This window comes from Klebsiella sp. S69, from assembly GCF_016516145.1.
GTDB classification, from domain to species: Bacteria; Pseudomonadota; Gammaproteobacteria; order Enterobacterales; family Enterobacteriaceae; genus Klebsiella; species Klebsiella oxytoca.
In genome coordinates this window covers 1-56734 of sequence record NZ_JACVUU010000013.1, presented here as the reverse complement: position 1 = coordinate 56734, position 56734 = coordinate 1, and the positions used below count along the sequence as shown (strand labels likewise).

General features: G+C 59.1%; 54 protein-coding genes and 1 tRNA gene (1 of these 55 cut by a window edge). 28 read left to right on the top strand and 27 right to left on the bottom strand.

All coding sequences use genetic code 11. The annotated features are described in order from the left end of the window. From sitC to IAE27_RS14100, 8 genes are all read right to left on the bottom strand, one after another. Nucleotides 1-648, bottom strand: partial view of an iron/manganese ABC transporter permease subunit SitC gene (sitC, locus tag IAE27_RS14135; RefSeq protein ID WP_049593564.1) — the 5' portion only. The gene continues 201 nt to the left of window position 1, outside the view; only the first 648 of its 849 coding nucleotides appear in the window; it begins with the start codon at nucleotides 646-648; its stop codon lies beyond the left edge, outside the window. Next, entirely contained in the window at nucleotides 645-1466 is an 822-nt protein-coding gene (locus IAE27_RS14130) for a manganese/iron ABC transporter ATP-binding protein (RefSeq protein ID WP_004104877.1), read from the bottom strand. Before IAE27_RS14130 ends, sitC begins: the two co-directional genes overlap by 4 nt. Continuing rightward, a complete protein-coding gene (locus IAE27_RS14125) occupies nucleotides 1463-2380 on the bottom strand; it encodes a metal ABC transporter substrate-binding protein (RefSeq protein ID WP_154022381.1) in 918 nt (305 codons plus the stop codon). The genes IAE27_RS14130 and IAE27_RS14125 overlap by 4 nt, the downstream gene beginning before the upstream one ends. A 177-nt stretch (nucleotides 2381-2557) precedes the next feature. Further along, nucleotides 2558-3520 (bottom strand): LacI family DNA-binding transcriptional regulator, encoded by a 963-nt coding sequence (locus tag IAE27_RS14120; RefSeq protein WP_047720727.1) that lies wholly within the window; start codon nucleotides 3518-3520, stop codon nucleotides 2558-2560. 56 nt (nucleotides 3521-3576) lie between these two features. Continuing rightward, nucleotides 3577-4491, bottom strand: coding sequence for an ROK family protein (locus tag IAE27_RS14115; protein WP_049591654.1), 915 nt, complete (start codon nucleotides 4489-4491; stop codon nucleotides 3577-3579). A 245-nt stretch (nucleotides 4492-4736) separates the two neighbouring features. Further along, a complete protein-coding gene (locus tag IAE27_RS14110) occupies nucleotides 4737-5051 on the bottom strand; it encodes a PTS lactose/cellobiose transporter subunit IIA (RefSeq protein WP_004104873.1) in 315 nt (104 codons plus the stop codon). Nucleotides 5052-5074: 23 nt separating this feature from the next. Next, nucleotides 5075-6397 (bottom strand): PTS cellobiose transporter subunit IIC, encoded by a 1323-nt coding sequence (locus IAE27_RS14105; protein ID WP_004104872.1) that lies wholly within the window; start codon nucleotides 6395-6397, stop codon nucleotides 5075-5077. A gap of 9 nt (nucleotides 6398-6406) precedes the next feature. Continuing rightward, nucleotides 6407-6721, bottom strand: coding sequence for a PTS sugar transporter subunit IIB (locus IAE27_RS14100; RefSeq protein ID WP_004104871.1), 315 nt, complete (start codon nucleotides 6719-6721; stop codon nucleotides 6407-6409). A gap of 174 nt (nucleotides 6722-6895) precedes the next feature. On the opposite strand from IAE27_RS14100, the gene IAE27_RS14095 reads away from it, so the two are divergent. The 4 genes from IAE27_RS14095 (at nucleotide 6896) to IAE27_RS14080 (ending at nucleotide 13391) form a co-directional block, all read left to right on the top strand. After that, on the top strand, nucleotides 6896-8167 hold the full coding sequence (locus tag IAE27_RS14095; RefSeq protein ID WP_049593563.1) for a PTS sugar transporter subunit IIC: 1272 nt from the start codon (nucleotides 6896-6898) through the stop codon (nucleotides 8165-8167). A gap of 223 nt (nucleotides 8168-8390) precedes the next feature. After that, on the top strand, nucleotides 8391-9728 hold the full coding sequence (locus IAE27_RS14090) for a maltoporin (protein WP_004104869.1): 1338 nt from the start codon (nucleotides 8391-8393) through the stop codon (nucleotides 9726-9728). 15 nt (nucleotides 9729-9743) lie between these two features. Then, nucleotides 9744-11936 (top strand): CBM35 domain-containing protein, encoded by a 2193-nt coding sequence (locus IAE27_RS14085; protein ID WP_185935152.1) that lies wholly within the window; start codon nucleotides 9744-9746, stop codon nucleotides 11934-11936. Between the two features lie 54 nt (nucleotides 11937-11990). Continuing rightward, a complete protein-coding gene (locus IAE27_RS14080; protein ID WP_004104867.1) occupies nucleotides 11991-13391 on the top strand; it encodes a glycoside hydrolase family 1 protein in 1401 nt (466 codons plus the stop codon). Between the two features lie 119 nt (nucleotides 13392-13510). Here IAE27_RS14080 and IAE27_RS14075 read toward each other — a convergent pair whose 3' ends face one another. The 7 genes from IAE27_RS14075 to hypA all read right to left on the bottom strand — a co-directional run bounded on the left by IAE27_RS14075 (nucleotide 13511) and on the right by hypA (nucleotide 20532). After that, nucleotides 13511-14467: an alpha/beta hydrolase gene (locus IAE27_RS14075; RefSeq protein WP_142475320.1), complete on the bottom strand. Its 957-nt coding sequence runs from the start codon at nucleotides 14465-14467 to the stop codon at nucleotides 13511-13513. 117 nt (nucleotides 14468-14584) lie between these two features. Continuing rightward, nucleotides 14585-16657 carry a formate hydrogenlyase transcriptional activator FlhA gene (gene flhA / locus IAE27_RS14070; protein WP_200092564.1) on the bottom strand — a complete coding sequence of 691 codons (2073 nt, stop codon included), beginning with the start codon at nucleotides 16655-16657 and terminating at the stop codon, nucleotides 14585-14587. Between the two features lie 258 nt (nucleotides 16658-16915). Then, entirely contained in the window at nucleotides 16916-17926 is a 1011-nt protein-coding gene (hypE, locus tag IAE27_RS14065) for a hydrogenase expression/formation protein HypE (RefSeq protein ID WP_016809470.1), read from the bottom strand. Then, entirely contained in the window at nucleotides 17923-19044 is a 1122-nt protein-coding gene (hypD, locus tag IAE27_RS14060; protein WP_004114762.1) for a hydrogenase formation protein HypD, read from the bottom strand. The genes hypE and hypD overlap by 4 nt, the downstream gene beginning before the upstream one ends. Then, entirely contained in the window at nucleotides 19045-19317 is a 273-nt protein-coding gene (locus IAE27_RS14055; RefSeq protein ID WP_004104861.1) for a HypC/HybG/HupF family hydrogenase formation chaperone, read from the bottom strand. Further along, nucleotides 19308-20180: a hydrogenase nickel incorporation protein HypB gene (hypB, locus tag IAE27_RS14050; RefSeq protein ID WP_004104860.1), complete on the bottom strand. Its 873-nt coding sequence runs from the start codon at nucleotides 20178-20180 to the stop codon at nucleotides 19308-19310. Before hypB ends, IAE27_RS14055 begins: the two co-directional genes overlap by 10 nt. Before the next feature lie 7 nt (nucleotides 20181-20187). Then, nucleotides 20188-20532, bottom strand: a complete 345-nt coding sequence (hypA, locus tag IAE27_RS14045; protein ID WP_070555541.1) for a hydrogenase maturation nickel metallochaperone HypA — start codon at nucleotides 20530-20532, stop codon at nucleotides 20188-20190. 208 nt (nucleotides 20533-20740) lie between these two features. Here hypA and hycA point away from each other — a divergent pair, with 208 nt between their 5' ends. From hycA to hycI, 9 genes are all read left to right on the top strand, one after another. Further along, on the top strand, nucleotides 20741-21190 hold the full coding sequence (gene hycA, locus IAE27_RS14040) for a formate hydrogenlyase regulator HycA (protein ID WP_004104858.1): 450 nt from the start codon (nucleotides 20741-20743) through the stop codon (nucleotides 21188-21190). A gap of 82 nt (nucleotides 21191-21272) precedes the next feature. Continuing rightward, on the top strand, nucleotides 21273-21881 hold the full coding sequence (locus IAE27_RS14035; RefSeq protein WP_023321498.1) for a 4Fe-4S dicluster domain-containing protein: 609 nt from the start codon (nucleotides 21273-21275) through the stop codon (nucleotides 21879-21881). Beyond that, complete coding sequence (hycC, locus tag IAE27_RS14030; protein WP_154022387.1) at nucleotides 21878-23704, top strand: formate hydrogenlyase subunit 3; 1827 nt, start codon at nucleotides 21878-21880, stop codon at nucleotides 23702-23704. The genes IAE27_RS14035 and hycC overlap by 4 nt, the downstream gene beginning before the upstream one ends. Before the next feature lie 2 nt (nucleotides 23705-23706). Further along, nucleotides 23707-24630 carry a respiratory chain complex I subunit 1 family protein gene (locus IAE27_RS14025; protein ID WP_154022388.1) on the top strand — a complete coding sequence of 308 codons (924 nt, stop codon included), beginning with the start codon at nucleotides 23707-23709 and terminating at the stop codon, nucleotides 24628-24630. Between the two features lie 17 nt (nucleotides 24631-24647). Continuing rightward, nucleotides 24648-26357, top strand: coding sequence for a formate hydrogenlyase subunit HycE (hycE, locus tag IAE27_RS14020; RefSeq protein WP_014839316.1), 1710 nt, complete (start codon nucleotides 24648-24650; stop codon nucleotides 26355-26357). A 9-nt stretch (nucleotides 26358-26366) separates the two neighbouring features. Further along, nucleotides 26367-26909, top strand: coding sequence for a formate hydrogenlyase complex iron-sulfur subunit (locus IAE27_RS14015; RefSeq protein ID WP_004104848.1), 543 nt, complete (start codon nucleotides 26367-26369; stop codon nucleotides 26907-26909). Then, on the top strand, nucleotides 26909-27676 hold the full coding sequence (locus IAE27_RS14010; RefSeq protein ID WP_004104846.1) for an NADH-quinone oxidoreductase subunit B family protein: 768 nt from the start codon (nucleotides 26909-26911) through the stop codon (nucleotides 27674-27676). The genes IAE27_RS14015 and IAE27_RS14010 overlap by 1 nt, the downstream gene beginning before the upstream one ends. Further along, nucleotides 27673-28083, top strand: coding sequence for a formate hydrogenlyase maturation HycH family protein (locus tag IAE27_RS14005; protein ID WP_004104844.1), 411 nt, complete (start codon nucleotides 27673-27675; stop codon nucleotides 28081-28083). Before IAE27_RS14010 ends, IAE27_RS14005 begins: the two co-directional genes overlap by 4 nt. Beyond that, complete coding sequence (gene hycI / locus IAE27_RS14000) at nucleotides 28076-28561, top strand: hydrogenase maturation peptidase HycI (protein ID WP_004114743.1); 486 nt, start codon at nucleotides 28076-28078, stop codon at nucleotides 28559-28561. Before IAE27_RS14005 ends, hycI begins: the two co-directional genes overlap by 8 nt. A gap of 260 nt (nucleotides 28562-28821) precedes the next feature. On the opposite strand, the gene IAE27_RS13995 is transcribed toward hycI, so the two are convergent. Beyond that, nucleotides 28822-30246, bottom strand: coding sequence for a 6-phospho-beta-glucosidase (locus IAE27_RS13995; protein ID WP_115239284.1), 1425 nt, complete (start codon nucleotides 30244-30246; stop codon nucleotides 28822-28824). Between the two features lie 26 nt (nucleotides 30247-30272). Next, nucleotides 30273-31715, bottom strand: coding sequence for a PTS cellobiose/arbutin/salicin transporter subunit IIBC (gene ascF / locus IAE27_RS13990; RefSeq protein WP_004104835.1), 1443 nt, complete (start codon nucleotides 31713-31715; stop codon nucleotides 30273-30275). A 256-nt stretch (nucleotides 31716-31971) separates the two neighbouring features. Here ascF and IAE27_RS13985 point away from each other — a divergent pair, with 256 nt between their 5' ends. From IAE27_RS13985 to IAE27_RS13970, 4 genes are all read left to right on the top strand, one after another. Next, a complete protein-coding gene (locus IAE27_RS13985; protein ID WP_004114738.1) occupies nucleotides 31972-32985 on the top strand; it encodes a LacI family DNA-binding transcriptional regulator in 1014 nt (337 codons plus the stop codon). Nucleotides 32986-33119: 134 nt separating this feature from the next. Further along, complete coding sequence (hydN, locus tag IAE27_RS13980; protein WP_004104833.1) at nucleotides 33120-33647, top strand: electron transport protein HydN; 528 nt, start codon at nucleotides 33120-33122, stop codon at nucleotides 33645-33647. 12 nt (nucleotides 33648-33659) lie between these two features. Then, complete coding sequence (gene hypF, locus IAE27_RS13975; RefSeq protein ID WP_200092561.1) at nucleotides 33660-35879, top strand: carbamoyltransferase HypF; 2220 nt, start codon at nucleotides 33660-33662, stop codon at nucleotides 35877-35879. Nucleotides 35880-35890: 11 nt separating this feature from the next. Further along, nucleotides 35891-36904, top strand: coding sequence for a HoxN/HupN/NixA family nickel/cobalt transporter (locus tag IAE27_RS13970; RefSeq protein WP_004104831.1), 1014 nt, complete (start codon nucleotides 35891-35893; stop codon nucleotides 36902-36904). 230 nt (nucleotides 36905-37134) lie between these two features. Here IAE27_RS13970 and norW read toward each other — a convergent pair whose 3' ends face one another. Together norW and norV are read right to left on the bottom strand one after the other, a co-directional pair. Next, complete coding sequence (norW, locus tag IAE27_RS13965) at nucleotides 37135-38268, bottom strand: NADH:flavorubredoxin reductase NorW (RefSeq protein ID WP_154022389.1); 1134 nt, start codon at nucleotides 38266-38268, stop codon at nucleotides 37135-37137. After that, nucleotides 38265-39710 (bottom strand): anaerobic nitric oxide reductase flavorubredoxin, encoded by a 1446-nt coding sequence (norV, locus tag IAE27_RS13960; protein WP_004114730.1) that lies wholly within the window; start codon nucleotides 39708-39710, stop codon nucleotides 38265-38267. The genes norW and norV overlap by 4 nt, the downstream gene beginning before the upstream one ends. Nucleotides 39711-39897: 187 nt before the next feature. On the opposite strand from norV, the gene norR reads away from it, so the two are divergent. Continuing rightward, nucleotides 39898-41442 carry a nitric oxide reductase transcriptional regulator NorR gene (gene norR / locus IAE27_RS13955; protein ID WP_032728979.1) on the top strand — a complete coding sequence of 515 codons (1545 nt, stop codon included), beginning with the start codon at nucleotides 39898-39900 and terminating at the stop codon, nucleotides 41440-41442. Here the strand turns inward: norR and gutQ are convergent. The 7 genes from gutQ to srlA form a co-directional block, all read right to left on the bottom strand. After that, nucleotides 41405-42370 (bottom strand): arabinose-5-phosphate isomerase GutQ, encoded by a 966-nt coding sequence (gene gutQ / locus IAE27_RS13950; protein WP_004104827.1) that lies wholly within the window; start codon nucleotides 42368-42370, stop codon nucleotides 41405-41407. The genes norR and gutQ overlap by 38 nt on opposite strands. Continuing rightward, nucleotides 42363-43136, bottom strand: coding sequence for a glucitol operon DNA-binding transcriptional repressor SrlR (srlR, locus tag IAE27_RS13945; RefSeq protein ID WP_004104826.1), 774 nt, complete (start codon nucleotides 43134-43136; stop codon nucleotides 42363-42365). Before srlR ends, gutQ begins: the two co-directional genes overlap by 8 nt. A gap of 68 nt (nucleotides 43137-43204) precedes the next feature. Then, entirely contained in the window at nucleotides 43205-43564 is a 360-nt protein-coding gene (gene gutM, locus IAE27_RS13940) for a transcriptional regulator GutM (protein ID WP_108704637.1), read from the bottom strand. Nucleotides 43565-43698: 134 nt separating this feature from the next. Then, the gene (gene srlD, locus IAE27_RS13935) at nucleotides 43699-44478 is read right to left on the bottom strand and encodes a sorbitol-6-phosphate dehydrogenase (RefSeq protein ID WP_004104822.1); all 780 of its coding nucleotides are present in this window, start codon (nucleotides 44476-44478) and stop codon (nucleotides 43699-43701) included. A 17-nt stretch (nucleotides 44479-44495) separates the two neighbouring features. Further along, nucleotides 44496-44858 carry a PTS glucitol/sorbitol transporter subunit IIA gene (srlB, locus tag IAE27_RS13930; protein ID WP_154022390.1) on the bottom strand — a complete coding sequence of 121 codons (363 nt, stop codon included), beginning with the start codon at nucleotides 44856-44858 and terminating at the stop codon, nucleotides 44496-44498. Between the two features lie 13 nt (nucleotides 44859-44871). Next, a complete protein-coding gene (locus IAE27_RS13925; protein WP_004104819.1) occupies nucleotides 44872-45849 on the bottom strand; it encodes a PTS glucitol/sorbitol transporter subunit IIB in 978 nt (325 codons plus the stop codon). Next, a complete protein-coding gene (gene srlA, locus IAE27_RS13920) occupies nucleotides 45846-46409 on the bottom strand; it encodes a PTS glucitol/sorbitol transporter subunit IIC (protein WP_004104818.1) in 564 nt (187 codons plus the stop codon). Before srlA ends, IAE27_RS13925 begins: the two co-directional genes overlap by 4 nt. Nucleotides 46410-46671: 262 nt before the next feature. On the opposite strand from srlA, the gene mltB reads away from it, so the two are divergent. The 4 genes from mltB (at nucleotide 46672) to IAE27_RS13900 (ending at nucleotide 50409) form a co-directional block, all read left to right on the top strand. Beyond that, the gene (gene mltB, locus IAE27_RS13915; RefSeq protein ID WP_004104816.1) at nucleotides 46672-47748 is read left to right on the top strand and encodes a lytic murein transglycosylase B; all 1077 of its coding nucleotides are present in this window, start codon (nucleotides 46672-46674) and stop codon (nucleotides 47746-47748) included. Nucleotides 47749-47951: 203 nt separating this feature from the next. Beyond that, a complete protein-coding gene (locus IAE27_RS13910) occupies nucleotides 47952-48662 on the top strand; it encodes a metal ABC transporter ATP-binding protein (RefSeq protein WP_163466548.1) in 711 nt (236 codons plus the stop codon). Continuing rightward, nucleotides 48659-49522, top strand: coding sequence for a metal ABC transporter permease (locus IAE27_RS13905; RefSeq protein WP_200092558.1), 864 nt, complete (start codon nucleotides 48659-48661; stop codon nucleotides 49520-49522). The genes IAE27_RS13910 and IAE27_RS13905 overlap by 4 nt, the downstream gene beginning before the upstream one ends. Nucleotides 49523-49527: 5 nt before the next feature. Continuing rightward, a complete protein-coding gene (locus IAE27_RS13900) occupies nucleotides 49528-50409 on the top strand; it encodes a metal ABC transporter substrate-binding protein (protein WP_004114723.1) in 882 nt (293 codons plus the stop codon). A gap of 28 nt (nucleotides 50410-50437) precedes the next feature. Here the strand turns inward: IAE27_RS13900 and IAE27_RS13895 are convergent, their stop codons facing one another. After that, nucleotides 50438-50671 (bottom strand): hypothetical protein, encoded by a 234-nt coding sequence (locus IAE27_RS13895; protein WP_004114722.1) that lies wholly within the window; start codon nucleotides 50669-50671, stop codon nucleotides 50438-50440. Between the two features lie 203 nt (nucleotides 50672-50874). Between IAE27_RS13895 and pncC the strand changes: the two genes are divergently transcribed. The 6 genes from pncC to IAE27_RS13865 all read left to right on the top strand — a co-directional run bounded on the left by pncC (nucleotide 50875) and on the right by IAE27_RS13865 (nucleotide 56680). Next, a complete protein-coding gene (gene pncC, locus IAE27_RS13890; RefSeq protein ID WP_016809455.1) occupies nucleotides 50875-51372 on the top strand; it encodes a nicotinamide-nucleotide amidase in 498 nt (165 codons plus the stop codon). A gap of 80 nt (nucleotides 51373-51452) precedes the next feature. Next, nucleotides 51453-52511, top strand: coding sequence for a recombinase RecA (recA, locus tag IAE27_RS13885; RefSeq protein WP_004104808.1), 1059 nt, complete (start codon nucleotides 51453-51455; stop codon nucleotides 52509-52511). A 70-nt stretch (nucleotides 52512-52581) separates the two neighbouring features. Beyond that, complete coding sequence (gene recX, locus IAE27_RS13880; RefSeq protein ID WP_032728975.1) at nucleotides 52582-53082, top strand: recombination regulator RecX; 501 nt, start codon at nucleotides 52582-52584, stop codon at nucleotides 53080-53082. 130 nt (nucleotides 53083-53212) lie between these two features. Further along, nucleotides 53213-55840 carry an alanine--tRNA ligase gene (gene alaS / locus IAE27_RS13875; protein ID WP_023321491.1) on the top strand — a complete coding sequence of 876 codons (2628 nt, stop codon included), beginning with the start codon at nucleotides 53213-53215 and terminating at the stop codon, nucleotides 55838-55840. A gap of 238 nt (nucleotides 55841-56078) precedes the next feature. Further along, on the top strand, nucleotides 56079-56264 hold the full coding sequence (gene csrA / locus IAE27_RS13870; protein WP_000906486.1) for a carbon storage regulator CsrA: 186 nt from the start codon (nucleotides 56079-56081) through the stop codon (nucleotides 56262-56264). Between the two features lie 323 nt (nucleotides 56265-56587). After that, nucleotides 56588-56680 (top strand) — tRNA-Ser (locus tag IAE27_RS13865). The last annotated feature ends 54 nt before the right edge of the window (nucleotides 56681-56734 follow it).

Below are 56734 nucleotides of genomic sequence, written 5' to 3'. Positions count from 1 at the left end.
GCGATCGGTCAACAGCCAGGCGGTGGCACCGGGCGTCACTACCAGACAAATCACCAGGAACGCGCCGACGGTTTGCAGCGCCGCCACGGTACAGGCCGCCAGCAGGGTAAAGAACAGCAGCTTTAACCCGCTGGTGTTGAGGCCAATCGAACGAGCGTGGCTTTCATCGAAAAAGGTCACCATCAGGTCTTTCCACTTCAGCAGCAGAATCGCCATCGAAATAAAGCCAATCGCCGCCAGCTGAATAATATCCTCCGGGGCAATTGCCAGAATATTGCCGAGAATAATGGTCTGGATATTCACCGAGGTCGGATTCAGCGACACCATAAACAGGCCAATACCGAAAAAAGAGGAGAAGATCAGGCCGATAATCGCGTCTTCCTTCAGCTTCGAGCGCTGGTTAAGAAACAGCATGCTGCCCGCGGCCAGCCCGCCGGAAAGAAACGCCCCCAGCGCAAAGGGCAGACCGAGCATATAAGCGCCCGCCACGCCGGGGACAATGGAGTGGGAGAGGGCGTCGCCAATCAGCGACCAGCCTTTGAGCATCAAGTAGCAAGAGAGAAATGCGCACACCCCGCCTACCAGGGCCGAAACCCACATCGCATTCAGCATATAGTGATAACTAAACGGCTCCAGCAGCCAGCTCATCTTTCGCCCCCCGCCGCCCGGCGGCTGATAAATGGCCGCTCATCGTCGGTAATAATCCGCTCTTCCGCGCCGCTCAGCACCACGTGGCGCAGCACGCCGCTAAACGCCAGCTCGAGGTTTTCAGCGGTAAAGGTGCTTTCCGTCGGGCCGCTGGCCAGCACGGTACCTTTGACCATCACCGTGTAGTCGCAGAATTCGCTTACCGAACCGAGGTTGTGAGTGGAAACCAGCATGGTGCAGCCTTCGTCGCGCAGTTCCCGCAGCAGCTCGATGATGCGCGCTTCGGTCTGCACGTCGACGCCGGTAAAGGGTTCATCCAGCAGGATGACTTTTCCCTGCTGAGCGATAGCGCGGGCCAGAAAGACGCGTTTTTTCTGGCCGCCGGAGAGTTCGCCGATCTGGCGATGGCGGTACTCGCTCATGCCGACCCGCGCCAGGGCGGCGTCGACAATCTCATGGTCACGCGGTTTGGCCCGCCGCAGCCAGCCCATATGGCCGTAGCGCCCCATCATTACCACATCCTCCACCAGTACCGGGAAGGACCAGTCCACCTCTTCCGCCTGCGGAACGTAGGCGACGAGATTCTGCCGCAGAGCGCGATTAACCGGCTGACCGAGAATCGCAATATCGCCCTTTCCGACGCGCACAAAGCCCATCAGCGCTTTAAACAGCGTCGATTTTCCCGAGCCGTTCACGCCGACCAGCGCGGCGATAGAGCTGCGCGGGACGCAGAACGAGGCATCGCGCAGCGCGGTGTGGCCGTTGCGGTAGGTGACGCTGACGTTGTTGACCGCGAGGCCCGGCTGCTCATGGCTCATGCCTGTTTCCTTAGTCCGTCGTTGATGCCCTGGACGATGGTTTGGGTCGTAACGCGCAGCAGGTCGAGGTAGGTCGGCACCGGGCCATCGGCGGTACTCAGGGAGTCGACGTACAGGACGCCGCCATAGTGGGCGTCGGCTTCCCGGGCCACCTGACGCGCCGGTTTATCGGAAATGGTGCTTTCGCTAAAAATGGTCGGGATGCGCTCTTTCTTCATGGTGTCGATGGTTTTGCGCACCTGCTGCGGGGTACCCTGCTGGTCGGCGTTGATCGGCCACAGATAGCGCTCCTGCAGGCCGTTATCGCGGGCCAGGTAAGAAAACGCGCCCTCGCTGGTCACCAGCCAGCGCTTATCCTGCGGCAGCTTCGCCAGTTCCGCCTTCAGCGGCGTCATGGTCTGACGGATCTTCTCTTTGTAGGCTTCGGCGTTGTGGCGATAGGCGTTGGCGTTTGCAGGATCGTATTTCACCAGCGCGTCGCGAATATTATCGACATAGATCAGCGCGTTGTCCGCCGACATCCACGCGTGCGGGTTGGGTTTGCCGTTATACGGCCCTTCGCTGATGCCCATCGGCTGAATGCCGTTACTGACCACCACTTCCGGTACGCCGTTTAAGTGCTGATAAAAGCGCGCAAACCACAGTTCAAGATTCAGGCCGTTGGCGAGGATGAGCTGCGCGCCCTGCGCGCGTTTGATATCCCCGGGCGTCGGCTGATATTCGTGGATTTCAGCCCCCGGTTTAGTAATGGAGCTGACGTCGGCGGCGTCGCCCGCGACGTTTTGCGCCATGTCGGCGATCACCGTGAAGGTGGTAATCACTTTAAATTTCTCTTTGGCCTGGACGGGGGCGACGGCCAGCAGCGCCAGAGTCGCGGCAAACATCAGATGCTTCAAAGGTGGCAGGTGCAGCATAAGGTCCCTCACAACGTTGCGGTTAATTAATCAGCATTTATAGCCATTGCTATGTTATATAGCATAAGCTATTTATAAATGAAAATAATTCTTATTTAGATATGAGGCGAATGATTAGCGTGGAAACCAGCGGTGCGTGCGGAAAAGGCCCGGCCAAAGGGAGGTCGGGCGCTAAAATCAGGAGAGATCGGCCACCGACTGGCGGGGGATCAGGCGGCCCGCCAGCGTGCGCCCTTCGGGAGAGAAGGTGGGGCGCTCGTCAATCAGGTTGCGGATACGCTGCAGGCAGTTCTCCATCAGCTGCTCCAGCGGCCAGGAGATACAGGTCAGCGGCGGATTCAGCAGCGAGGCGAGGGGAGAATCCTCCAGGCTCAGCAGCGAAACCTCCTGCGGTACGGCGATGTTGAATTCGCGCAGCAGGCGCATCGCTTCGGCGGCGTAGCGGTCGCGTTTCACGATAATCACCGAGTATTTGCTGAAGCTGTTGATTAGCGTCAGCAGCGCCTGTTCAACGTTGTCGTTGGCCGCCAGCATCAGCTGCCGGTTAAAAGGGATGGAGTAGTTTTGCAGGACGTTGCGATAGCCTTCGAGCATCTGGCGGCTGGCGTCATCGCTGTCGCTATCAATAAGCAGAGCGATATTGCGATGGCCTTTGCCGATCACGTAGCGGCAGGCGCTTTCGGTAGCAAAAGCGTAGTCATAGCCCTGATTATTGACCCCGGCAATGCTGAAACGGTCAAAAGAGATCACGTTGCGCGGCGCATCCGCCGGGACGGCGCCGAGTACCACTACCGCCACGCACTGACGCTGTAGATCATCGACGACCGCCGCCTGTTCCGCCGCATCCGTGACGTACTGAACAATCAGGTTCTTATTCAGCCCCTTCAGCGCTAATGAAAGCATCGGCAGCAGGCGCGCGCCGCTGCTTTCATCGTTTGCCGGGATCACCAGCCCCACGTGATTGGATGTTTGACTGGCGAGGTTTTGCGCGGCAAAGCTCGGGCGGTAGTTAAGTTCTTCTACCGCGCGCAGCACCGCTTCCCGGCTCTCTTCGCGCACGCCCCGGGTGCCGGTCAGCACGCGGGATACCGTCGCTCGGGAGACATTCGCTAATCTTGAAACATCATCAATGGTTGGCATGGCTTTTTCTGTGTGAATATTTTCGCCTAGCTTAGCATACCTGCTGAAAAAAGTGTCTACCGGCGGGGGCCTTCAGCAGCGGCCAGAACCGGCAGCCAGGCCGCGCCGCGCACGCCGCTGGCGTCGCCGAAGCGCGCCTTTTTGATCTGCGTTCGGCAGCTGTCGGAAAAGAGATACGGGACGATGGCCGACGGCAGCTGCTCGTAGATTTGCCCGACGTTGGAGAGCCCGCCGCCCAACACAATCACCTGCGGATCGAGGATATTGATTACCGAGGCCAGGCTGCGGGCGAAAGCGTCAATAAAATGCCACCAGTGGGCCAGCGCCTGCGGTTCGCCGTTTTGCGCGGCGGCGATAATCGCTTCCGCAGGCGCCTGTTCGCCGTAGCGGCGGGCAAAGCCGGTACCGGAGATAAAGCTTTCGATGCAGTTCTCTTTGCCACAGTAGCAGGGCTGCGCCGGACCGTCGCGCTCGGGGCAATAGCCCGGCAGAGGATTGTGTCCCCATTCGCCAACGATGGCGTTAGGCCCGCTGAGTAGCCGTTGGTTCACCGCGATGCCGCCGCCGCAGCCGGTACCGATAATAACGCCGAATACGGTCGTTGCCCCCGCGCCCGCGCCGTCCACCGCTTCAGAGAGGGTGAAGCAGTCGGCATCGTTCGCCATCCATACCTGTTGACCAAGTTCCCGCATCAGGTCATGACGCAGGTCGTGGCCGTTGAGCACCAGACAGTTACAGTTTTTAATCAGGCCGCTTTGCGGGTCGATAGCCCCCGGCAGGCCGATGCCGATAGTAAACGGCCGTTCGCTCCAGTCGCCGATGGTCGCAATCAGCCCGAGCAGCTGCTGCATAAACGCCTGATAGCTCTCTTTATGCGTCGGACGGCGCTGGCGATAGACGCATTCGCCCGCCGCGTTGAGCAGGACGGCTTCCATTTTGGTGCCGCCAATGTCTAAACCCAGATGTAGCATAGTTATCCTTAATCGTGGTCGACGGTTTCCCGGGCCGCGACGTTATCCGCGATGCCAGCCGGTTTTCTCCGGGAGGGCGCTACGCGTGCAGTCCGGGTAACCCGGCTAAGCGCAGCGCGAGCCGGGAAGTCAGCCAGGTGACATGAGCATTTACCGTTTTCCCGGGTTGCGGCGTCAACGCCTTACCCGGGCTACGTCATCCGCGATGCAGGCCGGTTTTCTTCTCTCCCCTGGAGAGGGGAGCCCTACGCGTGCAGCGGCCGCGAGCGGTAAATGGCGATCAGTTCGCCGATCAGCTCTTTCGCCAGAATCGAGGTCATCAGATGATCCTGAGCGTGAACCATCACCAGGGTCATTTTGGTTTTACCCTCGCCTTCGTCGGCTTCAATCAGCTGGGTCTGTACCCGATGCGCTTCGCGGGCAAAATGCGCCGCTTCTTTCATTTTTTCATCGGCGGCGGCGAAGTCTCCCGCTTTAGCGCAGCTCAGCGCTTCGTAGCACAGGCTGCGCGACTGCCCGGCGTTGATGATAATACCCATCACCTGTTCTTCTAATTCCATGACAAACCTCTGAATAGTATTAATTATGCGGACTGCGGCGCGCCTTCAGCCTGGGCGGCGGCGTTAGCGTGCTCCTGCTCCAGCAGCTGTTTTTCGTAGGCTTTGAGGAACGGCAGATACATCACCATCGCCGTCGCCATACAAATCAGGCACATGATCACCGGGCTAAAGCTCCAGTTTGCCGCCCAGGAGGCGCCGATAGGGGCCGGCGTCGTCCACGGCGTCATCGACACCACGCGGCTGACCAGGTCCAGCTTCAGCGCAAAGTAGGCCAGGGTCGCGTTGACCATCGGCACCAGCACGAATGGCAGGAAGAACAGCGGGTTCATGATGATCGGCGCGCCGAACAGAATCGGTTCGTTGATGTTAAATACGCCCGGCACCACGCCCATCCGGCCAATCGTCCGCAGATGCACGGCCTTGCTGCGCAGCAGCATCAGCGCCAGCGGCAGGGTGGAGCCGACGCCGCCGATCAGCAGATAGTGATCCCAGAAGCCCTGGACATAGATATGTGGAATCGCGGTGCCTGCGGCCATCGCCGCCTGGTTGATCGACAGATTCGCCATCCAGAACGGATTCATAATCCCGGTGACGATCAGCGCCCCGTGAATGCCGGCAAACCACAGCACCTGGCACACCAGTACCGACAGCAGGATCGCCGGTAGGGTATCGGAAGCCGCCACCAGCGGTTTCACCAGCGACATGATCGCTTCCGGGATGATCATGCCCAGCTGCGCTTCGATAAACAGGTTCAGCGGATGCAGCGTCAGCACGATCGCCAGCACCGGGATCAGGATCTCGAACGAGCGCGCCACGCCCGCCGGAACTTCAGGCGGTAGACGGATCGTAATGTTGTGGCGTTTGAGAAAGGCGTACAGCTCGGTAGAGTAAATCGCCACCAGAATTGCGGTAAAGATCCCCTGGCCGGAGAAGTAGGCGGTAGAGATCTGGCCATCTTTCAGCGGCGCGGCCACCAGCAGAAACGACATCAGCGACAGCATCCCGGCGGTCAGCGAGTCCAGGTTATGGTGCTTCGCCAGGCTGGCGGCGATCCCGACGGCGATAAACAGCGTCATCACCCCCATGCTGAAGTTAAACGGCAGCATCAGCGCATCGCGATGATCGAGCGAAAATTGCAGCCAGGCGCGGGCAAAGCCCCACGTCGTATCCGGGGAGAACGGCGGGAAGATAAACACCAGCAAAAACGAGCCAACGATCATAAAGGGCAGGGCGGTAATGAAACCGTCGCGGATGGAGGTGACGTATTTTTGCTGGCCGATCGCCCCCGCCATAGGCGTGATCTTCTGTTCAATCACGGCGATCAGCTTCGCGTACAGAGAGCTCATGATCTTTCCTTAGTTTTTGTTATCGATAAGGGAAAGCGCGAAATCCAGCACGGCGCCGCCTTTCTGCATGCCGTAATCCATCATGTTGATGGGTTCCACGCGGATCCCGTATTTATCAGCCTGTTTTTGCAGATCTTTCTGCATGTATTTCACCTGCGGCCCCAGCAGGACCACCTGGTAATGGCCGACCTGTTGATCGAACTCCGCGACGCCAAAGGCGTTGATCTCTACGGGCAACCCGCGCTGCTCGGCCTCGGCGATCATTTTTTTCACCAGCAGGCTGGTGGACATGCCCGCGGAACAGCACAACATTATCTTTTTCATATATCGCTCCTGATGAGTGGGATGCGCCGACTATAGTCACAACGGATATAAAACGGAAAGCGCTTTCCGTTTGTGGATTTATTTATTGTGACCACGATCACCTATGACGGGCTTTTACTTTACACAGGAGTGCGCGATCATCCAGGCGACTACTCTCTTCTGAAAGGCAGGATTATGAACATTCAGTTAATGAATGTTGCCGTCGATATCATCGAGCAGCGGCTGGCGCCGCTGGCCAACGTTCTGACGCGCAATAACCACATTACGGCGATGCGCGACAGCTTTGCGCTGGCGATGCCGTTTGTGATCGTCGGAAGTTTGCTGGTGCCGATTTTGTTTCCGCCCGTTTCCATCAACGGCGCATCGGCCTTTGGCCAGTTCTATTTCCAGCTGCGGCCTATTCTGCTGCCGACTTTTGAACTGACTATCGGGCTGGTGGCGCTGATTGTGGCCTTCGGCGCCAGCGCCAGTCTTGCCAAGCAGTACCGGCTACCGGAGCGGCTCTGCGGGCTGACCGGCTGCCTGGCGTTTTTGCTGTTTATCGGCTTTCGCGACAACGGCGCGACCAATATTTTTCTTGGCGGAATGGGGATTTTTACCGCGCTGATATCGAGTACTTACGCCATTGAAATTGTACGCTTTTTCTATAAGAAAGGCTGGTGCATCCGCCTGCCGGAAGAGGTACCGGTGATGACCCGTAACGGCTTTCAGCTACTGATTCCGCTGCTGGTGGTGATGCTCTCTATTAGCGTCATTAACGCGCTGCTGTTGCAAAGCACCGGGCGCATTTTACCGGAGCTGATTAGCGAAGCGGTGCGGCCGCTGGTGGTGGCCTCCGATACCCTAACCGCGGTTTTAATATCGTTATTTATCTGCAACCTGCTTTGGTTTGTCGGTATTCACGGCGCGCTAATTATCACCGGGATTATGAACCCGTTCTGGATGACCTATCTGTTTGAAAACCAACAGGCGCTGGCCGCCGGTTCCGCCACGTTACCGCATATTTACCTGCAGGGATTCTGGGATTTCTACCTGCTAATCGGCGGTATCGGCTCGACGCTGCCGCTGGTTTTTATGGCGATGCGCAGCCGTTCCCGGCAGTTGAAAAGCGTCGGGAAAATTGGCCTGCTTCCCTCGCTGTTTAACATTAATGAGCCGATATTGTTCGGCTTTCCGATTATCATGAACCCGGTTTTTCTGCTGCCGTTTATTTTTGTGCCGCTGATAAATGCCTGTATCGCCTGGTATTTAACCCATTTGGGGATTCTCGACCGGGCGGTGGCGATGCTGCCGTGGTCGATGCCGGCGCCGCTCGGCGCGGCGTGGTCAGCCAACGGTAGCTGGAAAAACTTATGCATGTGCCTGTTCGCTATTTTTAACGCCTGGATGCTCTATCGCCCGTTCTTTAAGGTCTACGAACGCCAGCTTGCCGACGCTGAACGCTAAGCTTTTCGCCTGTCTGCCCCAGCCCGCCCTGCGCGGGCTTTTTTATTTCTGCCAGAATATGTGAACTCCATCACGAATATTTGCCCGCTATCGTTAAATTTGTGAACTCATCCGGCAATTGCGGAAAGCGCTTTCCGTTTGTGGATGTACATTTCCTTTTTTCATCCGTAAATTTCCTCCCGTTCTCAGGCAGTGTTAATAAAAAAATAACCAAGGATAAAAAATGATCAGGCTAAATCATTCAATACCTCTGTCTTTACTTGCCCTTGCGGTGATGAGCGACTGCGCCAGCGCCGATCCGAAGTACGATTTTATGCTGCATGGCTATATCCGTTCAGGGATCCTTGCCAACGCCGACGGCAATCGCGCTGACTCCGTTGGCCTGATGCCGGACGGCAAGTGGCGTCTGGGCAACGAAGAAGATACCAAGATCGAACTGATCCCAACGGTGACGTTAACCTCGGACAGCGGCGTGGTGGCAAAAGTCCAGGCCAACATCACCCATCAGTCAAAATGTACCTCTGACTGGAACTGTCAGGACGACGACGGGCATGATGTGCAGTTCCGCGAAGGTTTTGCCGAACTGTCCAACCTCGACTTTGCCCCGGAGATGACCTTCTGGGCCGGTAAGCGCTACAGCAGCTCCAACACCTCCAGCCATCAGTTTGACTGGGAGTACATTCAGTACAACGGCACCGGCGGCGGCTTCGACAATATGGATCTTGGCTTCGCGCGCTTCGATGCCGGGGTTTACGCCTTCTCGCCGACGGACGAAACCAAAGCCTACCCGGTCGACAAAGGCGATCAGGGCTATCCGGATGACTACTCGCTCAACCTGTGGCTGAAAAAGATCGGCGGCACCGGCTTCGATCTTGAGCTGATTGGCCACCACATGAACCGCAACGAGAAGCACCCGACCTCGGCGGAAAAAGGCTACGGCGTGACCGGCGTTTACAACTTTGACGGCTTCTACGGCCTGACCGGCGGCTACTCTCGCGTGGTCTTCCAGTACGGACGCGGCCTGGCGGCGGGAGACTCGCTGGGTAAAAACGGCTGGGGCTGGGCAAACCTCGACGATACCCAATCATGGCGCGTGGTGCTGGATAACATGGCCTCGCTCGGCGACTGGGAAATCTCCACGTTTGCCTACTATCAGAAAGACAAAAACTACCGCTGGTGGACGGAAGACGCCGAAGGCTGGGGGCGCACCAGCTGGGTGGCGGGGATCCGCCCGTACCAGCAGATCACCAAAAACTTCGCCATGCAGTACGAGCTGGGCTACGAATATCTCGACGATAAAAACTACAAAGGCGTGGACGGCAAGGGCAAAGGCGGCCTGACTAAAGTGACCATCGCGCCGACCCTGACCTTTGATTCCGGCTTCTGGACGCGCCCGCAGCTGCGCTTCTTCGTGACTTACGCGAAGTGGGATAAGGGGGTGTCCGACGCGCTGGACGGCAACTATGACTGGAGCACCAATACCCTTTCCGCCGGTAGCTACTCGCGCAGCGGCGATACCGACACGCTGAACTTCGGCGTGCAGGCCGAAGTCTGGTTCTAAGGAGAGATAACGATGATTAAACCGGTGAAAAAACTGATGCTCGTCGCGCTGCTTTCGGCGCTGGGAAGCGCAGGCGCGATGGCCGCAGAACAGTCGCACTTTGAACACTTTATTACCCGCGACGGCGCAACGTTAAAAGATGGCGACAAGGTGTTCCGCTTTGCGGGCATTCATGCGCCGGAGCTGCATCGTATTGAAGACGACGCGCGCGGCACCTGTAAAGCCGACTCGCGCGGCTGGGGGCAATACTTCCGCTGGCCGACGGCGGAGGAACAGGAAAACTGGATTAAAGCGCTGGTGCAAACCGGCGCCAGGGCGCAGCGGGTATACGTGCTCTCGGTGCAGCAGACGTTTGACGAGGCCTGCGGTCGCGAAACCCATATTCTGGCCCCGGAAACCGCCGACGGCATGCCGCGCCTGAACGAAAAGGCGATGCGGGTGTACGACAACATGATCGCCGAGGCGGACAAACAGGGGCTGCGACTGATTCTACCGTTTATCGATCACTGGTGGTGGTGGGGCGGTCGCGAGCAGCTGGCGGCGTTCTACCACGAAAAGCCGGAGGATTTTTACCGTACCGATAGTAAAACCTTCAAGGCCTATCTGGACGTGATTCGTCAGGTTATCACCCGTACCAACAGCGTAACCGGGCGCCCTTACTATGACGAAAAAGCGATTATGGCCTGGGAGACCGGCAACGAGCTGGAGGATACCAATGCGGCGTTCCTTCAGCAGACCGCCGCATGGATCAAAAAGTGGGCGCCGCATCAGCTGGTGGTGGATGGCACCTATAAGAAAATTAATTCGTTTGCGCTTAACGATCCCCATGTCGATATCGTCAGCAACCACTACTACACCAATGCCGATAACAACCATCCCGATCAGGTGAAAAAAGACCTGACGGCGGCCGCGGGTAAGAAAGTCTACATGGTGGGCGAATTTGGCCTGCTGGATGCGCAGCAGCTTAACGCCATTATGCAGTCGATCGTCCATAGCGAAGTCAATGGCGCGCAGGCGGCGGGCGGTTTAATCTGGGGCTTCCGCGGTCATCGTCACGATGGCGGTTTCTACTGGCATAAAGAGTCCACCGGCCACTACAGCTACCATTTGCCGGGCTTCCCGGTCGACGGTAAAGCCAATCAGGAGATGGAGGTGGTCGATCTGGTGCGGACCGCCGCGGCGCAGATGAACGGGCAGGAGAAAGCGCCGCCGCTGCCGAAGCCGGATGCGCCGAAGTTGCGGGCGACGGATTCACCGTTTGCGATTAACTGGCTGGGGGCGGCGGTAGGGCGCGCTTATGATGTCGAGCGCGCCGATTCGGCATCCGGACCGTGGAAGATCGTGGGGCGCGATATTTCGGACGGCGTAAACGAGTGGAACCCGCAGACAATGGATCTGTTCCGCGATGACTATCGCAGTCTGCAACTGGGGAATACGTACTATTACCGCGTCATTGCTAAAAACGAGAGCGGCAGTTCATCGCCTTCGAACGTGATTAGCGTGAAGCACACCCAGGCGAATCAGGCGCCGGAAGTCACGCTGGTGGAAACGCTCACCACCAGCCAGGACCAGGGCGTGCAGCTCAGCGCGAGCTGGCGCGATGACGGGCTGCCGGATGGCAACGTTAAGGTGAGCTGGAGCAACGGCGGCAACGCGCAGGCCCATATCTGCGCGACGGATAAAGCCGAAACCCGCGCCTGGTTTAGCGCCCCCGGTGAATACGCGCTGACCTTTAGCGCCGATGATGGTCTGCTCAAAAGCAGTAAAACCGTAAAGGTCACGGTGACAGAAGCCGTCGGGAAAGCGCCCGCTGATTACTGCCGTTTTAGCGCCGGGGTTGTGAACGTGACCGATGGCAAGATCGAGGCGGCGAAAAGCGAGAAAGACGCGCTGACGATTGACGAAGACGGCTTCCTCGGGCCGTTCGCCAACGACGGCGATAAGGTGAGCTGGCAGGTTGCCGCGCCGTGGGCCGGCAAGTATCAGCTGCAGGTGACGTTCAGCGGCAAATGGGGCGGCAAGAAAAACTCGTTTATCGTCAACGGCGGCGCGCCAATCGCGGTTGAATTCCCGCAAACCGATGAACAGGGCCAGCAGCTGCGGGTGCCGGTGGAGCTGAAGGCCGGCGATAACCGCATCGACTTCGGTAAATTCGCCGGCGACTGGGGCTACATGTTTATCAAATCGATTGAAGTGGTTGCAGAGTAGTGCTTATTGGCTGCGCCCGTTGGGCGCGGCCTTTTTTAACTTACAGGAGGCGTTATGACCCGGTATCAGTTTCCGGAAGGTTTTTTTTGGGGCGCGGCGGCATCCGGTCCGCAAACGGAAGGGATAAGCAACAAGCCGCATCGTTCTATTTGGGATAGCTGGTTTGCCGAACAGCCGGAACGTTTTTATCAGCAGATTGGGCCGCAAACGGTTTGCGACACTTACCATCAGTATCCCCAGGACGTGGCGTTGATGAAGCGGACCGGGTTCAACTCTTTTCGCACCTCGATTCAGTGGTCGCGTCTGATTGACGACTTCGAAACCGGCGCGCCCAATGCGGACGCGGTGCGTTTTTATCATGCCTACCTGGATGAGATGATTGAAAACGGCATCGAGCCGATGATCAACCTCTATCACTTTGACATGCCGGAAGCGCTGCAAAAGCAGTACGGCGGCTTTGAGTCGGCGCACGTGACCGATCTTTTCGCGCGTTTTGCCCGTACCGCTTTTGAGCTGTTTGGGCACAAAGTGAAATACTGGATCACCTTCAACGAGCCGATTGTGCCGGTTGAGGGCGGCTATCTGTATGACTTCCACTATCCCTGCAAGAAAGACGGCAGTCTGGCGGCGCAGGTGGCGTTTAACATTATGCTGGCCCACGCCAAAGCGGTGCGCGAGTTTCGCGCGCTGGCGCTGGAAAGCGAGATTGGCGTGGTGCTGAATCTGACGCCGTCCTATACCCGCAACGACAGCGCGGAAGACCAAAAAGCGGCGTGGTATGCGGATCTGTTCTTCAACCGCAGCTTCCTCGACCCGCTGGTGAAACATCAGTTCCCGAAAGCGCTGTGCGAAATTCTGGCCGCGCACGACTGTTTGCCGGAGGTGACAAAAGCCGACGTTGAGCTGATTACCGGATCGCGCGTCGATTTTCTCGGCGTTAACTATTACGTTCCGCGGCGGGTGAAAGCGCGCGAAAGCGACTATACGCTGGACTATTTCACCCCGGAGTTCTATTTCGAAAACTATGTGAATCCGCAAGGGCGCTTTAATCCTTATCGCGATAATAATGAGATTCTGCCGCAGGCGATTTATGACATTGCCGCCAACATTCGCGATAACTACGGCAATATAAAGTGGTTCCTCGCAGAAATTGGTATCGCGATGGATATTGAGTCGGAAGGCGAGCCGGGCGAGGACGGGGTGATTGACGATTCGTTCCGCATCGGCCTGATGGAAGAGCATCTGGTGCAGCTGCATCGCGCCATTGCCGACGGCGCGAACTGCTTTGGCGTGCATCAGTGGACCTTTATCGATAACTGGTCGTGGATTAACTCGTTCAAGCGCCGCTACGGCTTCTGGCGGCTCGACCTGCAAACCGGCGAGCGGCTGATAAAGCGCAACGCGCTGTGGTTTGCCGAACTGGCGACCAGCAACGGCTTCAGTTCTGATAAATAGCCCGGCAAAATCCCCCCGGAGGCGGCGCTTGACGCGCCTGTCCGGGCTACCAAACCGCACGAACTTGTAGCCCGGACAGATGCGCAGCATCGCCTCCACGAAGTCATCCCCACCGGGGATTATTGGCGCGATTTGTTCATTTCCGCCAGCGAAGCTATCCAGTTCATCGCCAGCTGCGGCCATTCGGCGGCGGGCAGGCCCCGGGTCCCGCGAATACCAAATCCGTGTTTCCCCTCGGCGAACAGATGCAGCTCGGTCGGCACCTGCTGCGCGCGCAGGGCGTTAAACATCACCAGCGCGTTATCCACCGGCACGGAAGGATCGTCTACCGCGTGGAAAATAAAGGTTGGCGGCGTCTGCGGCGTGACGTTCTGCTCCGGTGAATAACGATGCTGCCGCTCCGCCGTCGGCGTTTCGCCAATCAATGCCTTGCGCGATCCGGGATGGGCAATCGCCGGATCCATCGAAATCACCGGATAGCCGAGCACCGCGAAGTCCGGCCGCGCGCTCTGCCGATCAACCGCGTCCACGGCGGCGTAAGCCGGTTCGCTATACCGGGTCTCCAGGCTGGCCGCCACGTGCCCCCCGGCGGAAAAGCCCATAATGCCGATTTTATGCGGGTCGATATGCCACTCGGCGGCCCGCGCCCGCAGGGTACGCAGCGCGCGCTGCGCATCGGCCAACGGCGCCTCGCTGCCTTCTGCGTGACCGTCCGCCGGCATCCGGTAGGTCATGACAAACAGGGTATAGCCACGGGCGTTAAATACCGGGGCGAGATCGCTGCCCTCTTTATCCAATACCACTCGCTGGTAAGAGCCGCCCGGCGTCACCAGCAGCGCAATACCGTTGGGCTTCTCCGGTGCGTAAACGGTAATTGTCGGAGCACGAATCCCGGTGACCGCGCGATCGGGCAGCGAGGGATCTTTGCTGCGCTCTACCAGCGATTCGCTCGCCGGACTGTTTTTCGCGCCGGGGGCTTCACCGCCGGGCCAGACAGAAAAGATGGGGAGAGAGGAAAATGCCGCCGGAGAAGCCAAAAGCAAAGCGATGGCGGCGGCCAGAGGTAAACGCGTCATAAGCATCTCCATTAAGGAAAAAGCTTATTTATCATTCATCAGGAACGGGTAAAGCGAGTTGTCTCACAGAACGCTGTTTCATTAAAAATAAAATGAAACGGCGTTTTAAGGTTATGCCTACTGCAGCTGGTCTTTATTAATACCCAACCGTTTCATGCGCGAAAGCAGTGTCGTGCGCTTTAATCCCAGACGCTGGGCCGCGCCCTTCGGCCCGGCGACCACCCCGTTACTCTCTTTCAGCACCCGGACAATGAGCTGGTATTCGTCTTCGCCCTCTTCGGGCAGCACTTCTGCCGGCAGCGGCTCAGTCTCGAGGCTCATTTCCGGCAGTGAAAGCTGCAGCACGCTGCCGCGGGTCAGCAGCACCGCGCGTTCAATGACGTTCTCCAGTTCGCGCACGTTACCCGGCCACTCCATGCGGCTAAGCAGGCGCAGCGTCTCCGCCGGAATGCTGTCGATATTGCGTCCGAGACGGCGGGCGATTTTAAAGGTGAAGGCCTTCACCAGCAGAGGAATATCCTCCGGCCGTTCGCGCAGGGGCGGCAGATGGATCGGGAAGACGTTCAGCCGGTAGTAGAGATCGCTGCGAAACTCGCGATCGGCGACCATCTGTTTAAGATCGCGGTTGGTGGCGGCGATCAGGCGCACGTCGGTGTGAATCAGCTTATTGCTGCCGAGACGCTCGAACTCCTGCTCCTGCAACACGCGCAGCAGTTTCGGCTGTAGTTCAATCGGCATATCGCCCACTTCATCGAGAAACAGCGAGCTTTTGTCCGCCAGTTCGAAACGGCCGATACGCTGGGCGCTGGCGCCGGTGAAAGCGCCGCGCTCGTGGCCAAACAGGTCGCTTTCCAGCAGCCCGGCTGGCATCGCCGCGCAGTTCATTTTGACCATCCGGCGGCTATTGCGGCCGCTCAGGTTATGAATAGCGCGGGCAATCAGCTCCTTACCGGTGCCGGTTTCGCCGAGGATCAGCACCGTACTGTCGCTCTGCGCCACCATCTCCACCTGCTTGAGCACGCTGTTCATGGCCTCGCTGCGGCCAATGATTTCGCCAAACTCGCTCTCAACGTTGTTGAGCTGTTCGGTCAGGGCGAGGTTCTCATCGACCAGCCGCTCTTTCAGCCGCTGAATCTCGCGGTAGGCGAGGGCGTTGTCGATGGCGATCGAGACGCGCTCGGCGATTTGCCGCAGCAGCTTGAGGTTGGTGGTTGTGAAGACTTTTTCATCGCACTGCGCCAGCTTCAGCACCCCAAGCAGAGTATTACCGGACATCAACGGCAGCAGGCACAGGGTCTGGATTTTGTTATCCCACATCTCGAAAAGCATTTTTTCGTACGGCGCCAGCGGGTCGTGCTCGTGGAGATTGAGCAGCAGCATCTCTTTGCTTTTGAATACCCGCTCGGTCAGGGTACCGGCTTCGTCCACTTCGCTCTGGTCATGTACCGGATGGCTGGCGTCGAGGTAGTGGGTGGAGTAGATATTGAGCTTACCTTTGCGGTTGCTGCGCAGTACCACGCTGATGGCGTCGATGCGGAAGTAGCGGTGGATCTCTTTGGCCACTTCGCTGACCAGCTCATCGATATCCAGCCGCGAGAGCACCGCGTTGGTGATCGCCACCAGGATGCGGAAGTTATCGCGTTCCCGGCACAGCAGGTCGTAATCGACGTTGTTGCTGACCCGGCTTTGGATCTGTTCGGTGACCACGGCAACGATTTGCGTAAAGGTGCGCAGCCGCTGGTACTCTTTTTCAGTCCACGGCCGGTTGTCGTCGCGAATAAATTCGCAGCCGCCGAAGATACGCCCTTCCGCCGCCAGCGGCAGCAGGCAGTAATAGCCAAAGTTGGGGTAGAGTCCGCTTACGGCGAGCTGCGGCCAGGTTTCGGCAAAGGTGGCGCTATCGCAATGCAGCGCATCCGGACGCGATAGCAGGCGTCGAACCGGGCCGTTGGCGAGGACGGTTTCATCTTCGTAGCTCACCGGCTGCCCCGCGTCGTCGCAGGCGTGCCGGATAGCGCGATGATTGCCGGAATGCCACAGAATAATCGCCGCCCGGTCGGCGAGCGCGGACTGCTGCACCAGGCCGGTCAGCGTCTCGCTCAGCGCGGCAAGGTCCGGCTGCTGTAATAAAATGCGGGTGATATCAAACAGACCCTGCTGCCCAAGATCGCCCATCGGTGTATACGACATTGCTTAAGTCCAAAAGCGCCGCAAAGCGGCGCAGAAGAAAGTGATGACACAAATAATAGTCTGTTAATAAAGCGGTTGTGACCGCCATTAACCCATCCGTGGGTGCCCGCTGGTTTGGGCTGGATAATCATACAGAGATCCTGATTTTTCCCCGGAGGCGATGCTGCGCATCTGTCCGGGCTACAGGTCCGTGCGATCCGGGTTAGGGTAGCCCGGACAGGCGCATCGCGCCGCCTCCGGGAAAGCGCCTGAATCTCGTTAACAAATTCTCGGCAGCGGCTCGGCGTGAGGAAGATCCAGCGTGCGTTTGACGCCGTACAGACCGACAGAGCGCACGCCCGCGCGCGGCACAACGTCGCCGATTATCGCCGCATCGCGGCCTAATGGATGAGACCGTAAGTGCGCAAGTACGCTTTCCGCCGCCTCGCGGGCAACGGCGATCAACAGCTTACCCTCGTTGGCGAAATTAAGCGCGTCCAGCCCCAGCAGCTCGCACACGCCGCGTACGGTATCGTTAACCGGCAGCTTTTGTTCATGCAGCTCTATTCCGCAGCCGCTGGCGGCGGCGAATTCATGGGCCACCGCGTTAACGCCGCCGCGGGTGGCATCGCGCAGGGCTTTCACGCCAGCTACGTCGCGCAGCGTCTGAATCAAGGGCGTCAGCACCGCGCAGTCGCTGGACAGCGCGCCGTCCAGCCCCATCTGTTCGCGCAGGTTGAGGATCGTTGCCCCGTGATCCCCAAGCGTGCCGCTGACCAGCAGCACGTCTCCCGCGCTAATCTGCTGCGCTCCCCAGCGAATACCGGTGGGGATGACGCCGATCCCGGCGGTATTGATAAACAGCTTATCCGCCGCCCCGCGCGGCACCACTTTGGTATCGCCGGTCACAATGGCGATACCGGCTTCCCGCGCGGTCTGCGCCATGCTGCTCACCACCGCTTCGAGGGTGGCCATCTCCAGCCCCTCTTCGAGAATAAACCCGCAGGAGAGATAGCGCGGCAGCGCGCCGCTCACCGCCACATCGTTCGCCGTGCCGCAGACCGCCAGCTTGCCGATATTACCGCCGGGGAAAAACAGCGGATCGATAACGTAGCTGTCGGTGGAGAAGGCGAGCCTGTCGCCCTGCGCGCTAAGCTGAGCGAGATCGAGACGCGCCTGATCTTCCTGCTCCGCCAGCCAGGGGTTGGCGAAAGCCTGCATAAACAGGTCGCCGATCAGCTGCTGCATCGCCTGACCGCCGCTACCATGGGCTAACTGAACGCTTTTCATGCTTCGATTTCCTGACTGCGATATTGATACCAGGCGGCGCAGGCGCCTTCCGATGAGACCATCAGCGCGCCGAATGCGCTCTGCGGGTTGCAGGTATTGCCGAATAGCGGGCACTGGTGCGGTTTACAGCGGCCGGTCAGCACCTCGCCGCAGCGGGCGCGCGGGTCGTCGCAGACCCGCTGCGGCGCCGGGCGGAAATGCGCTTCTGCGTCGAAACGCTGATACGCGGCCGTCAGGTGCACGCCGGAGTCGTTAATCACCCCCAGACCGCGCCACTCGCTATCGCCGCTGAGGCAAAACACGTCGGCGATGGCCGACTGCGCCAGCGGGTTGCCCTCATCGGGCACCACCCGGCGATACTGGTTCTCCACTTCGCTGTGCTGCGCTATTGTCTGCTCAACCAGCATCATCGCGCCTTGCAGTAGATCAAGCGGTTCGAATCCGGCCACCACTAATGGACGGTGATAGTCGCTGGCGATAAACCCGTAAGCATCGGTGCCAATCACCATGCTGACGTGACCGGGGGCGAGAAAAGCGTCGATACCGTTATCCGGCTGGTCGAGCAGGCTGCGCAGGGTCGGCAGCAGGGTGATGTGCTGGCAGAAAAAGTAAAAGTTCCCGACGCCGCGCTCGCGGGCCTGACGCAGGGTCAGGGCGGTGGCGGGCATCGTCGTTTCAAAGCCGAGACCGAAGAATACCACTTCTCGATCGGGGTGCTGCTGCGCCAGCTTCAGGGCGTCCATCGGCGAATAGACGATGCGGACGTCGGCGCCGCGCGATTTTGCCTGCAGCAGCGAGCCGTTTTTTCCCGGTACGCGCATGGCGTCGCCAAAGGTGCAGAAAATCACCCCCGGACGGCTGGCGATATCGATACAGGCGTCGATACGCCCCATCGGCAGCACGCACACCGGGCAGCCGGGGCCGTGGATAAATTCAATATTTTCCGGCAGCAGCTGATCGAGGCCAAATTTAAAAATAGCGTGGGTATGGCCGCCGCACACTTCCATTATGCGCAGCGGACGTTCGGCGGTATGCGGCAGCAGGCGCGCGCGCAGCCGGAGATGTTCCACCAGCTGCATCACCTGTTCCGGAGCGCGGTATTCATCAACAAAACGCATTTATCGCTCCTCGCCGTACAGCAGCGCGCCGACGTCAGGCTCGACTTCAAACATATTTTGCAGCGCCTCGAGGGTATCGCGGGCTTCGGCTTCGTTAATCACGCTCATGGCAAAACCCACGTGGACCAGCACCCACTGGCCGAGACGCGGCTGACCGCGATCGTCAACCGCGCCCACCAGGGTCAGGTCGACTTCGCGTTGAATGCCGCACACTTCGACCTTCGCCAGATTGCCGTCAATAGCGCAGATTTGTCCGGGTATGCCTATGCACATTGCTGCGCCTCCAGCCAGCGAAGCCACTGGTCCATGCCTTCGCCGCTGGTGGCGGAAAGCAGAATAATGTCAATATCCGGGTTCACCTCGCGGGCGCAGGCCAGGCACTTCTCTACGTCAAAGTTGAGATACGGCAGCAGGTCGACCTTGTTAAGCAGCATCAGGCTGGCGGCGGCGAACATATGCGGATACTTCAGCGGTTTGTCTTCGCCTTCGGTTACCGACAGCACCGCCACTTTATGACGTTCGCCGAGGTCGAAACTTGCCGGACACACCAGGTTGCCGACGTTTTCGATAAACAGAATGCCGTGGTCCGCCAGCGGCAGGCGCGGCGCGGCGTCGGCGATCATCTGCGCGTCGAGATGGCAGCCTTTGCCGGTGTTGACCTGAATCGCCGGAGTGCCGGTGGCGCGGATGCGCGCGGCGTCGTTCACCGTTTGCTGATCGCCTTCAATGACCGCGCAGGCGGTTTTCTCTTTCAGCCGCAGCAGGGTTTCCGTCAGCAGGGTGGTTTTGCCGGAGCCGGGGCTGGAGACCAGGTTCAGCACCAGCTGGCTCCTGGCGGCGAAGCGCGCGCGGTTGCGGGCGGCCAGACGGTTGTTTTTATCCAGGACGTCGATTTCCACTTCCAGCATCCGCCGCTGGCTCTGGCCCGGCGCATGGGTACCCGCTTCGCCATGACCGTAGTGCAGGTCGCCAGTCTCCGAGCGGGTGGGGGAAAAGTTATCGGTTTTCACGCCGGTAATGGTCATCATCTGGCGCGGGGCGGGCGCGAAGGGGGCGCTGCGAAACGCCGAATGCGGGTTATGCTCGTCGCCTTCTATATAAAGGTTGCCTTCACCGCAGCCGCAGGTTGTACACATAATCTTATTACTCCACTTCTAGTCGCTGAATCTGTAAGCCGTCATCCGCCACAATTTGCAGCCGGTCGCTCTGACACTGCGGGCAGCGGCGCACGTGCTGTGAGATGAGATGCACGTACTGCTGGCAGGATTCACACCAGCATTCAGCCTGTTGTTCGTCGATATGCAGCTCACAGCCTTCCGCCAGCGTGCCGCGGCACACCAGCTCAAAGCAGAAGGTCAGCGCGCTGGCTTCCACGCAGGAAAATGCCCCCACTTTCAGCCACACGCCGGTGACCCGACGCGCGCCGGCATGCAGCGCCTGCTGTTCGATAATTTCCAGCGCCCGCTGGCTAAGGGTGATTTCGTGCATGGTGCCTCCGTATCGCGATGGCCCATTAATGCAATAACGATGCCAGGTCATAAGTAATGTCATAAAAATGTCGATGACACCGCTCAGACATCGTCATCGACATGTCTTTCTTATAGGGTAAATTTATTAAAATCGTTAAAAATCAATTAATTAATTTTTGGCATGAAAAATGCTTAACCGGTGCATCTCATACAACGGGGGATCCGGGATGACTATTTGGGAATTAAGTGAAAAGGCGGACTACATCGCCGATCGTCACCGCCAGCATCAGGAGCAGTGGCATACCTACTGCAACTCGCTGGTACAGGGGATAACCCTGTCGAAAGCGCGTTTGCATCATGCGATGAGCTGCGCGCCGGATAAAGAGCTGTGCTTCGTATTGTTTGGTCATTTTCAGGTTTACGTGGCGCTGGCGGAGGGCTTTAACAGCCACACCATCGAGTATTACGTAGAGAGTAAAGACGGCGGCGACAGACGGCTGATTGCCCAGGCCACGCTGGGCTCAGACGGCACCATTGATGGCCGGATCAGCAACCGCGATCGCGAGCAGGTTCTGGAGCACTATCTGGCGACTATCGCCAGCGTTTATGACCGTCTCTACGAGGCTATCGAACAAGACCAGCCGGTGGATTTAAACCACCTGACGCTGGCCCGTTAATCGTCAGGTGTCGACAAGTGTCGAAGCTGACACCTGCGCAACCTGTTTTCGTCAAAAATGACTTTCACCTGAGGACGACCCGGTGAACCGTTTTGTAATTGCTGACTCCACCGTCTGTATCGGCTGTCGCACCTGCGAAGCCGCCTGCGCTGAGACTCACCGCCAGCAGGGCCTGCAAGCCATGCCCCGGCTACGGCTGATGCGCAATGAAAAAGAATCCGCGCCGCAGATGTGCCACCACTGTGAAGATGCGCCCTGCGCCGCCGTCTGCCCGGTTAATGCCATTAATCGCGTCGATGGCGCGGTGCAGCTCAATGAGAGCCTGTGCGTAAGCTGCAAGCTGTGCGGCATCGCCTGTCCGTTCGGCGCCATTGAGTTTTCCGGCAGCCGCCCGCTGGATATTCCGGCTAACGCCAATACGCCGATGGCGCCCGCCGCGCCGCCGGCCCCGGCGCGCGTCAGCTCGCTGCTCGACTGGGTGCCGGGCGTACGCGCTATCGCCGTCAAATGCGACCTGTGCCACTTCGATGAGGAAGGCCCGGCGTGCGTGCGCACCTGCCCGACCAAAGCGCTGCTGCTGGTGGATATCCGCGATATCGCCCAGGCCAGCAAGCGTAAGCGGCAGCTGACTTTTAATACCGACCTCGGCGATCTGTCGCTGTTCCAGGCGCAACAAGGGGACGTGAAATGAGTGTGATTTCCTTAGTGAATCAGGCGGTGGCCTGGTACGCCGCCAGCGCGGTGCTGGCGTTTTTGTTCGCCCTGCGCAAACCGCTGAGCGGGGCGATCGCCGGGATTGGCGGCGCGGTCGCCAGCGCGATGCTGGTGCTGGCGGGCGGAACGGCGCTGCTGATGCCGGATCGCGTCAGCGCCGGCATGCTGCAAATGCTGCACCAGCCCCTGCGCGTTGGCGGCGTCAATGCGCTGTGGCTGCTGGCAATCGGCCTGTCGGCGCTGCCGATTTCGCTGTTCAATATCGCCTGGCATCGTCATCCGCAGGTTAAAGCCAACGGTCTGCTGGTGAATCTCCTGCTGGCCGCCGCCGTCTGCGCCGTGGTGGTGACGAACTTCGGCGCGCTGGTGGTGATGGCGGAGATTATGGCCCTTTGCGCCGCGTTTCTTACCGGCTGCGCGCAGTCCGGCAAGCTGTGGTTTGCGCTGGGACGCCTCGGTACGCTGCTGATGGCGTGGAGCTGCTGGCTGGTCTGGTCGACCTACGGCACCCTTGAACTGGGGCAGATTACCCAGCTGGCGGTGGCGGCGCCGCAAAACGCGCTGCTGTGGCTGCCGGGCCTGATCGGCTTTGCGCTGCTGGCCGGGGTCATTCCGCTGCACGGCTGGGCGCCGCAGGCCCACGCTGGCGCCAGCGCTCCGGCTGCCGCGCTGTTTTCTACGGTAGTGATGAAGGTCGGTCTGTACGGCATCCTGACGGTCTCGCTGGCCGGCAGCGTTCCGCCGCTGTGGTGGGGCGTGATGCTGCTGGTGCTGGGGATGATCACCGCCTTCGTCGGCGGGCTGTACGCCCTGATGGAGCACAATATTCAGCGCCTGCTGGCGTACCACACCCTGGAAAACATCGGCATTATCCTGCTCGGCCTCGGGGCATTCGTCACCGGCGTGGCGACTCATAACCCAACCCTGATGGTGCTGGGCTTTATCGGCGGCATGTATCACCTGATTAACCATAGCCTGTTTAAAACTACCCTGTTCCTCGGCGCGGGAGCGGTGTGGTTCCGCACCGGCCATCGCGATATCGAAAAGCTTGGCGGGATCGGCAAGAAAATGCCGCTGATTTCCCTTTCGATGCTGGTGGGTCTGATGGCGATGGCCGCGCTGCCGCCGCTGAACGGCTTCGCCGGAGAGTGGGTTATCTATCAGTCCTTCTTTAAGTTGAGCACCGGCGACGCGTTTGTTGGCCGCCTGCTTGGGCCGCTGCTGGCGGTGGGCCTGGCGATAACCGGCGCGCTGGCGGTGATGTGTATGGCGAAAGTCTACGGCGTCACCTTCCTCGGCGCGCCGCGAAGCAAAGAGGCGGAAAACGCCACCTGCGCGCCGGGGCTGATGACCTTTAGCGTGGTGCTGGCCGCCGTCTGCTGCGTGATTGGCGGGGTTGCTGCGCCGTGGCTGCTGCCGCTGGTGAGCGGGGCGTTTCCGGTGCAGGCGGAGGTCTCCAGCGTGGTGTCTCAGCCGCTGATCGCTATTCTGCTGATTGCCTGCCCGCTGCTGCCGCTGCTGCTGATGATCTTCTTTAAGGGCGATCGCCTGCCGGCGCGCTCGCGCGGCGCGGCCTGGGTCTGCGGCTATGACCATGAAAAATCCATGGTGGTGACCGCCCACGGTTTCGCCATGCCGGTGAAAGAGGCTTTTGCGCCAATTCTCAAGCTGCGCCACTGGCTGAACCCGGTGCGCCTGGTGCCCGGCTGGCAGAACGCTTCTGCGCCCGCGCTGTTTCGCGGCGTGGCGCTGGTGGAGCTGGCGGTACTGGTGGTGATTGTGATTTCCCGAGGAGCCTGAGAATGAGCGTATTAATTGCATTGTTGCAGGCGCTGGTGCTGTTCGCCGTCGCGCCGCTGTTGTCCGGGGTGACCCGCGTCGCCCGCGCCCGTCTGCATAATCGCCGCGGTCCGGGCGTACTGCAGGAGTACCGGGATATCCTGAAACTGCTGGGGCGCCAGAGCGTTGGCCCGGATGCCTCCGGCTGGGTCTTCCGCCTGACGCCGTACGTGATGGTCGGCGTGATGCTGACTATCGCTACTGCGCTGCCGGTGGTGACCGTTGATTCGCCGATGGCGGGGCTGGGCGACCTGATTACCCTGATCTACCTGTTCGCCATCGCCCGTTTCTTCTTCGCTATCTCCGGCCTCGATACCGGCAGCCCGTTTACCGCTATCGGGGCGAGCCGTGAAGCGATGCTCGGCGTGCTGGTGGAGCCTATCCTACTGCTCGGCCTGTGGGTCGCGGCTCAGGTCGCCGGGTCCACCCATATCAGCAGTATCACCGACACCATTTATCACAGGCCTGTCGCCCGCACTCTTCCGCTGATTCTGGCGCTGTGCGCCTGCGCCTTCGCCACCTTTATCGAAATGGGCAAGCTGCCGTTCGACCTGGCGGAAGCGGAGCAGGAGCTTCAGGAAGGCCCGCTCTCGGAATACAGCGGTAGCGGCTTCGGCGTGCTGAAGTGGGGCATCAGCCTCAAGCAGCTGGTGGTCCTGCAAATGTTCGTCGGCGTATTTATCCCGTGGGGACAGATGACCAGCTTTAGCGTCGGCGGTCTGCTGCTGGCGCTGGTGGTTGCCGTCGTCAAGCTGGTGCTTGGCGTGCTGGTGATTGCGCTGTTCGAAAACAGCATGGCGCGTCTGCGCTTTTGCGCCACCTCCCGCGTCACCTGGGCCGGGTTTGGTTTTGCCTTTTTAGCCTTCGTCTCCTTGCTGGTGGCGTGATTTAAGAGAGTTTGAGCATGTCTGAAGAAAAAATCGGTCAACACTATCTCGCCGCGCTGCATCAGGCCTTTCCGGGCGTGGTGCTGGATGAAGCCTGGCAGACCAAAGACCAGTTGACGGTCACGGTAAAGGTCAACTATCTGCCTGAAGTGGTCGAGTTCCTGTACTACAAGCAGGGTGGCTGGCTGTCGGTGCTGTTCGGCAACGACGAACGCAAGCTCAACGGCCACTACGCCGTCTACTACGTGCTGTCGATGGAGCAGGGCACGAAATGCTGGATCACCGTGCGCGTGGAAGTGGACGCCAATAAACCGGAATATCCGTCGGTGACGCCGCGCGTGCCGGCGGCGGTGTGGGGCGAGCGCGAAGTGCGCGATATGTACGGCCTGGTGCCGGTGGGGCTGCCGGACGAGCGCCGGCTGGTGCTGCCGGACGACTGGCCGGATGAACTCTATCCGCTGCGAAAAGACAGCATGGACTACCGTCAACGCCCGGCACCGACCACCGATGCTGAAACCTACGAGTTTATCAACGAGCTGGGCAGCAAGAAAAACAACGTGGTGCCGATTGGCCCGCTGCACGTCACCTCCGACGAACCGGGCCACTTCCGCCTGTTCGTTGACGGCGAGAATATTATCGACGCCGACTACCGCCTGTTCTACGTCCATCGCGGGATGGAAAAGCTGGCGGAAACCCGGATGGGCTACAACGAAGTCACCTTCCTGTCGGACCGCGTGTGCGGTATCTGCGGTTTCGCCCACAGCACCGCCTACACCACTTCGGTAGAGAACGCGATGGGCATCGTAGTGCCGGAGCGCGCGCAGATGATCCGCGCCATTCTGCTGGAGGTGGAGCGCCTGCACTCGCACCTGCTGAACCTCGGCCTCGCCTGCCACTTTACCGGCTTCGACTCCGGGTTTATGCAGTTCTTCCGCGTGCGCGAAACCTCGATGAAGATGGCGGAAATTCTTACCGGGGCGCGTAAAACCTACGGTCTGAACCTGATTGGCGGCATTCGTCGCGATCTGCTGAAAGAGGACATGATCCAGACCCGCCAGCTGGCGCAGCAGATGCGTCGCGACGTGCAGGAGCTGGTGGATATGCTGCTCAGCACGCCGAATATGGAGCAGCGTACCGTGGGCATTGGTCGTCTCGACCCGCAAATCGCCCGCGACTTCAGCAACGTTGGCCCGATGGTGCGCGCCAGCGGGCACGCCCGCGATACCCGCGCCGATCACCCGTTTGTCGGCTACGGCCTGCTGCCGATGGAAGTGCACAGCGAACAGGGATGCGACGTCATCTCGCGTCTGAAGGTGCGCATCAACGAGGTCTACACCGCGTTGAACATGATCGACTTTGGCCTCGATAACCTGCCGGGCGGCCCGCTGATGGTGGAGGGCTTCACCTATATTCCGCACCGCTTCGCGCTCGGCTTCTCAGAAGCGCCGCGCGGGGATGATATCCACTGGAGTATGACCGGCGATAACCAGAAGCTGTACCGCTGGCGCTGCCGGGCGGCGACCTACGCCAACTGGCCGACTCTGCGCTATATGCTGCGCGGCAATACCGTCTCCGACGCGCCGCTGATCATCGGCAGCCTTGACCCGTGCTACTCCTGTACCGATCGCATGACGGTGGTCGACGTGCGCAAGAAGAAGAGCAAAGTGGTGCCGTACAAAGAGCTGGAGCGCTACAGCATCGAGCGTAAGAACTCGCCGCTGAAATAAGGAATCGCCATGTTTACCTTTATTAAAAAAGTCATCAAAACCGGCACCGCGACGCACTCATACCCGCTGGAGCCGATGCCGGTGGATAAAAATTTCCGCGGCAAACCGGAGCATAATCCGCAGCAGTGTATCGGCTGCGCCGCCTGCGTTAACGCCTGTCCGTCGAACGCCCTGACGGTAGAAACCGATCTCGCCACCAACCAGCTGGCGTGGCAGTTCAACCTCGGGCGCTGCATTTTCTGCGGACGCTGCGAAGAGGTCTGCCCGACGGCGGCGATTAAGCTCTCTCAGGAGTACGAGCTGGCGGTATGGAAGAAAGAGGATTTTCTCCAGCAATCGCGTTTTGCCATTTGCCACTGCCGGGTGTGTGAACGCCCATTCGCCGTACAGAAAGAGATCGACTATGCCATCGCGCTGCTCAAACACAACGGCGATAGCCGCGCCGAGCTGCATCGCGAAAGCTTCGAGACCTGCCCGGAGTGCAAACGCCAGAAGTGCCTGGTGCCGTCCGACCGTATTGAACTGACTCGCCATATGAGAGAGGCCAGCTGATGAGCAACTTATTAGGCCCGCGCGATGACAACGGCATTCCGGTGCCGATGACGGTGGATGAGTCCATCGCCAGCATGAAGGCATCGCTGCTGAAGAAAATTAAGCGTTCCGCCTACGTTTATCGGGTGGACTGCGGCGGCTGCAACGGCTGCGAGATCGAGATTTTCGCCACCCTGTCGCCGCTGTTCGACGCCGAGCGCTTTGGGATCAAAGTGGTGCCGTCGCCGCGTCACGCCGATATTCTGCTGTTTACCGGGGCGGTGACCCGGGCGATGCGTTCTCCCGCGCTGCGCGCGTGGCAGTCCGCGCCGGATCCGAAAATCTGCATCTCCTATGGCGCCTGCGGCAACAGCGGCGGCATCTTCCACGACCTTTATTGCGTGTGGGGCGGAACCGATAAAATCGTGCCGGTGGATGTCTATATTCCCGGCTGCCCGCCCACCCCGGCCGCGACGCTGTACGGCTTCGCGATGGCGCTGGGCCTGCTGGAACAGAAAATCCACGCCCGCGTGCCGGGCGAGCAGGACGAGCAGCCGACCGAACTCCTGCACCCGGATATGGTACAGCCGCTGCGGGTGCGCATCGATCGCGAAGCGCGCCGGCTGGCGGGCTATCGCTACGGCCGGCAGATTGCCGACGACTATATGCGCCTGCTGGGGCAGGGCGATAGCCAGGTGATGCGCTGGCTGGAGGCGGAAAAAGATCCGCGTCTGACCGAGATCGTCACCCATCTGAACCAGGTCGTAGAAGGAGCGCGTATCCGATGAGCGAGACGGTGGTGTTCAGTCAGCTGAGCCGTAAATTTATTGATGAGAACGACGCGACGCCTGACCAGGCGCAGCAGGTGGTCTATTACAGCCTGGCGATTGGCCACCACCTCGGCGTTATCGACTGCCTCGAGGCGGCGCTGAGCTGCCCGTGGCAGGCGTATCTGGCGTGGATTGCGACCCTCGAAGAGGGCAGCACCGCGCGGCGTAAAATGGAAGGCGTGCCGAAGTACGGCGAGATTGTTATCGACAGCAATCATGTGACGATGCTGGCTAACGCTTTTGATAAAGCGCTGGCGCGACAGACCCCCGAGCAGCAGGCGTGGAGCAAAACTATGCTCAGTATGCTGCATGATATTCACCAGGAAAGCGCCATCTATCTGATGGTGAGGAGACTCCGTGACTGACGTTTTACTCTGTGTCGGCAATAGCATGATGGGCGACGACGGCGCAGGCCCGCTGCTGGCGGAGATGTGCGCGGCTAATCCCGTCGGCGAGTGGGTGGTGATTGACGGCGGCAGCGCGCCGGAAAACGATATCGTCGCCATTCGCGAGCTGCGCCCCGAGCGCCTGCTGATCGTCGATGCCACCGATATGGGTCTGAACCCCGGCGAGATCCGCATCGTCGATCCGGACGATATCGCCGAGATGTTTATGATGACTACCCACAATATGCCGCTCAACTATCTGATCGATCAGCTAAAAGAGGATATCGGCGAGGTGATTTTCTTGGGTATTCAGCCGGATATCGTCGGCTTTTATTACCCGATGACCCAGCCGATTAAGGACGCGGTCGAAGCGGTGTACGCGCGGCTTGATGGGTGGCAGGGGCAGGGGGGTTTTGCGGCACTTGAAGCCGCAGAGGAGCCGGCGTTCCCCGGCTAAGCGCAGCGCAAGCCGGGAGTTTGGTCAGGGGGAGCAGGTTTACTTTTTCCCGGGTCGCGGCGTAAACGCCTTACCCGGGCTACGACGACTTTTGTCACCCTGGCGTTTGCCATTCCCGGAGGCGATGCTGGGCATCTCTCCGGGCTACCGGCCCGCGGGCGTTGATGAATCTGTAGCCCGGCTAAGCGCAGCGCGAGCCGGGAAAATTTCCGTGTTGCAGGTGTTTGTCAGGCTGAGTATCCCTCAGCCTGCGGGGCGCACTACGCCAAATCTTCCCCGTTGCTGGCAATCACCTTCTTATACCACCAGAACGACTTTTTGCGCTTTCGCGCCAGCGTACCGCAGCCGGCATCGTCGCGGTCAACGTAGACAAAGCCGTAGCGCTTGCTCATCTCACCGGTGGAGGCGGATACCAGGTCGATACAGCCCCAGCTGGTGTAGCCTATCACCGGAATGCCGTCCTCGATGGCGTCACCCATCGCTTTAATATGCTCGCGCAGATAGCTGATGCGATAGTCGTCGTTAATCTCGCCGTTAGCCTCCACCTCATCGCGCGCGCCGAGGCCATTTTCCACAAGGAACAGCGGTTTCTGGTAGCGGTCATACATCATATTCATGGTGATGCGCAGGCCGAGCGGGTCGATGCCCCAGCCCCATTCGCTGGCCTTGATGTGCGGGTTTTTCAGTGATTTAACGATATTGGCGGCGCTGGTGTTGCCGGCATTCATCTCCGCCGATGCGCAGCGCGAAGCGTAGTAGCTGAAGGAGACGAAATCGACGGTATGGCGCAGGATCTCATCATCGCCGGACTCTTTGGCGATAGTCACGCCTTTCTCGCGGAATACCCGCGCCGCCCACACCGGATACGCGCCGCGCGCCTGGACATCGATAAAGAACAAGTTTTCGCGATCTTTTTCCAGCGCCATCCACACGTCTTCCGGTTTACAGGAGTAAGGGTAGAAATTGCCGCCCGCCAGCATACAGCCGACCTGATTTTGCGGATTCACCTCGTGGGCGATTTTGGTCGCTAAGGCGCTGGCGACCAGTTCATGATGGGCGGCCTGGTATTTCACCTGCTCCTGATTTTCCCCATCTTCAAACACCAGACCGGCGCCGGAGAACGGGCTATGCAGCATAATGTTGATTTCATTGAAGGTAAGCCAGTATTTCACCAAACCATCAAAAGCTTCAAAACAGGTACGGGCGTAGCGGGTGAAGAACTCCACCATTTTTCGATTGCGCCAGGAGCCGTATTCGGTAACCAGGTGCATCGGCACGTCGAAATGGCACAGCGTCACCAGCGGCTCGATGCGGTGCTTTTTGCACTCCTCGAACAGCGAGCGATAAAAGGCGATCCCTTCTGGGTTCGGTTCCAGCTCATCGCCCTCAGGAAAGAGGCGGCTCCAGGCGATAGAGGTGCGGAAGACGCTAAAGCCCATCTCGGCCATCAGGGCGATATCTTCTTTATAACGATGATAAAAATCGATCGCCTCGTGGCTCGGGTAGAACTCATCGTCGCGTAGCGCGAAGCGTTTCTCCTGCCCCAGCTTGACCGCGAGGCGGTGAGCCCCGTGAGGAATCATATCGACGGTAGTCAGCCCTTTGCCGCCCTCCAGATATGCCCCTTCGGACTGGTTGGCGGCCAGCGCGCCGCCCCATAAAAATCCCTGTGGAAAAGTCGCCATGCGTTACCTCGTTAACAAAATGGTGTTCAGGCGTGAGAAGCCTGGGTGCCGGCCTGACGCTGTCTGGCGTCGGCGGCGGCTTCTTCTTGCGGAATATCTTCAAAGCCGAGCATCAGCGTCAGGACAAACGACAGCACCACCGCCAGCGCCATGACGCCAAAGACCCAGACGATGGTCATCGGATTGGCCGGGTCGAAAAACTGGACGCTGGTGAACAGGCCCGGCGCCGCCATCGAGTGGCTGGCGAGCCCGGCAATGCCGGCCACCGCGCCGCAGATAAAGCCGCTAATCAGGCTGGCGATCAGCGGTCGCTTCAGCCGCACCGCCACGCCGTACAGCGCCGGTTCGGAAATCCCCGCCAGAATCGCAGAAGCCGCGGCCGCCAGCGCCGTCTGGCGCAGCTCCGGGTTTTTGGTTTTCCACGCCACCGCCAGCGACGAGCCGCCCAGCGACAGATTAGCGCCGATTTCCGACGGCATCACCATGCCCTCTTTGCCGGTTTCGGCGATGGTCTGAATGATCGTTGGGGTAAAGACCCGGTGCATCCCGGTCATTACCAGCAGCGGCCACAGGGCGCCCATGATCGCCACCGACAGCCAGCCGAGATAGCTGTGGATCGTATAGACCAGCGCGGAAATGGCGCTACCGATCCAGATGCCGAGCGGGCCGATCAGCAGAATCGACAGCGGAGCGGCGATCAATACGATCAGCATCGGTTTAAGGAAGTTTTTTGTCACCGCCGGGGTGATACGGTCGACCCAGCGTTCGATATAAGAGAGGCACCAGGTCATCACCAGCGCCGGGATCACGGTATAGGTGTATTTCACCGCCGTCACCGGAATAAAGGCAAACTCCACGTGCTCGCCCTGGGCGGCTTTGGCCATCAGTTCGATAAAGCTCGGGTGCACCAGCACCCCGGCAATGGCAATCGCCAGCGACATATTGGTTTTGAACTTCACCGCTGCGGAAGCGGCGACCATCAGCGGCAGGAAGAAGAACGCGCCGTCGCCGATCACCGTCAGAATAGTCAGCGTTGGCGCGCCTTTGGGCAGAGCGCCGGTCATCTCGAGGATCATTGCCAGCAGCTTAACCATCGATCCACCGATAATCGCCGGGATCAGCGGCGACATGGTGCCGATCAGCGCGTCGAGGATCCCGGCGCCGATGCGTTTCAGGGTAATAGGCGGTTTCCCCTGCGGTTCGGCCGGGCGCAGATCCCCCGGCAGCAGCGCGACCACTTCGCGATACGCCTGGGAGACGGTATTGCCCACGATCACCTGGCACTGGTTATCGCTACGCACCACGCCGAGCACGCCTTTCAGCCCTTTGAGGGTGGCGCTGTCGACCCGCTCGTTGTCTTTGACCACGAAACGCAGGCGGGTCATGCAGTGGGTGACGGCGGCAACGTTATCTGCGCCACCGATTGCCGCGATAATCTGCTGCGCCAGAGCTGCATAATTTTTAGACATCGGATTTTATCCTGTTTATCAATGGGGTACTGGCTTATCACCGCGCCGGAAAGCGGTGCGGCATCATGCATACATAGGAAACCGGTTCCACAAAATCATGATTAGTTTCATGAATGTATACAAGAAATAAAAAAATAAGATCTCGATTTTGTGATTTTGATCGCTTTGTGCACATCCGCGCGGGCGACGCGCAAATGCTGAAAAAGCGCAGCGTGTGCAGTACACTGCGGGCAACATTGGCAACAGGAATAACCACATGGCAACGATGCTGGAGGTAGCGAAGCGCGCGGGGGTGTCAAAGGCCACCGTTTCGCGGGTGCTGTCGGGGAACGGCTATGTCAGCCAGGAGACCAAAGATCGCGTCTTCCAGGCGGTGGCCGAAAGCGGCTACCGGCCGAATCTGCTGGCGCGCAACCTGGCGACGAAAAAGACGCAGACCCTCGGGCTGGTGGTGACCAACACCCTTTATCACGGCGTCTATTTCAGCGAACTGCTCTACCACGTCGCGCGGATGACCGAAGACAAAGGGCGGCAGCTGATCCTCGCCGACGGCAAGCACAGCGCGGAGGAGGAGCGCGAGGCGATTGAGTATCTGCTCGATCTGCGCTGCGATGCGATAATTATCTATCCGCGCTTTCTCAGCGTTGATGAGATGGATGAGATTATCGAAAATCATGAGCGGCCCATCATGGTGCTCAACCGCCGCCTGCGCCGCAACGCCAGCCACTGCGTCTGGTCCGATCAAAAAGCTTCGGCGATGATGGCGGTGGAAAAGCTTATCGCGCTGGGCCATCGGGAAATCGCGTTTATTACCGGTTCGCTGGATTCGCCAACCGGCGTTGAGCGTCTCTCGGGCTATAAAGACGCGCTGGCCCGCCACGGCATTGCCCTGAATAACGATCTGATCGTCGAAGGCCGCTGGACGCCGGAAACCGGCGCGGCGGGGGTTGAAACGCTGCGCCAGCGCCGCGTCGGCTACAGCGCGCTGGTGGCGAGCAACGACGACATGGCGGTTGGCGCGATGAAACAGCTGCATCAGATCGGCGTCAAGGTTCCGGAGCAGGTCTCGGTCGTGGGGTTTGACGATATCGTGCTGGCGCCGTATATGGTTCCGGCGCTCTCCAGCGTCAAAGTTCCGGTGACGGAGATGATCAAAGAGAGCATCAACCGGCTGATCTTTATGCTCGACGGCGGCGATTTTAAATTTCAGCAACTCTTCCCCGGCGAGCTGATTGAACGCGACTCGGTGGTCCCCGGCCCGCATGCCTGACGTCGTCAGCTGTCATCGTCACAACTGACGATGACAGTATCTTCCGTATTTATCTTGTTTAATATCAATTGGATAAAAGTTGGAACGTATTATGCATACTCCGGCGCGTAACCTTTTTACTGCTGGAGAAATGGATGAACCGTTTCATTATCGCCGACGCAAGCAAATGCATCGGCTGCCGCACCTGTGAAGTGGCCTGCGTGGTCTCTCATCAGGAAAACCAGGACTGTGCCGCGCTGACGCCAAAAAGCTTTTTACCGCGTATTCACGTGATCAAAGGCGTTAACGTGTCGACGGCCACCGCCTGTCGTCAGTGCGAAGACGCGCCGTGCGCCAACGTCTGTCCGAACGGCGCGATCAGCCGCGACCAGGGCTTCGTCCACGTGATGCAGGAGCGCTGTATTGGCTGTAAAACCTGCGTGGTGGCCTGTCCGTACGGCGCCATGGAAGTGGTGGTGCGCCCGGTTATCCGCCACAGCGGCGCGGGGCTGAACGTGATGGCGGAAAAAGCCGAAGCCAACAAATGCGACCTTTGCCACCACCGTGAGGAAGGCCCGGCCTGTATGGATGCCTGTCCGACCCACGCGCTGATTTGCGTCGACCGCAACAAGCTCGAACAGATGAATATCGAAAAACGCCGCCGTACCGCGCTGGCCTGGTAGGCCGGTCGCGCAATGAACGGGGTGCAGATCCGCATTCGCGGTAAAGTGCAGGGGGTGGGATTCCGCCCCTTCGTCTGGCAGCTGGCGCAGCAGCTGGGGCTGCGCGGCGACGTGTGCAACGACGGCGACGGCGTGCTGGTGCGCCTTGTCGGCGGTGATGCGCCATTTCTCGCCGCGTTAACCCGGCGCTGCCCGCCGCTGGCGCGTATCGACAGCGCGGCAGCGGCGCCTTTTGTCTGGGACGCCGCGCCGCCAGGCTTTACCATTCGCCAAAGCGGGGCCGGAAGCATGCGCACGCAGATTGTGCCCGATGCCGCTACCTGCCCGGCATGCCTGGCGGAAATGAACAACCCGCAGGAGCGCCGCTACCGCTATCCGTTTATCAACTGCACCCACTGCGGGCCGCGCTTTACCATTATTCGCGCCATGCCCTACGACCGTCCACTGACCTCTATGTCGCCGTTTCCACTCTGCACCTCCTGTGCGGCGGAGTATGGCGACCCCGCCGATCGCCGTTTCCACGCGCAGCCGGTAGCCTGCGCCGAGTGCGGGCCACGGCTGGAGTGGCGCGGGCCGCAGGCGCATTCATTTGGCGAGGCGGCTCTTGAAGCGGCGACGGCTCGCCTGATGGCGGGCGATATAGTGGCGGTGAAAGGGCTGGGTGGTTTCCATCTGTTGTGCGATGCCGGAAATCCTGAGGCCGTCGCGAGGCTGCGGGCGCGCAAGCATCGCCCGGCGAAACCGCTGGCGGTGATGCTGGCGACAACGGCGGGGCTCGATGAACCGGCGGTGACGCTGCTCACGTCCCCCGCCGCACCGATCGTGCTGCTGGATAAAACGCAGGTGGCCGGGCTGTGCGACCAGATTGCGCCAGGGCTTGCGGAAGTAGGGGGGATGCTGCCGTCTAATCCACTGCAGCATTTACTTTCGCAGGCGCTGGCGCGCCCATTAGTGATGACCTCCGGCAACCTCAGCGGTCGCCCGCCGGCGTTAACCAACGCAGAGGCGCTGGCGGATTTAGCCGGGATTGCCGACGGTTTTCTGCTGCATAACCGCGAGATTGTGCAGAGGATGGATGATTCCGTAGTGCGGCAAAGCGGCGAGATGCTGCGTCGCGCCCGCGGCTACGTGCCGGACGCGCTGGCGCTGCCGCCGGGGTTTCACGATGCGCCGCCCCTGCTGGCCCTCGGCGCGGATATGAAAAATACGTTCTGCCTGCTGCGCGGCGACGAAGCGGTGCTCAGCCAGCATTTTGGCGATCTCGACGAGGAGGGCGTTGAGGCGCAGTGGCGGCAGGCGCTGCGCCTGATGCAGGAGATCTACGCTTTTACGCCGCAGCGGGTGGTTGCCGACGCCCATCCCGGCTACCGCGCTTCGCGGTGGGCGGCGTCGCTTATGCTGCCGGTGGAGCGGGTATTGCATCATCATGCCCACGCTGCCGCGTGCCTGGCCGAGCATCGCTGGCCGCTGGAGGGCGGCGACGTGATTGCCCTGACGCTCGACGGCATCGGGATGGGGGAGAATGGCGAACTGTGGGGCGGCGAGTGCCTGCGGGTCAACTATCGCGAGTGTGAGCATCTCGGCGGTCTGCCGTCGGTGGCGCTGCCCGGCGGCGACCTCGCGGCGCGTCAGCCGTGGCGCAATCTGCTCGCCCACTGCCTGGCGTTTGTCCCTGAATGGCAGAATTATGCCGACACCGCCGCGCTGCGCCAGCAAAACTGGCCGCTGCTGGCGCGAGCAATCGAGCGTGGTATTAATGCGCCGCAGGCATCGTCGTGCGGCCGTCTGTTTGACGCCGTCGCCTGCGCGCTGGGCTGTGCGCCGCTAGCCCTGAGCTATGAGGGGGAGGCGGCATGCCGTCTGGAAGCGCTGGCGGCGACCTGCGAAGGGGGGGATCATCCGGTGACCCTGCCGTGGCGCGAAGGTAAACTGGACCTGGCGACGTTCTGGCGGCAGTGGCTAAGCTGGCAGGCGGGCCCGGCGCAAAAAGCGTGGGCCTTTCATGATGCGCTGGCCCGCGGGCTGGCGGCGATGATGCGCGAGTGCGCGAACGCGCGGAACATTCACACGCTGGCCTTCGGCGGCGGGGTACTGCACAACCGCCTGCTGACGGCGCGATTGACCTTTTATCTGGCCGATTTTACTCTGCTTTTTCCGCAGCAGCTGCCCGCAGGAGATGGTGCGATTGCCCTCGGCCAGGCGATCGTCGCTGCGGCCCGCCTGCAGGCTTAAAGGATACCCATATGATAGTGACGATTTTGCGTCAGCAGCCGCGCGCAGCGGCGCTGGTGCTGGCATTAATTGCCGCCAATTTGCTGGCCTGGGGCTGGGCTTTTGCGGCGTTCGGCGGCAGCGGCGCGCTGATGGCCGCCAGCCTGCTGGCCTGGGGATATGGTCTGCGCCACGCGGTGGACGCCGACCATATCGCGGCGATCGACAACGTGACCCGCAAAATGATGCAGCAGGGGAAGCGGCCTTTTGCCGTTGGCGCGTGGTTTTCTCTGGGACACTCGTCGATTGTGGTGCTGGCTTCGGCGGCGATTGCCGCGACCGCCACCGCGTTTGGCCAGCAGATGAGCTGGTTTCACGAGACCGGCAGCGTTATCGGCACCGCCGTATCGGCGCTATTCCTGCTGGTGATGGCTCTTATCAACCTGGTTATTTTGCGCAGCGTCTGGCGCAGCTTTCAGGCGTGGAAGCAGGGCGAAAAGGTGAGCGATGAGATTATGACCGGCGGCGGTATGATGAGCTGGCTGTTCGCGAAAACATTCCGCCTGATTAGCCGCAGCTGGCAGATGTATCTGGTGGGTTTTCTGTTTGGCCTCGGCTTTGATACGGCGACGGAGGTCGGCGTGCTGGGGATCTCCGCCGCCAGCGCGTCGAGCGGGGTATCGATTTGGTCGATTATGGTTTTTCCGGCGCTGTTCGCCAGCGGAATGGCGCTGGTGGATACGCTTGATAACGTGCTGATGGTCGGCGCCTACGGCTGGGCGTTCAGCAAGCCGCAGCGCAAGCTCTATTACAATATGACTATTACCGGCACCTCGGTGGTGGTGGCGCTATTTATCGGCGGCCTGGAGGCGCTGGGGCTGTTGATGGATAAGTTCTCTCTGAGCGGCGGCGTCTGGCGCTGGGTCGGCGCATTGAACGACCATCTCGGCGACGCCGGTTTTGCAGTGGTCGGGCTGTTCGTAGCCTGCTGGGTGCTGTCGGTGCTCAACTACCGCTGGCGCGGGTACGATAACCTGGCGCGGTAGGTTGGGCTTTCCCCGGCTTGCGCTGCGCTTAGCCGGGCTACAGGTTAACAGCCGTCTGCTGGCGGTAGCCCGGACAGATGCGCAAGCATCGCCTCCGGGAAATTATGCCACTCTGCGCGCTGCTCCCGGGGACGGCGCAAGGCGCCTGCCCGGGCTACTGCCGTCTGAGATCCGGTAGCCCGGGTAAGGCGTTTACGCCGCGACCCGGGAATAACCTCATTTCATCGAGGTTAACTCACCAGCTGCCTGAGCAGGGCAAAAGCATCTTTCATGCGATCTTCGCTAACCACAAACGCGCGCAGCCGGTTTTCGGCGTCAACGCCTTTCGCGACCAGGCCATCTTTGGCGGCAACGATATTCCACGTCAGATCCTCACGCCGGGTATCGCCCGCCAGATGCAGCGGTAAATCCGGCGTTTTGACCTTCACCAGCATCGGCGGCAGCTTCAGCTCGCCCTGCTGGGCTAACAGGTTTTTACCCAGACACATGGCGCTTAGCAGAATCGGCTGCAGAAAAGGCAGGACCATACCGTTGATTTCTGCGCAGTCGCCGAGGGCGTAAATCGCCGGATGGCTGGTTTGCAACTGGCTGTTCACTACCACGCCACGGTTTATCTCAAGCCCTGCATGCCGCGCCAGCGCCGTTTCCGGGCGCAAACCGGCGGCCGCCACTACCGCATCCACCATCACCGTACGCTGGCGGTCGAGGGTGACGCGAATCCCGTCAGTGCTCTGCTCCAGGCTTTCCAACTGAGTCTTCAGCATCAGATGCACGCCCATGTCGGTCAGACGATGCTGCAGCCGACTGCTGGCTTCCGGCGGCATCAGCGCCGACAGCACGCTGGCGGAGTTATCCAAGACCGTCACCGCTTTGCCGGCGCGGCAGAAATCCATCGCCAGCTCGCAGCCAATCAGACCGCCGCCAACGATCAGCACCCTTTTTGCATCGCGCAGTTGGCTTTGCGCCGCGCCGTATTCTCGCTGGCTATTCAGCGTCAGCATCAGCTCGCGGCCCGGCACCGGTGGGATAAACGGCGTCGCGCCGGTGGCCAGTACCAGTTTGTCATATCGCCATTCGTGGTCCTGGCTCTTCACCCGCTGATTATCAGCGTCGATATCGCTGACCCAGGTATGCGGAAACAGGCGCAGATTGTACTGCTCGGCAAACTCACCCGCCGTTTGCAGGGTCAGGTCGTCGGCGTTCTGCCCGCGGCTGACCACATGGCTGAGATCCGGTTTGTTGTACTCATCCATGCTGTCGGCGGCGATCAGGGTCAGCGGGATATTCGGGTCCTGCTTGCGAATATTTTTCACCAGCTGACGGGCCGCGAAGCCCGAGCCGATGATGACGATGCCATCACTCATTTTGCCTCCGATGCCAGTACGTCAAATACATCTTTACCCAGAGAACATTCAGGACAGAGGAAGTTATCCGGGACTTCGCTCCACGGCGTACCCGGCTGGACGTCCTGGTTCGGTTCGCCCTGTTCGGGGTCGTAAATCCACTGGCAAACGCTGCACTGCATTTTCGGGCCGAGATCGGCTGCCGCTGGCGCTGCGCAGGGCGTTACCTCAGTCGCGGCGTGTTTGGCCTGGCTCGCCGGCAGCGGGGAGAGGGCCCACTGGCGGGCGATTTCGCGACCGTGTTCACGGCACAGCTCCAGCGCGTCGAGATCCGGACGCCATTTGGCCTTCAGGCTCAGGGACATTTCAAAGCCCGCATCCTGTAAACGCGTGGACAGGCGATCAACCGCGCCGCCGCTCCAGCCGTGGGAACCGAAGGCGCTGGCGTGCTTATTGCGAAAACGCAGGCCGGTCATCTCCTCCACCAGCCCGGCGATTTTCGGCATCATCACGTTATTCATGGTTGAGGTGCCGACCAGCACGCCTTTCGAGCGGAACACGTTGGTCAGAATGTCGTTTTTATCGCTGCGGGCGACGTTGAAGATTTTCACCGCCACCCGCGGATCCACGTCGGTAATGCCCTGAGCGATCGCATCGGCCATCATGCGGGTATTGTTGGACATGGTGTCGTAGAAAATCGTGATGCGGTCTTCCTGATAATCCGCCGCCCACTCGAGATATTTTTCGACGATTTGCGTCGGATTATCGCGCCAGACCACGCCGTGGGAGGTGGCAATCATATCTACCGGCAGGTTAAAGCCGAGGATTTCGGTAATTTTCGGCGTCACCAGACGGCTGAACGGGGTCAGAATGTTGGCGTAGTAGCGCTGGCACTGCTCATAAAGCTCAACCTGGTCAACTTCATCATTAAACAGATGTTCATCGCAGTAGTGCTGGCCGAAGGCGTCGTTGCTGAACAGCACCGCGTCGCCGGTCATGTAGGTCATCATGCTATCCGGCCAGTGCAGCATCGGGGTTTCGACGAAAATCAGCTGCTTGCCGTTGCCGATATCCAGGCTGTCGCCGGTTTTCACCACGTTGAAATTCCACTCCGGGTGATGATGGTGTCCGGTGATGGAGTCGATGGCGTTGGCGGTGCAGTAAATCGGCGTGTCCGGAATTTGCGTCATCAGTTCGGTGAGCGCGCCGGCATGGTCCTCTTCCGCGTGGTTGATAATGATGTAATCGATATCGGCGAGGTCGATTTCGCCGCGCAGATTTTGCACGAATTCACGGCTGAATTTATGATCGACGGTATCGATCAGCACATTTTTTTCTTCCCGGATAAGATAGCTGTTGTAGCTGCTGCCGCGCAGCGTTTTGTATTCCGTCCCGTGGAAATCACGCACTTCCCAGTCGCGTTGGCCAACCCAATGAATGTTATTTTTAACCAGAATAGACATAGCAACCTCAATTAATTCAGCATTGTTCAAATAGGATGTTTTGCTTATATCAAGTTGCGTGCCAACTTTTTAATTTATTGAATTTAATGGTTTTTATATTTTTATTAAAATTCATTGATGTCAAAATGACAATGGTTAAAATAGTCGATATGACTATGTTAAATGTCAAAATGACTATGAGGCGAACATGAGTTTCTCCGTCGAGGCCCTGGCGAAAATCGCCATTGATTTACAAAGCGATCTCGGCCATGCCGACCGTTTCTCGCGTTTGATTACCACCCTGCGGCAGATACTCGGCTGCGATGCCTCGGCGCTGCTGCGCTATGAGGCGCACCAGTTTGTGCCGCTGGCGATTGATGGCCTGGCCCAGGACGTGCTTGGCCGGCGCTTTGCCCTTGAAGGCCACCCGCGGCTGGAGGCGATTGCTCGGGCGGGGGACGTGGTGCGGTTCCCGGCGGACAGCGATTTGCCGGACCCTTACGATGGGCTGATCCCCGGTCAGGAGAGCCTGAAGGTGCACGCCTGCGTCGGCCTGCCGCTGTTTGCCGGACAAACCCTGATCGGCGCGCTCACCCTCGACGGGATGGATGCGGACCGTTTTGACAGCTTTAGCGACGAGGAGCTGCGCCTGATAGCCGCTCTGGTCGCCGGAGCGCTCAATAACGCGCTGCTGATCGCCAGGCTGGAGAATCAAAACGTGCTGCCGGAACAGGCTATCGCGTATCCGGTATCCGAACGTCAGGAGATCATTGGCCTGTCGGCGCCGATGCTGCAGTTGAAGAAGGAGATCGACATCGTCGCGGCCTCTGACTTAAACGTGCTGATTAGCGGCGAGACCGGCACCGGCAAAGAGCTGGTGGCGAAAGCGGTGCATCAGGGGTCGCCGAGGGCGGCCAATCCGCTGGTCTATCTCAACTGCGCGGCCCTGCCGGAGAGCGTGGCGGAGAGCGAACTGTTTGGCCACGTCAAAGGGGCATTTACCGGGGCGATCAGCAACCGCAGCGGTAAGTTTGAAATGGCAGATAACGGAACGCTATTTCTCGATGAAATTGGCGAGCTTTCGCTGGCGCTCCAGGCCAAGCTGCTACGGGTACTGCAGTATGGCGATATTCAGCGCGTCGGCGACGACCGCAGCCTGCGGGTCGATGTGCGGGTGCTGGCGGCCACTAACCGCGATCTGCGTCAGGAGGTCGTGGAGGGGCGTTTTCGCGCCGATTTGTATCATCGGCTGAGCGTGTTTCCGCTGTCGGTTCCGGCGCTGCGCGAGCGGGACAATGACGTGGTGCTGCTGGCCGGTTATTTTTGCGAACAGTGCCGTGTGCGCATGGGGCTGGCGCAGGTGATTTTAAGCGAGGCGACGCGCGGCAGGCTGCTTGCGTGGGCATGGCCGGGCAACGTGCGCGAGCTGGAGCACGCGATTCATCGGGCGGTGGTACTGGCGCGGGCGACGCAGGCGGGTAATGAAGTGGTGCTGGAGCCGCAGCATTTCCAGTTTGCCGAGGAAACGCCGGCCTTGCCGACCGTTACCCCGCAGCCGTCGGTGGGAGCGGTAAGCCTGCGCGAGGCGACAGAGGCGTTTCAGCGCGAAGCGATCGCCAGAGCGCTGGCGGATAACCGTCGAAACTGGGCCGCAGCCGCCCGCGCGCTGGAGCTCGACGTCGCCAACCTGCACCGGCTGGCGAAACGTCTGGGGCTTAAAGGATCCCGGCCTGATAAAAGTTTTGCAGGTTAATCGCGCCGACCAACTGGCCGTTTTCATCCACTACCGGAGCGGCGCTGATTTTGTGCTTCATCAGGCGCTCCTTGGCTTCTATCGCGCGGCTTTCCGCTTGCAGAGTGACGCCGTTGCGGGTCATTGCCTGGCTGACGATATCCTGTAAGCTGCCGCCGCCCACCAGCCAGCGGCGCAGGTCGCCATCGGTAAAGACGCCCTGCACGTGATTGCGTTCATCGCAAACCGCCACCAGCCCCAGGCCGGTGCGGCTGAGTTCGAGCATCGCGTCCATGACGCTGGTGTCGTTAGCGACGCGCGGCACGTCGCCATCGCGGCGCATCAGATGATGGACTTTGTTCAGCAGCCGCGCGCCCAGCGCGCCCGCCGGGTGCGAACGGGCGAAATCTTCTTCGTTAAAGCCGCGGGCCTGCATGACCGCCATGGCCAGCGCGTCGCCGAGCATCAGGGTATTGACGGTGCTGGAGGTGGGCGCGAGGTGCATCGGGCAGGCTTCGCGCTCTACGGCGATATCGAGCACCGCTTTGGCCGCCAGCGCCAGCGGTGAAGTGGATTTACCGGTCATCGCCAGCAGCGGAATGGATTTTTCTTCCAGGCGCGGAACGATAAGATCCAGCTCTTTGGCGCTGCCGGAGTAAGAGATAAACAGCATCACGTCGCGGCTGTCGAGCATTCCGAGGTCGCCGTGCAGCGCTTCCGCCGGGTGAACAAAAAATGCCGGGGTGCCGGTGCTGGCGAAGGTGGCGGCCAGCTTTTTACCAATATGACCCGATTTACCGATACCGGAGACGACCAGTTTGCCCTCGCAGTGGATGATGGTTTCCGCCGCGCGGATGAAGTCGTCGCCCAGGCGTTCAGGCAGGCGGCTCGCCTCCTGAAGCTCCAGCATCAGGGTCTGGCGTCCGGCTTCTAACAGAAAGTTACTCATGATGTTCTCCAGTAATAATGACTTCGATGCCTTTGTCTTCCAGCGCCCGCTTAAATTCCGGGCTGATATCGGCATCGGTAATCAGTTTGTCCACGCTCTCCAGGCCGCAGACGATATTGGGACTTTTGCGGCCAAACTTCGACGAGTCGGCCATCAGGATAACTTCGCGGGCGGCATTGCACATCGCTTTGCTGACCGTATAAACCTCATTAAAGGTGGTGACGCCGGCGATTAAATCAATGCCGTCGGTGCCCATAAACAGTCGATCGAAGCTGAAGTGTTCGAAGGCGTTTTCCGCCAACTGGCCGTGAAAGGAGGCCGATTTTTTGCGAAACGTGCCGCCCGGCATCAGGATGGTTTGTTCGTTATCCAGTTCAGAGAGGGCGTTGACGATATGCAGGCTGTTGGTCATCACGGTAATGTTATTGAAGCGGCTGAGCATCGGTACCATTTGCAGCACCGTACTGCCGGCGTCAAGAATGATCGAGTCGCCATCGTGAATGAAGCTGACGGCGGCTTCGGCAATCCGCTCTTTTTTATGGGTGTTAATCAGCGTTTTGTGGTCGATGGGCGGATCGGCCTCGTCTTTATTTAACACCACGCCGCCGTAAGTACGGATAACGGTACCGGCATTCTCAAGGATCACCAGATCCTTACGGATGGTGGTACCGGTGGTGTCGAAGTGTTGCGCCAGCTCTTCGACCGAGCATTTGCCCTGCGATTGCAGGTGCTCGAGAATGGCTGCCTGGCGCTGACGTGGTTTCATAAGCGTTGTATCCTGCGTTTAAAGTTTCGAAATGATAATTTCGCAAGATATTAACGTTCACAACGAAATTATCCATGTTTCGGATTAAGCGCTAATGATAGTGCATTCTGACAAAGCGGATCATTGGGAAAGATCACATCAGGCTGCAATTCCTCAAGATGTTTACCGGTCAGGACGGGGATTTTTTGCGGCCTGGCGAAGACGGTGAGGCCTTTCATTAGCAGCGTATCGCAAATGCGGTCGTTTTCGTCGACGGCGATGGCGACGACGGCGCGCGGCTTGAACCGCCCCGAGGAACGGCCGACGCCGACGCGTCCCTGCTGGCACAGCCGATCGAACGCGCGATTGAACTGCCTGATTTGCCAGCCGCCAAAGGTGAGCTGGGTTATCCAGGCGATGGCGGCGACGGTGATAAGTGCGGTAACCATAAAGTCTCCTTAAGGTGTGTGCGATATTTCCCCGGAGGCGGCGCGTTGCGCCTGTCCGGTCTACCAGACAGCCGCATAATCGGTAGCCCGGACAGATGCGCAGCATCGCCTCCGGGGAAACAGTGCGCAACGTTTTAAAACATCACCTGCCCGCCGGTGACGTTGATGGACTGCCCGGTACAGTATGAAGCCTGCGGGCTGGCGTAAAACATCAGCACGTTAAGTACGTCCTGGTAATCGCAGCCGCGCTTTAGCGGGACTTTATCGATGTAATACTGCTCGACCTGCTCTTCGGGGATCCCCAGCTTGGTGGCGTACTGCGGCAGCAGCGACTGGAACATCGGCGACTTCAGCAGGTTGCCGAGCATCAGGGAGTGTACGGTAATACCGTACTCCGCGAGGTCCAGCGCCAGCGACTGCGTCAGACCCACGCCGCCGAACTTCGCCGCGCTATAGCCGGAGTTATGCTTGCTGCCCACTTTGCCGGATTTAGAGTTAATCTGGATGATGCGACCTTTAATGCCGTCGCGGATCATCAGGCGGGAAAACTCGCGGGCGCAGAGGAAGTAGCCCACCAGATTCACCTGCAGAGAACGGTCGAAATCCCCCAGCGCGAAATCGCTAATAAAGGCCGCTTTAGCGATCCCGGCGCTATAGACCAGCAGATCGACGCGGGAAAATATTTCATCCACTCCGCGAGCAAGGGCGACCACGCTGGCTTCGCTGGTGGCGTCCGCGCCGAAGCCCCACGCCGTGCCTTCGCCATACTCCGCGTTGATGGCCTGGGCGACGCGGGTCGCTTTATCGCTCTGAATATCGACTACCGCCACGCGATAGCCTTCTGCGGCAAGCCCGCGGCACAAAAACTCTCCTAAGGTTTGTCCCCCACCGATGACAACAGCAACCTGATTCATAATTTTCTCCTTACAGCTTAAGCAACAAATTTCAGTACGCAGCCGGCGGTGATGCCTTCCGGCACCGGGCCCGCCACGTGTACGGTCCCGGGGAATTCCGCTTCGCGGTGCCCGTCAAAGCGCAGCGTGATATGGCCCAGCTCGCGCAGGTTCTGTTCGGCAACGTCGCCGACGGCGGTGACCGGGTAGCGCAGCTCGCCAAGCTGTAGCTCCGTGCCCGGCACCAGCGCGCCGGACAGCTCACCGTGGTTGTGAATAAAGCAGTACTCTTCGATATCGGCCGGGGCGCCTTCGCGGAAGGTGATCAGCATTTGCTCCTCCAGCGCCATCGTCGCGCTGGCGCCGATATGGGTAATCGTGGTCTGGTAAATCACGGTCATCTTCAGGCACCTCTTATTGATAAATAAATCCGGAAACGAACCAGGCGATCAGCACCGTTGGCGCGCCGGTCAGGAAGCGACTCACCAGAACCGACGGTACGCCAACGCGCACCGTATCCTGGCGAGCTTCCGCCAGCGACAGGCCAACCGGGATAAAGTCGCAGGCGGCCTGGGCGTTGATGGCGAACAGCGCGGGCAGGGCGAGATGCGGCGGAATATTGCCGAGACCAATCTGCACGCCAATCAGCACGCCGATAACCTGGGCGATGACCGCGCCGGGGCCGAGAAACGGCGACAGCAGGGGGAAAGAGCAGATTAGCGCCAGGGTGACGAGGCCCAGCGGATGGCTGGCGAGCGGCGCCAGGCCATGGGCTACCCAGTCGCCGATGCCGGAGGCCATGATGATGCCGATCAGCGCCGCGACGAAGGCCATAAACGGCAGAATGGTTTTCAGCACCGTATCGATGGTGTCGCGCCCGGCCTGGAACAGCACCGCCACGACGGAACCCATCCCCATGCCGACTTTGGCCAGCAGGCCATCGCTCTGCTCGGTGATTTTCTTGCTGGTGTCATAGTCGCGGACCGCCGGCTGGGCTGGTGCGGCCTGCGGGGCCGGGGAGGGGCCATCTTCCAGGACGAAAATGTTCTCTTCTTTGACGCCGGAAACGTAAATATCTTCGACGATATACTGCGCCAGCGGACCCGATTTGCCGGTCGCGTGAATATTAATGGTCGGGATGCGGCGCTTCGGGTAGATACCGCAGCGCAGGGTGCCGCCGCAGTCGATAATCGCCACGCCGATTTCCGCTTCCGGCGGCTCGCCCTCTTTAAAACCATCGACCGCCTGCCAGCCGGTGAGGCGGGCAATTTTATCGACGATCGCCGGACGGGTGCCCGCGGTGATATAGACAATTTTTTTACCGGCAACGGCGTCCAGTTCGAGCGGTCCGCCCCAGCCGCCGGTGCCTTTTTCAATGCGAATACGGGTCATGATGTCGCTCCTGACAGGTGGACTTTCTGCTCAAGCTGGATGGCCATTTTTTTCTCAAAAATCGACGTGGTCAGATCGGTTACCCAGCCGCGGAAGAAGTTCGTCACCAGACCCACCAGCAAATAGCTCACCGCCAGTGGCCCTAACGGCAGGCCGAGGGTGGTCAGCCCGTTGGCGATCCCCAGATAGACGAACAGTTCGCCGGGGTTGATATGCGGAAACAGGCCGTTCATTGAGTGGCAGCTGTAGGAGGCCGCCGCGTAGTAGCTCGGTTTGTATTTCTCGGGCATAAAGCGCCCAAGGCTCAGGGTCATCGGGTTACAGAAAACGAAGGTGCCGATGCAGGGCAGCAGCAGGTAGCGCGAGATCGGATTACCGGCGCAGCGCTGCGCCAGCTTTTCGATCCGCTGCTGACCGATAAAGTTGATCAGCGCATTCATGATCACCAGCAGGCTGATCAGCAAAGGCAGGATCCCGGTGACCATTCCGGTGAATACCTCGCCTCCCTTCTGAAACAGGCCGATAAACCACTCGGCGCCGTGGGTAACGACTTCAATCATTGTTCTCTCCTTCAGCGTGTTATTTTTCTTGCTAACTGGCGGCTAATTTTAATCATTTTAAAAGGTTCAAAAGTGTTAAACTGATCGCAAAATGAAAGATAAATATTTTATTTTGAAAGTTTATGGCTGAAGTGAAAGAAAGATCCGGCGAGGCATAAGCAAAAACGGCAAGAAAAAAGAATTTACATCGTCGCCGCTTCCTTGTGAGCGGGCGCATGCTTTACCATAATTATCCCTTGCCGATTTGTTGAATGGATGTCCCATGTTGAAGCGTCGTTATCTGGCTTTACTCCCTCTTTGCGTTCTACTCGCTGCCTGCAGCAGCAAACCTCAAACCCCCGCGGAAAAGGAAATGGCGGGCGGCACGGGCGGTTTTTTACTTGAGCCGCAGCATAACGTGATGCAGATGAGCGGTGATTTCGCGAATAACCCGGCGGCGGAGCAGTTCATCGACAAGATGGTGAGCAAGCACGGCTTTGACCGACAGCAGCTGCATGAGATCCTCTCGCAGGCTAAACGTCTGGACTATGTTCTGCGTCTGATGGACCGCCAGGCGCCGACCGGGCTGCCGCCGTCAGGGCCAAACGGCGCCTGGCTGCGCTATAAAAAACAGTTTATTACCCCGGATAACGTGCAGAACGGCGTGGCGTTCTGGAACCAGTATCAGGATGCGCTCAACCGCGCGTACCAGGTTTACGGCGTGCCGCCGGAAATTATCGTCGGGATTATTGGCGTTGAGACCCGCTGGGGCAGGGTGATGGGTAAGACCCGTATCCTCGATGCGCTGGCGACGCTGTCGTTTAACTATCCGCGCCGCGCCGAATACTTCTCTGGCGAGCTGGAAACGTTCCTGCTGATGGCGCGCAGCGAACAGGATGACCCGCTCGATCTGAAAGGCTCCTTCGCCGGGGCAATGGGCTATGGTCAGTTTATGCCCTCTTCTTATAAGCAGTATGCCGTGGACTTTAACGGCGACGGGCATATCAATCTGTGGGATCCGGTCGATGCCATCGGCAGCGTGGCGAATTACTTCAAGCAGCACGGTTGGGTGAGCGGCGATCTGGTCGCGGTACAGGCGCTGGGCCAGGCGCCTGGCCTGAACAATGGGTTTAAAACTAAATACAGCGTCTCGCAGCTGGCGGCGGCAGGATTAACCCCGACCCAGCCGCTGGGTAACCATCAGCAGGCGAGCCTGCTGCGTCTGGATGTCGGTACCGGCTATCAGTACTGGTACGGCCTGCCGAACTTCTACACCATCACCCGCTATAACCACAGCACCCATTACGCGATGGCCGTCTGGCAGCTGGGCCTGGCGGTTTCTCAGGCCCGGATGCAGTAATCCCGCCTTCTGCGCTCCTCTCCGTCCGGAGAGGAGTCTGTAACATTTTGCAGCATTTCCTTTTGTTGACGCCAATTTACAATCTACGCTTCTTTTAATATTGTTATGTTATAACGTTTTATTGAGGCGTAAACATTGACTTCCTTATTGATGACTTCAGGCATCGCCCGGCTGACGATGGCCTGCGTAGTGCTGGCCGTGCTGTGGCTGGCAACCTGGTGGGCGGTATCCCTGCCATGATTAAGCTCGACCACCTGGTGGCTGGCTATGAAGGGCTGGCGATCACGCCGTCCCTTAGCGGTACGATTGCAACGGGGAGTATGACGGCGATTGTCGGCCTTAATGGCTGTGGGAAGTCGACGCTGCTCAAGACGCTGGCCGGTTTTATTCCACCGGTTAGCGGCCGTCTGAACTGGCGCGGTGAACGACCCGTTATCGGCTGGCTGGCGCAGCGTCATGCCCTGGAGTCGCAGTTTCCGTTGACGGTGCAGGATGTGGTCAGCCAGGGGGCCTGGCCCCGGGTATCGCTATTGCGCGGGCTCAGGGGAGAGGGGCGTCAGCGTATCGTCGCATCCTTAGAGCGGGTGGGACTGTTAACGATGGCGAAAACGCCGATTGAGGCGCTCTCCGGCGGCCAGTTTCAGCGCATGCTCTTCGCAAGGGTCATGGTGCAACGCGCGCCGCTGGTAATGCTTGACGAACCGTTTACCGGCATCGACGAAGCGACCTGTCGTGAGCTGATGGCGCTGATCCTCGAAATGCACCAGCAGGGACAGACGATTCTGGCGGTGCTGCACGATAACCAACGGGTCGCCGACTATTTCCCGGAAACGCTGCTGCTAACGTCGCAGCACGCCCGCTGGGGCTGTACGCCTGATGTACTGCCCGCCTTTCACTCCGCGAGGCTGGTATGATCTGGCACACCTTTATTCAACCCTTTATCGAGTTTGGCTTTATGCGCCGCGCGCTGGTGGTGTGCCTGGCGCTCTCCCTGAGCACTACGATGCTCGGCGTTTTCTTACTTTTACGTCGCATGAGCCTGATGGGCGATGCGCTCTCGCATGCGATTTTGCCCGGCGTGGCGGCGGGCTACCTGCTTAACGGGATGTCGCTGCTGGCGATGACCGTCGGTGGTTTTATTGCCGGCATTGCGGTGGCGCTGGTGGCGGGATGGGTCAGCCGACGCACGCCTTTAAAAGAGGATGCCAGCTTCGCCGGGTTTTATCTCGGCTCCCTGGCGCTGGGCGTTACGCTGGTCTCGCTGCGCGGTTCTAACGTCGACCTGCTGCATCTGCTGTTTGGCTCGATTCTGGCGGTAGACCGCGATTCGGCGCTGTTTGTCTCCGCCGTTGCCAGCCTGACCCTGATTTGCATCGCGTTGTTTTATCGCGGCCTGGTCAGTGAAGCCTTCGATAGCGTCTGGCTTCAGGTGAACTCGCGAAGATTGCCGGCGCTGCTCCACGGCCTGTTTCTCGCCCTGCTGGTGCTCAACCTGGTGGCCGGGTTTCAGGTTCTCGGCACGCTGATGGCGGTAGGCGTCATGATGCTGCCTGCCCTCGCTGCGCGCTGCTGGGCGCGAACGCTGCCGGGCATTCTGCTGCTGGCGGCGTCGATTGGCAGTTTTTGCGCGTGGATGGGGCTGAGCCTGTCGTGGGCGGCGAATTTGCCTGCCGGACCCGCGATCGTGCTGACCGCCAGCGGCATCTTTTTTGTATCGGTATTTTTTGGCACGCGCAGCCGGCTGGTTGTCGGCTGGCGTAAATTAATGGGGTAAGGAAAATGAAGCAACGTACCGGGATATGGCTGGCGCTGGCGCTGGGGCTCGCATCGCACGGGGTGATGGCGAAAACGCTGAATGTCGTGAGTAGTTTTTCCGTTTTAGGCGATATGGTGCAGCAGATTGGCGGCGAACACGTGCATGTCAATACGCTGGTGGGGCCGGACGGCGATCCGCATACCTTTGAGCCTTCGCCGAAAGATAGCGCGCTGCTGAGTAAAGCGGATGTCGTGGTAGTCAACGGTCTGGGGCTGGAAGGCTGGCTGGACCGCTTAATTAAGGCATCCGGTTTCAAAGGCGAGCTGGTGATAGCTTCCCGCGGAGTCAAAACTCACACGCTTGAAGAAGATGGCGCAACGGTAACCGATCCGCATGCGTGGAACAGCGCCGCCAACGGCGCCCTGTATGCGCAGAATATCCTTAACGGCCTGGTAAAAGCGGACCCGGATGATAAGGCTGCGCTGGAGATTTCCGGTCAGCGCTATATCAGCCAGCTCAACGATATCGATCGCTGGGCAAAAAGCCAGTTCAGCGCCATTGCGCTGGAGAAACGCAAAGTGCTCACCAGCCATGACGCTTTCGGCTATTTTGGCCGCGCCTATGGTGTGACCTTCCTCGCGCCGCAGGGATTATCGTCGGAGAGTGAAGCCAGCGCGGCGCAGGTAGCGGCTTTAATTCAACAAATTAAAGCCGACGGCGTGCATACCTGGTTTATGGAAAACCAGCTCGACCCAAGGCTGGTCAAGCAGATCGCCAGCGCAACGGGCGCGCAGCCGGGCGGTGAACTCTATCCTGAAGCGCTCTCTAAACCCGGCGGCGTGGCGGACAGTTATGTGAAAATGCTGCGTCACAACGTCGAGCTGATTGCGGCCAGTATGCAATAGTTTCTGCCGGCCCGCAGGGGGCCGGTTTTTATCCGGGCTGCCCGTTAAGTATCTGCTTGATTCTTTTGCTTAAAGTAAATCCATAGATCACGCAGCCGACGCCCAATAAGAGCTGCACGCCTTCACACAGGGGATTGAAGGAGCGGGTGAAAATATGCAGAAGCGCGGTGAACAGTGAAAATAAGCCGCATAAGAACAGGCAAAGGCGCACCTGACGGATTTTTTGCAGACTCTGCTCTGCGGTAAAGGGGGCTTTGGCCATTCCAGATAACCTCGAATTTAACTCTTCCTTTAATGTGCGGTGAATTGTGACACCGGTGACATCAGGCTGCTATCCGAAAGTGCTGCGACAGCGTGGGCGATGATTTTCGCAAGCCTCCTCGTAAATTCGCCACCCCGTCCCCATATCTTCGCTGGAAGTGCTATCTTTGATGGCCTGTTTATAGAGCTTACGTGGGGCGACGAATGACAGATTCGGAATTAATGCAGCTGAGCGAGCAGGTGGGGCAGGCGCTGAAAGCGCGCGGCGCGACGGTGACCACGGCGGAGTCCTGCACTGGCGGCTGGGTCGCCAAAACCCTGACCGATATTGCCGGCAGCTCGGCGTGGTTTGAGCGCGGTTTTGTGACTTACAGTAATGAAGCCAAGTCGCAGATGATTGGCGTCAGCGAAGCGACGCTGCTTGACCATGGCGCGGTGAGCGAACCGGTGGTCGTGGAGATGGCGATTGGCGCCCTGCGCGCGGCTCGCGCGGACTACGCGATTTCGGTCAGCGGCATCGCCGGGCCGGATGGCGGCAGCGCGGAAAAGCCGGTGGGCACCGTCTGGTTTGGCGTGGCGAGCGCCAGCGGACAGGGCGTAACCCAGCGCGAATGCTTTGCCGGAGACCGGGAGGCGGTGCGCCGCCAGGCCACGGCCTATGCGCTAAATCTCCTCTGGCAACAATTTCTACAAAATACTTGATACTGTATGACTATACAGTATAATTGCTTCAACAGAACAGAATTGACTACCCGGTTACACCCGGCATGAGAGGAGTAATAATGGCTATCGACGAAAACAAACAGAAAGCGTTGGCGGCAGCACTGGGCCAGATCGAAAAACAATTCGGTAAAGGCTCCATCATGCGCCTGGGTGAAGACCGCTCCATGGATGTGGAAACAATCTCCACCGGCTCGCTTTCCCTGGATATCGCCCTGGGCGCAGGCGGCCTGCCGATGGGCCGTATCGTCGAGATTTACGGGCCTGAATCTTCCGGTAAAACCACGCTGACGCTGCAGGTTATCGCCGCCGCGCAGCGTGAAGGTAAAACCTGTGCGTTTATCGATGCGGAACACGCGCTGGATCCGGTTTATGCTCGCAAGCTGGGCGTCGATATCGACAACCTGCTGTGCTCCCAGCCGGACACCGGCGAGCAGGCTCTGGAAATCTGTGACGCGCTGGCGCGTTCCGGTGCGGTAGACGTTATCGTCGTCGACTCCGTTGCGGCGCTGACGCCGAAAGCGGAAATCGAAGGTGAAATCGGCGACTCTCACATGGGCCTCGCGGCGCGTATGATGAGCCAGGCGATGCGTAAACTGGCGGGTAACCTGAAGCAGTCCAACACGCTGCTGATCTTTATCAACCAGATTCGTATGAAAATTGGCGTCATGTTCGGTAACCCGGAAACCACTACCGGTGGTAACGCGCTGAAATTCTACGCCTCCGTGCGTCTGGATATCCGCCGTATCGGTGCGGTGAAAGAAGGTGACAACGTTGTCGGCAGCGAAACCCGCGTTAAAGTGGTGAAAAACAAAATTGCCGCGCCGTTTAAACAGGCCGAATTCCAGATTCTCTACGGCGAAGGTATCAACTTCTTCGGTGAGCTGGTCGATCTCGGCGTGAAAGAGAAGCTGATTGAGAAAGCGGGCGCCTGGTACAGCTACAACGGCGATAAAATTGGTCAGGGTAAGGCGAACGCGATCTCCTGGCTGAAAGAGAACCCGGCTGCAGCAAAAGAGATCGAGAAGAAAGTTCGTGAACTGCTGCTGAGCAATCAGGACTCCACGCCGGACTTCGCGGTTGATGGCAACAGCGAAGCAGAAACCGAACAAGATTTCTGATATCGTCTGAACAGACTAACAAGGGGCCGCTTATGCGGCCCTTTTGCTTTTTTGATTAGCGAGGTTGCCCGTGACTGAAACTTCATCCCGCCGCTCTGACTATGCCCGTCTGCTGGATCGCGCGATTCGCATTCTGGCAATGCGCGACCATAGCGAACAGGAGCTCAGGCGCAAACTGGCTGCGCCGGTGATGAGCAAGAACGGCCCTGAAGCGCTAAACGTAACGCCGGAAGAGGTCGATAACGTTGTCGAATGGTGTATTGAGAACCGCTATCTGGACGACGATCGCTTTGTCGGCCAGTTTATTGCCAGCCGCAGCCGCAAGGGATACGGCCCGGCGCGCGTCCGCCAGGAGCTAAAGCAGAAGGGGATTTCCCGCGAGACGATAGAGTCAGCCATGCGTGACTGCGAAATCGACTGGGCACAGCTTGCTAAAGAGCAGGCGCAGAGAAAATATGGCGAACCCTTGCCCACCGTATTTGCAGAAAAAGTCAAAATTCAGCGCTTTTTGCTCTACCGCGGCTATCTGATGGAAGATATCCAGGAAATCTGGCGAAATTTTGCAGATTGACCCATCCGGGATTTTACTTCCCCGTAAAGAAAACTTATCTTATTCCCACTTTATTTTCGTGAGTAGCCTGCCGGTCGATACTGGGTAGTGGCTGCCAGCGACATTTCGTTAGCTTGATTTCAGGATAATTATGAGCAAGAGCACCGCTGAGATCCGTCAGGCGTTTCTCGACTTTTTCCATAGTAAAGGACATCAGGTAGTTGCGAGCAGCTCCCTGGTGCCGCATAACGACCCGACCCTGCTGTTTACCAACGCCGGGATGAACCAGTTCAAGGATGTTTTCCTTGGTCTCGACAAACGTAATTATTCGCGCGCAACCACCGCGCAGCGTTGCGTTCGTGCGGGTGGTAAGCACAACGATCTGGAAAACGTCGGTTACACCGCGCGTCACCACACCTTCTTTGAAATGCTGGGTAACTTCAGCTTCGGCGACTACTTCAAACAGGACGCTATCAAATACGCATGGGAACTGCTGACCGGTGAGAACTGGTTCGCCCTGCCGAAAGAAAAACTGTGGGTGACCGTCTACGAAACCGATGACGAGGCGTTCGACATCTGGGCAAATGAAGTTGGCGTACCGCGCGAGCGTATTATTCGCATCGGCGACAATAAAGGCGCGCCTTTTGCTTCCGATAACTTCTGGCAGATGGGCGACACCGGGCCGTGCGGTCCATGCACCGAAATCTTCTTCGACCATGGCGACCATATCTGGGGCGGCCCTCCGGGAACGCCGGAAGAAGACGGCGATCGCTATATTGAGATCTGGAATATCGTCTTTATGCAGTTCAACCGTCAGGCTGACGGGACAATGGAGCCGCTGCCTAAGCCGTCCGTGGATACCGGTATGGGCCTCGAACGTATTGCCGCCGTACTGCAGCACGTTAACTCCAACTACGATATCGATCTGTTCCGCGATCTGATTAAGAGCGTGGCTGACGTCACCGGCGCGACCGATCTCTCTAACAAGTCCCTGCGCGTTATCGCTGACCACATTCGTTCCTGCGCTTTCCTGATTGCTGATGGCGTTATCCCGTCGAATGAAAACCGCGGCTACGTGCTGCGCCGCATCATTCGTCGCGCAATCCGTCATGGCAACATGCTGGGTGCGAAGGAGACCTTCTTCTGGAAACTGGTCGCCCCGCTGATTGATGTGATGGGCTCCGCCGGCGAAGAGCTGAAACAGCAGCAGGCTCAGGTTGAGCAGGTGCTGAAAACCGAAGAAGAGCAGTTTGCCCGTACTCTCGAGCGCGGACTGGCGCTGCTGGATGAAGAGCTGGCTAAACTACAGGGCGACACGCTGGACGGCGAAACCGCTTTCCGCCTGTACGATACTTACGGTTTCCCGGTTGACCTGACCGCCGACGTTTGCCGCGAACGCAACATCAAGGTTGACGAAGCCGGCTTTGAAGCCGCAATGGAAGAGCAGCGCCGTCGCGCGCGCGAATCCAGCGGTTTTGGCGCGGACTACAACGCGATGATCCGCGTTGACGGCGCCTCTGAGTTTAAAGGCTATGACAGCCTGGAACTGAACGGCAAAGTGACTGCCCTGTTTATCGATGGTAAAGCGGTAGATGCGGTGAACGCCGGTCAGGAAGCCGTAGTGATCCTCGACCAGACGCCGTTCTACGCTGAATCCGGCGGCCAGGTGGGGGATAAAGGCGAGCTGAAGGGCGCCGGTTTCTCCTTCCAGGTCAGCGATACACAGAAATACGGTCAGGCAATTGGTCATATTGGTAAACTGAATGGCGGTTCGCTGAAGGTCGGCGACGCCGTACAGGCAGATGTCGATCAGGCTCGCCGCCAGCGTATCCGTCTGAACCACTCCGCGACGCACCTGATGCACGCGGCGCTGCGTCAGGTTCTCGGTACGCACGTTGCGCAGAAAGGCTCCCTGGTCAACGACAAAGCGCTGCGCTTCGACTTCTCGCATTTTGAGGCGATGAAGCCGGAGGAGATCCGCGCGGTTGAAGATCTGGTGAACGCGCAAATCCGTCGCAACCTGCCAATCGAAACCAATATCATGGATATTGACGCTGCTCGTGAATCAGGCGCAATGGCGCTGTTTGGCGAGAAGTATGACGATCGCGTTCGCGTGCTGCGAATGGGCGATTTTTCCACCGAGCTGTGCGGCGGAACTCACGCCTCGCGTACCGGTGATATCGGCCTGTTCCGCATCACCTCTGAGTCTGGCACCGCCGCAGGCGTGCGCCGTATCGAAGCGGTCACCGGCGAAGGCGCGATGGCGCTGCTGCATGCGCAAAGCGATCTGCTGGGCGATATTGCGCAGCTGCTGAAAGGGGATACCCACAGCCTCGGCGAGAAGGTACGCGCCGCGCTGGAGCGTAGCCGTCAGCTGGAAAAAGAGCTGCAGCAGCTGAAAGAGCAGGCTGCCGCGCAGGAGAGCGCAAACCTCTCCAGCAAAGCCGAAGAGATTAACGGCGTTAAGCTGCTGGTCAGCGAGCTGGCCGGCGTTGAGCCGAAAATGCTGCGTACTATGGTTGACGATCTGAAAAATCAGCTGGGTTCAACGGTTGTTGTGTTAGCTACGGTCGCAGAAGGTAAGGTTTCTCTGATTGCGGGTGTGTCTAAGGATGTGACAGACCGCGTGAAAGCAGGGGAACTGGTTGGTATGGTCGCCCAGCAGGTGGGCGGTAAAGGGGGCGGTCGTCCGGATATGGCGCAGGCCGGCGGTACCGATGCGTCTGCTCTCCCTGCTGCGTTGGCCAGTGTGAAAGGCTGGGTAAGCGCAAAACTGTAATAACTATAATCGCATAGATGCTGTGGTTCTCGGACTACAGCATCTTGCGCGAGAAGCACTGATAACGATAAAGTCGGGTTGAAGTTGTGTATATCGGCTAAACTTAGGTTTAACAGAATGTGATGCCGTGACTGCTTACACCGTAGGGTGTTTGTCATCGCTTACTTTTTGGCGTTATATGATGGATAATGCCGGGATACGAGAGACCCGACTCTTTTAATCTTTCAAGGAGCAAAGAATGCTGATTCTGACTCGTCGAGTTGGTGAGACCCTCATGATTGGAGATGAGGTCACTGTGACAGTTTTAGGGGTGAAGGGTAACCAGGTTCGTATTGGCGTAAATGCCCCTAAAGAAGTCTCTGTGCATCGTGAAGAGATCTACCAGCGTATCCAGGCTGAAAAATCCCAGCAGTCCAGTTACTAAGGTTTTCGCGCCTCGCTGTTTGGTGAGGCGCATCCCTCCCAGGTTCGTTTTTTCCACTTTTCTTCTCCGACAGCCTCTCTTTTTTGTCGTTTACGCGGATTCCGCTCCCGTTATCTTTTGCGTTAGCAGCAGCAAAATCAGCAATTTCTTGTTGATAAAATACTCTTTTTGCCGTTTTCACAGGCTAATTGCGCGGGAAGTGTGCAAACGAAAAAAAGGTCTCGAAAAAAGGTTTGACTTATAAGTACCAGAAAGTAATATGTGCGCCATCGCAGCGACGAAGAGCAGAAACAAGTTCTTCGAAGCACTCGTAAGAGGCGTGTGGTGAGGTGGCCGAGAGGCTGAAGGCGCTCCCCTGCTAAGGGAGTATGCGGTCAAAAGCTGCATCCGGGGTTCGAATCCCCGCCTCACCGCCATTTTGCATCCGTAGCTCAGCTGGATAGAGTACTCGGCTACGAACCGAGCGGTCG

Bases quoted from the DNA above. Each gene is read 5' to 3' on its own strand.
- IAE27_RS14130 (WP_004104877.1), bottom strand. From the start codon at position 1,466: ATGAGCCATGAGCAGCCGGGCCTCGCGGTCAACAACGTCAGCGTCACC.
- IAE27_RS14125 (WP_154022381.1), bottom strand. From the start codon at position 2,380: ATGCTGCACCTGCCACCTTTGAAGCATCTGATGTTTGCCGCGACTCTG.
- IAE27_RS14120 (WP_047720727.1), bottom strand. From the start codon at position 3,520: ATGCCAACCATTGATGATGTTTCAAGATTAGCGAATGTCTCCCGAGCG.
- IAE27_RS14115 (WP_049591654.1), bottom strand. From the start codon at position 4,491: ATGCTACATCTGGGTTTAGACATTGGCGGCACCAAAATGGAAGCCGTC.
- IAE27_RS14110 (WP_004104873.1), bottom strand. From the start codon at position 5,051: ATGGAATTAGAAGAACAGGTGATGGGTATTATCATCAACGCCGGGCAG.
- IAE27_RS14105 (WP_004104872.1), bottom strand. From the start codon at position 6,397: ATGAGCTCTCTGTACGCGAAGCTGATCGCCGTGATTGAACAGAAGATC.
- IAE27_RS14100 (WP_004104871.1), bottom strand. From the start codon at position 6,721: ATGAAAAAGATAATGTTGTGCTGTTCCGCGGGCATGTCCACCAGCCTG.
- IAE27_RS14095 (WP_049593563.1), top strand. From the start codon at position 6,896: ATGAACATTCAGTTAATGAATGTTGCCGTCGATATCATCGAGCAGCGG.
- IAE27_RS14090 (WP_004104869.1), top strand. From the start codon at position 8,391: ATGATCAGGCTAAATCATTCAATACCTCTGTCTTTACTTGCCCTTGCG.
- IAE27_RS14080 (WP_004104867.1), top strand. From the start codon at position 11,991: ATGACCCGGTATCAGTTTCCGGAAGGTTTTTTTTGGGGCGCGGCGGCA.
- IAE27_RS14075 (WP_142475320.1), bottom strand. From the start codon at position 14,467: ATGACGCGTTTACCTCTGGCCGCCGCCATCGCTTTGCTTTTGGCTTCT.
- flhA (WP_200092564.1), bottom strand. From the start codon at position 16,657: ATGTCGTATACACCGATGGGCGATCTTGGGCAGCAGGGTCTGTTTGAT.
- hypE (WP_016809470.1), bottom strand. From the start codon at position 17,926: ATGAAAAGCGTTCAGTTAGCCCATGGTAGCGGCGGTCAGGCGATGCAG.
- hypD (WP_004114762.1), bottom strand. From the start codon at position 19,044: ATGCGTTTTGTTGATGAATACCGCGCTCCGGAACAGGTGATGCAGCTG.
- IAE27_RS14055 (WP_004104861.1), bottom strand. From the start codon at position 19,317: ATGTGCATAGGCATACCCGGACAAATCTGCGCTATTGACGGCAATCTG.
- hypB (WP_004104860.1), bottom strand. From the start codon at position 20,180: ATGTGTACAACCTGCGGCTGCGGTGAAGGCAACCTTTATATAGAAGGC.
- hypA (WP_070555541.1), bottom strand. From the start codon at position 20,532: ATGCACGAAATCACCCTTAGCCAGCGGGCGCTGGAAATTATCGAACAG.
- hycA (WP_004104858.1), top strand. From the start codon at position 20,741: ATGACTATTTGGGAATTAAGTGAAAAGGCGGACTACATCGCCGATCGT.
- hycC (WP_154022387.1), top strand. From the start codon at position 21,878: ATGAGTGTGATTTCCTTAGTGAATCAGGCGGTGGCCTGGTACGCCGCC.
- IAE27_RS14025 (WP_154022388.1), top strand. From the start codon at position 23,707: ATGAGCGTATTAATTGCATTGTTGCAGGCGCTGGTGCTGTTCGCCGTC.
- hycE (WP_014839316.1), top strand. From the start codon at position 24,648: ATGTCTGAAGAAAAAATCGGTCAACACTATCTCGCCGCGCTGCATCAG.
- IAE27_RS14015 (WP_004104848.1), top strand. From the start codon at position 26,367: ATGTTTACCTTTATTAAAAAAGTCATCAAAACCGGCACCGCGACGCAC.
- IAE27_RS14010 (WP_004104846.1), top strand. From the start codon at position 26,909: ATGAGCAACTTATTAGGCCCGCGCGATGACAACGGCATTCCGGTGCCG.
- IAE27_RS14005 (WP_004104844.1), top strand. From the start codon at position 27,673: ATGAGCGAGACGGTGGTGTTCAGTCAGCTGAGCCGTAAATTTATTGAT.
- IAE27_RS13995 (WP_115239284.1), bottom strand. From the start codon at position 30,246: ATGGCGACTTTTCCACAGGGATTTTTATGGGGCGGCGCGCTGGCCGCC.
- ascF (WP_004104835.1), bottom strand. From the start codon at position 31,715: ATGTCTAAAAATTATGCAGCTCTGGCGCAGCAGATTATCGCGGCAATC.
- IAE27_RS13985 (WP_004114738.1), top strand. From the start codon at position 31,972: ATGGCAACGATGCTGGAGGTAGCGAAGCGCGCGGGGGTGTCAAAGGCC.
- hydN (WP_004104833.1), top strand. From the start codon at position 33,120: ATGAACCGTTTCATTATCGCCGACGCAAGCAAATGCATCGGCTGCCGC.
- hypF (WP_200092561.1), top strand. From the start codon at position 33,660: ATGAACGGGGTGCAGATCCGCATTCGCGGTAAAGTGCAGGGGGTGGGA.
- IAE27_RS13970 (WP_004104831.1), top strand. From the start codon at position 35,891: ATGATAGTGACGATTTTGCGTCAGCAGCCGCGCGCAGCGGCGCTGGTG.
- norW (WP_154022389.1), bottom strand. From the start codon at position 38,268: ATGAGTGATGGCATCGTCATCATCGGCTCGGGCTTCGCGGCCCGTCAG.
- norV (WP_004114730.1), bottom strand. From the start codon at position 39,710: ATGTCTATTCTGGTTAAAAATAACATTCATTGGGTTGGCCAACGCGAC.
- norR (WP_032728979.1), top strand. From the start codon at position 39,898: ATGAGTTTCTCCGTCGAGGCCCTGGCGAAAATCGCCATTGATTTACAA.
- gutQ (WP_004104827.1), bottom strand. From the start codon at position 42,370: ATGAGTAACTTTCTGTTAGAAGCCGGACGCCAGACCCTGATGCTGGAG.
- srlR (WP_004104826.1), bottom strand. From the start codon at position 43,136: ATGAAACCACGTCAGCGCCAGGCAGCCATTCTCGAGCACCTGCAATCG.
- gutM (WP_108704637.1), bottom strand. From the start codon at position 43,564: ATGGTTACCGCACTTATCACCGTCGCCGCCATCGCCTGGATAACCCAG.
- srlD (WP_004104822.1), bottom strand. From the start codon at position 44,478: ATGAATCAGGTTGCTGTTGTCATCGGTGGGGGACAAACCTTAGGAGAG.
- srlB (WP_154022390.1), bottom strand. From the start codon at position 44,858: ATGACCGTGATTTACCAGACCACGATTACCCATATCGGCGCCAGCGCG.
- IAE27_RS13925 (WP_004104819.1), bottom strand. From the start codon at position 45,849: ATGACCCGTATTCGCATTGAAAAAGGCACCGGCGGCTGGGGCGGACCG.
- srlA (WP_004104818.1), bottom strand. From the start codon at position 46,409: ATGATTGAAGTCGTTACCCACGGCGCCGAGTGGTTTATCGGCCTGTTT.
- mltB (WP_004104816.1), top strand. From the start codon at position 46,672: ATGTTGAAGCGTCGTTATCTGGCTTTACTCCCTCTTTGCGTTCTACTC.
- IAE27_RS13905 (WP_200092558.1), top strand. From the start codon at position 48,659: ATGATCTGGCACACCTTTATTCAACCCTTTATCGAGTTTGGCTTTATG.
- IAE27_RS13900 (WP_004114723.1), top strand. From the start codon at position 49,528: ATGAAGCAACGTACCGGGATATGGCTGGCGCTGGCGCTGGGGCTCGCA.
- IAE27_RS13895 (WP_004114722.1), bottom strand. From the start codon at position 50,671: ATGGCCAAAGCCCCCTTTACCGCAGAGCAGAGTCTGCAAAAAATCCGT.
- pncC (WP_016809455.1), top strand. From the start codon at position 50,875: ATGACAGATTCGGAATTAATGCAGCTGAGCGAGCAGGTGGGGCAGGCG.
- recA (WP_004104808.1), top strand. From the start codon at position 51,453: ATGGCTATCGACGAAAACAAACAGAAAGCGTTGGCGGCAGCACTGGGC.
- alaS (WP_023321491.1), top strand. From the start codon at position 53,213: ATGAGCAAGAGCACCGCTGAGATCCGTCAGGCGTTTCTCGACTTTTTC.
- csrA (WP_000906486.1), top strand. From the start codon at position 56,079: ATGCTGATTCTGACTCGTCGAGTTGGTGAGACCCTCATGATTGGAGAT.